This is a genomic window from Bradyrhizobium sp. SZCCHNRI3052, from assembly GCF_032484895.1.
Lineage (GTDB): Bacteria > Pseudomonadota > Alphaproteobacteria > Rhizobiales > Xanthobacteraceae > Bradyrhizobium.
On sequence record NZ_JAUETW010000004.1, the window covers coordinates 340,344 to 396,352 of the forward strand.

General features: G+C 66.6%; 52 protein-coding genes and 1 tRNA gene. 25 read left to right on the forward strand and 28 right to left on the reverse strand.

Annotated elements, in window-relative coordinates; translation table 11 throughout:
- Positions 1 to 384: 384 nt before the first annotated feature.
- A complete protein-coding gene (locus tag QW887_RS15190) occupies positions 385 to 1,143 on the reverse strand; it encodes an SDR family oxidoreductase (RefSeq protein ID WP_315716774.1) in 759 nt (252 codons plus the stop codon).
- A 186-nt stretch (positions 1,144 to 1,329) separates the two neighbouring features.
- On the opposite strand from QW887_RS15190, the gene QW887_RS15195 reads away from it, so the two are divergent.
- Positions 1,330 to 2,856 carry a malonyl-CoA synthase gene (locus QW887_RS15195; protein ID WP_315716773.1) on the forward strand — a complete coding sequence of 509 codons (1,527 nt, stop codon included), beginning with the start codon at positions 1,330 to 1,332 and terminating at the stop codon, positions 2,854 to 2,856.
- Between the two features lie 7 nt (positions 2,857 to 2,863).
- Here the strand turns inward: QW887_RS15195 and QW887_RS15200 are convergent, their stop codons facing one another.
- Positions 2,864 to 3,121, reverse strand: a complete 258-nt coding sequence (locus QW887_RS15200) for a hypothetical protein (protein ID WP_315758639.1) — start codon at positions 3,119 to 3,121, stop codon at positions 2,864 to 2,866.
- Between the two features lie 555 nt (positions 3,122 to 3,676).
- Here QW887_RS15200 and sdhC point away from each other — a divergent pair.
- The 10 genes from sdhC to QW887_RS15250 all read left to right on the forward strand — a co-directional run bounded on the left by sdhC (position 3,677) and on the right by QW887_RS15250 (position 15,609).
- Positions 3,677 to 4,075 (forward strand): succinate dehydrogenase, cytochrome b556 subunit, encoded by a 399-nt coding sequence (gene sdhC, locus QW887_RS15205; protein WP_315716771.1) that lies wholly within the window; start codon positions 3,677 to 3,679, stop codon positions 4,073 to 4,075.
- 20 nt (positions 4,076 to 4,095) lie between these two features.
- Positions 4,096 to 4,470, forward strand: a complete 375-nt coding sequence (gene sdhD, locus QW887_RS15210) for a succinate dehydrogenase, hydrophobic membrane anchor protein (RefSeq protein WP_315716954.1) — start codon at positions 4,096 to 4,098, stop codon at positions 4,468 to 4,470.
- A gap of 3 nt (positions 4,471 to 4,473) precedes the next feature.
- The gene (gene sdhA, locus QW887_RS15215) at positions 4,474 to 6,312 is read left to right on the forward strand and encodes a succinate dehydrogenase flavoprotein subunit (protein ID WP_315716770.1); all 1,839 of its coding nucleotides are present in this window, start codon (positions 4,474 to 4,476) and stop codon (positions 6,310 to 6,312) included.
- 48 nt (positions 6,313 to 6,360) lie between these two features.
- On the forward strand, positions 6,361 to 7,143 hold the full coding sequence (locus tag QW887_RS15220) for a succinate dehydrogenase iron-sulfur subunit (RefSeq protein ID WP_315716769.1): 783 nt from the start codon (positions 6,361 to 6,363) through the stop codon (positions 7,141 to 7,143).
- A gap of 121 nt (positions 7,144 to 7,264) precedes the next feature.
- The gene (locus QW887_RS15225; RefSeq protein WP_315825705.1) at positions 7,265 to 9,415 is read left to right on the forward strand and encodes an ATP-binding protein; all 2,151 of its coding nucleotides are present in this window, start codon (positions 7,265 to 7,267) and stop codon (positions 9,413 to 9,415) included.
- 64 nt (positions 9,416 to 9,479) lie between these two features.
- Positions 9,480 to 11,435: an ABC transporter ATP-binding protein/permease gene (locus QW887_RS15230; RefSeq protein ID WP_315750534.1), complete on the forward strand. Its 1,956-nt coding sequence runs from the start codon at positions 9,480 to 9,482 to the stop codon at positions 11,433 to 11,435.
- A 118-nt stretch (positions 11,436 to 11,553) separates the two neighbouring features.
- Positions 11,554 to 12,381, forward strand: a complete 828-nt coding sequence (locus tag QW887_RS15235) for an FkbM family methyltransferase (RefSeq protein WP_315750535.1) — start codon at positions 11,554 to 11,556, stop codon at positions 12,379 to 12,381.
- Positions 12,382 to 12,463: 82 nt separating this feature from the next.
- Positions 12,464 to 12,949, forward strand: coding sequence for a pyridoxamine 5'-phosphate oxidase family protein (locus tag QW887_RS15240; RefSeq protein WP_316173449.1), 486 nt, complete (start codon positions 12,464 to 12,466; stop codon positions 12,947 to 12,949).
- A complete protein-coding gene (locus tag QW887_RS15245; RefSeq protein ID WP_316173447.1) occupies positions 12,949 to 13,167 on the forward strand; it encodes a hypothetical protein in 219 nt (72 codons plus the stop codon). The genes QW887_RS15240 and QW887_RS15245 overlap by 1 nt, the downstream gene beginning before the upstream one ends.
- 243 nt (positions 13,168 to 13,410) lie before the next feature.
- Complete coding sequence (locus QW887_RS15250; RefSeq protein ID WP_316194670.1) at positions 13,411 to 15,609, forward strand: OmpA family protein; 2,199 nt, start codon at positions 13,411 to 13,413, stop codon at positions 15,607 to 15,609.
- Positions 15,610 to 15,799: 190 nt separating this feature from the next.
- Here QW887_RS15250 and argG read toward each other — a convergent pair whose 3' ends face one another.
- The 5 genes from argG to QW887_RS15275 form a co-directional block, all read right to left on the reverse strand.
- Positions 15,800 to 17,137: an argininosuccinate synthase gene (gene argG / locus QW887_RS15255; RefSeq protein WP_315716760.1), complete on the reverse strand. Its 1,338-nt coding sequence runs from the start codon at positions 17,135 to 17,137 to the stop codon at positions 15,800 to 15,802.
- Between the two features lie 112 nt (positions 17,138 to 17,249).
- On the reverse strand, positions 17,250 to 18,029 hold the full coding sequence (locus QW887_RS15260; RefSeq protein ID WP_315716759.1) for a phosphatase PAP2 family protein: 780 nt from the start codon (positions 18,027 to 18,029) through the stop codon (positions 17,250 to 17,252).
- Between the two features lie 46 nt (positions 18,030 to 18,075).
- Positions 18,076 to 18,561 carry a hypothetical protein gene (locus tag QW887_RS15265; protein WP_315716758.1) on the reverse strand — a complete coding sequence of 162 codons (486 nt, stop codon included), beginning with the start codon at positions 18,559 to 18,561 and terminating at the stop codon, positions 18,076 to 18,078.
- A 156-nt stretch (positions 18,562 to 18,717) separates the two neighbouring features.
- Entirely contained in the window at positions 18,718 to 19,929 is a 1,212-nt protein-coding gene (gene rlmN / locus QW887_RS15270; RefSeq protein ID WP_315716757.1) for a 23S rRNA (adenine(2503)-C(2))-methyltransferase RlmN, read from the reverse strand.
- Between the two features lie 115 nt (positions 19,930 to 20,044).
- A complete protein-coding gene (locus QW887_RS15275; RefSeq protein WP_315716756.1) occupies positions 20,045 to 20,656 on the reverse strand; it encodes an invasion associated locus B family protein in 612 nt (203 codons plus the stop codon).
- A gap of 262 nt (positions 20,657 to 20,918) precedes the next feature.
- Between QW887_RS15275 and QW887_RS15280 the strand changes: the two genes are divergently transcribed.
- The 3 genes from QW887_RS15280 (at position 20,919) to QW887_RS15290 (ending at position 24,747) form a co-directional block, all read left to right on the forward strand.
- Positions 20,919 to 21,893, forward strand: a complete 975-nt coding sequence (locus QW887_RS15280) for an NADPH:quinone oxidoreductase family protein (RefSeq protein ID WP_315716755.1) — start codon at positions 20,919 to 20,921, stop codon at positions 21,891 to 21,893.
- 518 nt (positions 21,894 to 22,411) lie between these two features.
- On the forward strand, positions 22,412 to 23,422 hold the full coding sequence (locus QW887_RS15285; protein WP_315716754.1) for a hypothetical protein: 1,011 nt from the start codon (positions 22,412 to 22,414) through the stop codon (positions 23,420 to 23,422).
- 149 nt (positions 23,423 to 23,571) lie between these two features.
- Positions 23,572 to 24,747, forward strand: coding sequence for a TAXI family TRAP transporter solute-binding subunit (locus QW887_RS15290; RefSeq protein ID WP_315716753.1), 1,176 nt, complete (start codon positions 23,572 to 23,574; stop codon positions 24,745 to 24,747).
- 119 nt (positions 24,748 to 24,866) lie between these two features.
- On the opposite strand, the gene QW887_RS15295 is transcribed toward QW887_RS15290, so the two are convergent.
- Positions 24,867 to 25,280, reverse strand: coding sequence for a YkvA family protein (locus tag QW887_RS15295; RefSeq protein WP_316194671.1), 414 nt, complete (start codon positions 25,278 to 25,280; stop codon positions 24,867 to 24,869).
- A gap of 105 nt (positions 25,281 to 25,385) precedes the next feature.
- Positions 25,386 to 25,688 carry a 4a-hydroxytetrahydrobiopterin dehydratase gene (locus tag QW887_RS15300; protein ID WP_315716751.1) on the reverse strand — a complete coding sequence of 101 codons (303 nt, stop codon included), beginning with the start codon at positions 25,686 to 25,688 and terminating at the stop codon, positions 25,386 to 25,388.
- Positions 25,689 to 26,062: 374 nt separating this feature from the next.
- On the opposite strand from QW887_RS15300, the gene QW887_RS15305 reads away from it, so the two are divergent.
- Entirely contained in the window at positions 26,063 to 27,406 is a 1,344-nt protein-coding gene (locus QW887_RS15305) for a TAXI family TRAP transporter solute-binding subunit (protein WP_316183624.1), read from the forward strand.
- A gap of 139 nt (positions 27,407 to 27,545) precedes the next feature.
- A complete protein-coding gene (locus QW887_RS15310; RefSeq protein ID WP_316194672.1) occupies positions 27,546 to 29,117 on the forward strand; it encodes an alkaline phosphatase D family protein in 1,572 nt (523 codons plus the stop codon).
- 36 nt (positions 29,118 to 29,153) lie between these two features.
- Here QW887_RS15310 and QW887_RS15315 read toward each other — a convergent pair whose 3' ends face one another.
- Positions 29,154 to 29,528, reverse strand: a complete 375-nt coding sequence (locus QW887_RS15315; RefSeq protein WP_315716747.1) for a response regulator — start codon at positions 29,526 to 29,528, stop codon at positions 29,154 to 29,156.
- 167 nt (positions 29,529 to 29,695) lie between these two features.
- Here QW887_RS15315 and QW887_RS15320 point away from each other — a divergent pair, with 167 nt between their 5' ends.
- The 3 genes from QW887_RS15320 (at position 29,696) to QW887_RS15330 (ending at position 34,058) form a co-directional block, all read left to right on the forward strand.
- A complete protein-coding gene (locus tag QW887_RS15320; protein ID WP_316194673.1) occupies positions 29,696 to 30,457 on the forward strand; it encodes a Crp/Fnr family transcriptional regulator in 762 nt (253 codons plus the stop codon).
- Positions 30,458 to 30,860: 403 nt separating this feature from the next.
- Complete coding sequence (gene typA / locus QW887_RS15325) at positions 30,861 to 32,687, forward strand: translational GTPase TypA (RefSeq protein ID WP_315716745.1); 1,827 nt, start codon at positions 30,861 to 30,863, stop codon at positions 32,685 to 32,687.
- A 126-nt stretch (positions 32,688 to 32,813) separates the two neighbouring features.
- Positions 32,814 to 34,058 carry an NAD(P)/FAD-dependent oxidoreductase gene (locus QW887_RS15330; protein WP_316194674.1) on the forward strand — a complete coding sequence of 415 codons (1,245 nt, stop codon included), beginning with the start codon at positions 32,814 to 32,816 and terminating at the stop codon, positions 34,056 to 34,058.
- 97 nt (positions 34,059 to 34,155) lie between these two features.
- On the opposite strand, the gene QW887_RS15335 is transcribed toward QW887_RS15330, so the two are convergent.
- The 6 genes from QW887_RS15335 to QW887_RS15360 all read right to left on the reverse strand — a co-directional run bounded on the left by QW887_RS15335 (position 34,156) and on the right by QW887_RS15360 (position 39,373).
- Entirely contained in the window at positions 34,156 to 35,040 is an 885-nt protein-coding gene (locus QW887_RS15335; protein WP_316166427.1) for a LysR family transcriptional regulator, read from the reverse strand.
- Positions 35,041 to 35,047: 7 nt separating this feature from the next.
- Positions 35,048 to 36,118, reverse strand: coding sequence for a YeiH family protein (locus QW887_RS15340; protein ID WP_410052606.1), 1,071 nt, complete (start codon positions 36,116 to 36,118; stop codon positions 35,048 to 35,050).
- A 132-nt stretch (positions 36,119 to 36,250) separates the two neighbouring features.
- Positions 36,251 to 36,661, reverse strand: coding sequence for a thiol-disulfide oxidoreductase DCC family protein (locus QW887_RS15345; RefSeq protein WP_315750551.1), 411 nt, complete (start codon positions 36,659 to 36,661; stop codon positions 36,251 to 36,253).
- Entirely contained in the window at positions 36,661 to 37,986 is a 1,326-nt protein-coding gene (locus QW887_RS15350) for an SDR family oxidoreductase (RefSeq protein WP_316194675.1), read from the reverse strand. Before QW887_RS15350 ends, QW887_RS15345 begins: the two co-directional genes overlap by 1 nt.
- Positions 37,987 to 37,996: 10 nt before the next feature.
- The gene (locus tag QW887_RS15355; protein ID WP_315716740.1) at positions 37,997 to 38,464 is read right to left on the reverse strand and encodes a DUF2269 domain-containing protein; all 468 of its coding nucleotides are present in this window, start codon (positions 38,462 to 38,464) and stop codon (positions 37,997 to 37,999) included.
- A 9-nt stretch (positions 38,465 to 38,473) separates the two neighbouring features.
- Entirely contained in the window at positions 38,474 to 39,373 is a 900-nt protein-coding gene (locus QW887_RS15360; RefSeq protein WP_315716739.1) for an alpha/beta hydrolase family protein, read from the reverse strand.
- A gap of 240 nt (positions 39,374 to 39,613) precedes the next feature.
- Here QW887_RS15360 and QW887_RS15365 point away from each other — a divergent pair, with 240 nt between their 5' ends.
- The 3 genes from QW887_RS15365 to QW887_RS15375 all read left to right on the forward strand — a co-directional run bounded on the left by QW887_RS15365 (position 39,614) and on the right by QW887_RS15375 (position 42,472).
- The gene (locus QW887_RS15365; protein WP_006611902.1) at positions 39,614 to 40,123 is read left to right on the forward strand and encodes a GNAT family N-acetyltransferase; all 510 of its coding nucleotides are present in this window, start codon (positions 39,614 to 39,616) and stop codon (positions 40,121 to 40,123) included.
- Between the two features lie 198 nt (positions 40,124 to 40,321).
- Positions 40,322 to 40,858 (forward strand): inorganic diphosphatase, encoded by a 537-nt coding sequence (gene ppa, locus QW887_RS15370; RefSeq protein ID WP_315716738.1) that lies wholly within the window; start codon positions 40,322 to 40,324, stop codon positions 40,856 to 40,858.
- Positions 40,859 to 40,984: 126 nt separating this feature from the next.
- On the forward strand, positions 40,985 to 42,472 hold the full coding sequence (locus tag QW887_RS15375) for a M20 family peptidase (protein ID WP_316194676.1): 1,488 nt from the start codon (positions 40,985 to 40,987) through the stop codon (positions 42,470 to 42,472).
- Here the strand turns inward: QW887_RS15375 and folD are convergent.
- From folD to QW887_RS15390, 3 genes are all read right to left on the reverse strand, one after another.
- Positions 42,469 to 43,353: a bifunctional methylenetetrahydrofolate dehydrogenase/methenyltetrahydrofolate cyclohydrolase FolD gene (gene folD / locus QW887_RS15380; RefSeq protein WP_315716736.1), complete on the reverse strand. Its 885-nt coding sequence runs from the start codon at positions 43,351 to 43,353 to the stop codon at positions 42,469 to 42,471. The genes QW887_RS15375 and folD overlap by 4 nt on opposite strands.
- Before the next feature lie 264 nt (positions 43,354 to 43,617).
- Positions 43,618 to 43,956 (reverse strand): DUF167 domain-containing protein, encoded by a 339-nt coding sequence (locus QW887_RS15385; protein ID WP_315716735.1) that lies wholly within the window; start codon positions 43,954 to 43,956, stop codon positions 43,618 to 43,620.
- Positions 43,957 to 43,973: 17 nt separating this feature from the next.
- Positions 43,974 to 44,264, reverse strand: a complete 291-nt coding sequence (locus QW887_RS15390) for a YggT family protein (RefSeq protein ID WP_315716734.1) — start codon at positions 44,262 to 44,264, stop codon at positions 43,974 to 43,976.
- A gap of 199 nt (positions 44,265 to 44,463) precedes the next feature.
- Here QW887_RS15390 and QW887_RS15395 point away from each other — a divergent pair.
- Positions 44,464 to 44,539 (forward strand) — tRNA-Ala (locus QW887_RS15395).
- A 149-nt stretch (positions 44,540 to 44,688) separates the two neighbouring features.
- Here the strand turns inward: QW887_RS15395 and QW887_RS15400 are convergent.
- The 6 genes from QW887_RS15400 to QW887_RS15425 all read right to left on the reverse strand — a co-directional run bounded on the left by QW887_RS15400 (position 44,689) and on the right by QW887_RS15425 (position 51,609).
- Positions 44,689 to 45,495 carry a glutamine amidotransferase gene (locus QW887_RS15400; RefSeq protein WP_315716733.1) on the reverse strand — a complete coding sequence of 269 codons (807 nt, stop codon included), beginning with the start codon at positions 45,493 to 45,495 and terminating at the stop codon, positions 44,689 to 44,691.
- A gap of 80 nt (positions 45,496 to 45,575) precedes the next feature.
- Positions 45,576 to 46,355, reverse strand: coding sequence for an SDR family oxidoreductase (locus tag QW887_RS15405; RefSeq protein ID WP_315716732.1), 780 nt, complete (start codon positions 46,353 to 46,355; stop codon positions 45,576 to 45,578).
- Between the two features lie 217 nt (positions 46,356 to 46,572).
- A complete protein-coding gene (locus tag QW887_RS15410; RefSeq protein WP_315716731.1) occupies positions 46,573 to 47,040 on the reverse strand; it encodes a TerB family tellurite resistance protein in 468 nt (155 codons plus the stop codon).
- A gap of 126 nt (positions 47,041 to 47,166) precedes the next feature.
- Positions 47,167 to 48,576: an adenylate/guanylate cyclase domain-containing protein gene (locus tag QW887_RS15415; protein WP_316166436.1), complete on the reverse strand. Its 1,410-nt coding sequence runs from the start codon at positions 48,574 to 48,576 to the stop codon at positions 47,167 to 47,169.
- 69 nt (positions 48,577 to 48,645) lie between these two features.
- Positions 48,646 to 50,037, reverse strand: a complete 1,392-nt coding sequence (locus QW887_RS15420) for a cytochrome P450 (protein WP_316173433.1) — start codon at positions 50,035 to 50,037, stop codon at positions 48,646 to 48,648.
- Positions 50,038 to 50,238: 201 nt separating this feature from the next.
- Positions 50,239 to 51,609, reverse strand: coding sequence for a hydrolase (locus tag QW887_RS15425; protein WP_316173432.1), 1,371 nt, complete (start codon positions 51,607 to 51,609; stop codon positions 50,239 to 50,241).
- Positions 51,610 to 51,786: 177 nt separating this feature from the next.
- Here QW887_RS15425 and QW887_RS15430 point away from each other — a divergent pair, with 177 nt between their 5' ends.
- Complete coding sequence (locus tag QW887_RS15430; RefSeq protein ID WP_316173431.1) at positions 51,787 to 53,469, forward strand: MFS transporter; 1,683 nt, start codon at positions 51,787 to 51,789, stop codon at positions 53,467 to 53,469.
- A gap of 28 nt (positions 53,470 to 53,497) precedes the next feature.
- Here the strand turns inward: QW887_RS15430 and QW887_RS15435 are convergent, their stop codons facing one another.
- Together QW887_RS15435 and QW887_RS15440 are read right to left on the reverse strand one after the other, a co-directional pair.
- Positions 53,498 to 53,713 (reverse strand): hypothetical protein, encoded by a 216-nt coding sequence (locus QW887_RS15435; protein ID WP_316173429.1) that lies wholly within the window; start codon positions 53,711 to 53,713, stop codon positions 53,498 to 53,500.
- Between the two features lie 115 nt (positions 53,714 to 53,828).
- Positions 53,829 to 54,116 (reverse strand): hypothetical protein, encoded by a 288-nt coding sequence (locus QW887_RS15440; RefSeq protein WP_316169979.1) that lies wholly within the window; start codon positions 54,114 to 54,116, stop codon positions 53,829 to 53,831.
- A gap of 329 nt (positions 54,117 to 54,445) precedes the next feature.
- Between QW887_RS15440 and QW887_RS15445 the strand changes: the two genes are divergently transcribed.
- A complete protein-coding gene (locus tag QW887_RS15445) occupies positions 54,446 to 55,489 on the forward strand; it encodes a polysaccharide deacetylase family protein (RefSeq protein ID WP_315716724.1) in 1,044 nt (347 codons plus the stop codon).
- Between the two features lie 79 nt (positions 55,490 to 55,568).
- Here QW887_RS15445 and QW887_RS15450 read toward each other — a convergent pair whose 3' ends face one another.
- Positions 55,569 to 55,970 carry a hypothetical protein gene (locus tag QW887_RS15450; protein ID WP_315716723.1) on the reverse strand — a complete coding sequence of 134 codons (402 nt, stop codon included), beginning with the start codon at positions 55,968 to 55,970 and terminating at the stop codon, positions 55,569 to 55,571.
- Positions 55,971 to 56,009 lie beyond the last annotated feature (39 nt).

Sequence of the window (56,009 nt, forward strand, 5' to 3'; positions counted from 1 at the left end):
ACCTGTGGTACCTGCCGCCAGCATTTTCTTTCGCTGGCGGGCCACGGGCGCGGCCAGCGCCCGGCCTTCCCTGCGCCCTCTGTTTGAGGGGCGACCAAATTCAGCACAACTCGGGCGCGGATGCGTCGCGGGGATGAAAACACACGTATTCAACTCTGTCTCGAAGGCAACGCTGCCAACGCCAACCTCCGCCGTCGTCCCTGCGAACGCAGGGACCCATAGCCACGGGGTTCAGTTGTTTTGCACGGGACTCGCCGCCTGCCTCCTACAACAATCACGCGGTATGGGTCCCTGCGTTCGCAGGGACGACACCGGTAGCTGGGCATCACCTCGATCTTCATGACCCGCGCCGACACGATTGCCGCAACCGATATCCAGCCCCGCTCAATCCCGGTTCCCCGGCGTCTGGATAAATCCCCGATTCCACGTCGGACTGATCAGGATCTCGTTGACGCACACCCGCGGCGGCATGTTCGCCACAAAGGCGATGGTGCGGCCGAGGTCTTCCGGCTGCAGCATCCGCGCCCGCTCCTCGGCGCTCGGCACCACCGGGCGCTGCTGCAGGATCGGCGTGGCGACCTCGCCGGGCATCAGGCAGCAGGCGCGCAGGCCGTTGACGCATTCCTCCATGTTGAACGAGTGCGTCAGCGCCAGCACCGCGTGCTTGGTCGAGGTGTAGGCCGGTCCCGGCATCTTCGAGACATGACGGCCGGCCCAGGACGAGACGTTGATGATGGTGCCGTCCTGCTGCGCCCGCATCGCCGGCAGCACCGCCTTCATGCAGTAGAGCACACCGTTGAGGTTGATCTCGACCAGCTGGTTCCAGCCCTCGATCGTCAGGTCGTCCCAGCGCCGCTTCGGCACGTTGACGCCGGCCGAGTTGACCAGCAGATCGATGCGGCCATGCCGCGCCAGGATGGCATCGGCCGCGGCCTGCACGTCGGCGGCTTTGGCAACGTCGAGCTCAACGGCCTCGGCCGTGCCGCCCGCCGCGGCAATCTTGGCCACTACGGCCTGGAGCGCGGCCGTGCGCCGGCCCGAGACGATCACCGTCCAGCCGTCGGCCGCGAGCGCCAGTGCGCCGGCCTCGCCGATTCCGGTGCCGCCGCCGGTGATCCACGCGATCCGTTTTCCCTTGACCATATCCCAGCGTCTCCCGTTGCCTTCGAAAGGGCGTTTTTGCTAGAGCAGCCTCGATCAGAGATGGCGACCGTGGTGATGGCGATGTCACCGGTCTTGTTCGCTGTCCCGGCCCTTTTCGTCTTCGTCGAGCATGATGTTCCGCCGGCTGGCACTGCCGGCCTGCCCATGCTCCCAGGGGAATGTTGCATGAACCAAGCCGCCAACGCCAATCTGTTCTCCCGCCTGTTCGATGGCCTCGACGATCCCAGCCGCCTGGCGATCGAGACCCATGACGGTCAGCGCATCACCTACGGCGACCTGATCGCGCGGGCAGGGCAGATGGCGAATGTGCTGGCGGCTCGCGGCGTCAAGCCGGGCGACCGGGTTGCGGCGCAGACCGAGAAGTCGGTGTCCGGCCTCGTGCTCTATCTCGCCACGGTGCGTGCAGGCGGCGTCTATCTGCCGCTCAACACCGCCTATACGCTCAACGAGCTCGACTATTTCATCGGCGACGCCGAGCCGACCGTCGTCGTCTGCGATCCGGCCAAGGCCGAGGGCATCGGCGCGCTGGCGGCCAAGGTCGGCGCCAAGGTGGAAACGCTCGATGCGTCGGGCAGGGGCTCGCTGACCGAGGCGGCCGACAAGGCCGACAAGGCGTTCACCACCGTGCCACGTGGCGCCGATGATCTCGCCGCCATTCTCTATACGTCGGGCACCACCGGCCGCTCCAAGGGCGCGATGCTGTCTCACGACAATCTCGCCTCGAACTCGCTGACCCTGATCGACTACTGGCGCTTCACCAAGGACGACGTGCTGATCCACGCGCTGCCGATCTATCACACCCATGGTCTGTTCGTGGCCAGCAACGTCACGCTGTTTGCGCGGGCGTCGATGATCTTCCTGCCCAAGCTCGATCCGGATCTGATCATCGACCTGATGGCGCGCGCCACCGTGCTGATGGGTGTGCCGACGTTCTACACTCGGCTGTTGCAGAACCCGCGGCTGTCGAAGGAGACGACCAGCCACATGCGGCTGTTCATTTCCGGCTCGGCGCCGCTGCTCGCCGATACCCATCGCGAATGGTTCGCGCGGACCGGCCATGCCGTCCTCGAGCGCTACGGCATGACCGAGACCAACATGAACACGTCGAATCCTTACGAGGGCGAGCGCGTGCCCGGCGCGGTCGGCTTCCCGCTGCCCGGAGTCTCGGTGCGCGTCACCGATCCCGAGACGGCCAAGGAGCTCGCGCGCGACGAGATCGGCATGATCGAGGTGAAGGGCCCGAACGTGTTCAAGGGCTATTGGCGGATGCCTGAGAAGACCAAGTCGGAATTCCGCGACGATGGCTTCTTCATCACCGGCGATCTCGGCAAGATCGACAAGCAGGGCTACGTCCACATCGTCGGCCGCGGCAAGGACCTCGTGATCTCCGGCGGCTTCAACGTCTATCCGAAGGAGATCGAGAGCGAGATCGACGCGATGCCGGGCGTGGTCGAGTCCGCCGTCATCGGTGTGCCGCATCCCGATTTCGGCGAAGGTGTCACGGCGGTCGTGGTGCGCCATCCGGGGGCCGATGTCAGCGAGGCCGGCGTGCTCAAGGGTCTCGACGGCCGACTGGCGAAATTCAAGATGCCCAAGCGCGTGTTCGTGGTCGACGAGCTGCCGCGCAATGCGATGAGCAAGGTGCAGAAGAACGTGCTGCGTGATCAGTACAAGGACATCTATACGAAGTGACGGCGGCCTAGCGCCGTCGTCCGATCGCGAGGCCGGCGAGCGCGGCCAGCGGCGGCGCGGCGCAGATCAGCACGAATTCGAGCACGGCGAGCGAGGCAATCTCATGCTGGATGGCCAGCGCGAGACAGGCGGCGAACAGGCCGGCGGCGGTGAAGCCGAGCACGCAGGTCAGGGGCTCCTCGACGGGCTCGTGCGACGACACCTTGCGCGCCGGCAGTGCCGCCGGGCGTTCGGTGGTTGTCGGTCGGACCGTCGGCAGCGGCATCGAGGCTCCCTGCACCGCGTCTGTTGCACCTCGCCTCAGACTAGGCCGCTTCGCCGGGCGGCGACATGCGGCAAAATCGACCGGCGGAGGGGCCCCGTGTGGGCGAGGAACGCGGGAGATCGAGGGAGATTTGCTGCAGCGCAGGCGGTCGCAACGCAGGTTGTTGCTCCGCGAATCGCTCCGGGCAGGTTTGCAGAATCATCAGATGGCGCTGGCGCTTGCCGCGAAACCGGCTTGCTCAGGACCGTAGCTAAGCGGTGAATCAACGCTCGACAGTCGGCGCCATTTGACAGTCTCGCCGCGTTGGTTGTGGCCTTGGTGAGGAGTTAGGAATGAATAATAGTTCGCCGCATCCGGGCGCGATCGGTTTCTGGTATACCACGACGGCCATTGATCCTTTTGCGATCGGTCGCCTAGGACTGAATCCTTGTTCGGATTTGGGCGATTTGTCCGTTGCAACACCTGTTCCTTCTCCGTAAATAAAGCCCGCCTGCCGATCCACACGGCCGCAAGCCCCCCGCGTTCACGGCCCACAAGAAATCATCAAAGCAACCAATGACAGCCAGGATCGAACGACCGCTTTCGCCGCATCTGCAAACCTACCGCTGGACGCTGACGATGATTCTCTCGATCGTCCATCGCGCCACCGGGGTTGCATTATATTTCGGGACGCTGCTGCTGGCCTGGTGGTTGATCGCCGCCGCGTCCGGTCCCAGCGCCTACTCCTACGTCCAGGGCTTCATGGGCAGCTTCCTCGGCCGCCTGATCGTGTTCGGCTACACCTGGGCGTTGCTGCACCACCTGCTGTCCGGCATCCGCCACTTCGTCTGGGACCTCGGCTACGGCTTCAAGGCCAATGAGCGCGAGGCGCTCACCTGGGGCGCCCTGATCGGCGGCATCACCTTGACCGTCCTGGTGTGGATCGTGGCTTACGCAGTGGGAGGCGGCCGATGAGCAACGCACACGCGAAATCGATGCGCACCCCGCTCGGCCGGGTCCGCAACCTCGGCGCAGCGCATTCCGGCACCGGCGACTTCTGGCGCCAGCGGCTCACCGCCGTCGCCATGACCCTGCTGATCGTGCCGGTCGTCGTGGTCGTGATCATGCTGCTCGGCCGCAACCAGGCCGGCGCGGCGCAGATCCTCGGCTCTATTCCGATTGCGGTGATCATGCTGCTGTTCGTGATCGCGAGCTGCTGGCACATGAAGATCGGCATGCAGGTCGTGATCGAGGACTACGTGCACAGCGAGCCGCTCAAGCTCGTCGCGATCATGGCCAACAACTTCTTCGCGGTGACCGTGGCGCTCGCCTCGATCTACGCCCTCATCAAACTGTCCACTGGAGTCTAGCCTATGGCCGGCGGAGCAAATGGCAGCGCGAATGGCGCGCCCGCGACGAACGGAAAAGCCTATCCGATCGAGGACCACACCTATGACGTCGTCGTGGTCGGCGCCGGTGGCGCGGGCCTGCGCGCCGTCGTCGGCTGCAGCGAGGCGGGCCTGCGCACCGCCTGCATCACCAAGGTGTTCCCGACCCGCTCGCATACGGTGGCGGCGCAGGGCGGCATCTCGGCCTCGCTCGGCAACATGCACCAGGACGACTGGCGCTGGCACATGTACGACACCGTCAAGGGGTCGGATTGGCTCGGCGATCAGGACGCGATCGAATACATGGTGCGCAACGCGCCCGACGCCGTCTACGAGCTCGAGCATTGGGGCGTGCCGTTCTCGCGCACTGAGGACGGCAAGATCTACCAGCGGCCGTTCGGCGGCATGACCCTGGACTACGGCAAGGGCCAGGCGCAGCGCACCTGCGCCGCCGCCGACCGCACCGGCCACGCGATGCTGCACACGATGTATGGCCAATCGCTGCGGCACGCCGCTGAGTTCTTCATCGAGTTCTTCGCCATCGACCTGATCATGGACGACCAGGGCGTCTGCCGTGGCGTCATCGCGCTGAAGCTCGACGACGGCACCTTGCACCGCTTCCGTGCCCAGACCACGATTCTGGCCACCGGCGGTTACGGCCGCGCCTACGCCTCCTGCACCTCGGCGCATACCTGCACCGGCGACGGCGGCGGCATGGCGCTGCGCGCCGGCCTGCCGCTGCAGGACATGGAGTTCGTGCAGTTCCACCCGACCGGCATCTATGGCTCCGGCTGTCTGGTGACCGAAGGCGCGCGCGGCGAGGGCGGCTATCTCGTCAACGCCGAGGGCGAGCGCTTCATGGAGCGCTATGCGCCGTCCGCCAAGGACCTCGCCTCGCGCGACGTCGTCTCCCGTGCGATGACCATCGAGATCCGCGAAGGCCGCGGCGTCGGCCGGAAGAAGGATCACATCTTCCTGCATCTCGACCATCTTGATCCGAAGGTGCTGGCCGAGCGTCTGCCCGGCATCTCCGAATCGGCCAAGATCTTCGCCAATGTCGACGTGACGCGCGAGCCGATCCCGATCGTGCCGACCGTGCACTACAACATGGGCGGCATCCCGACCAACTATCACGCCGAGGTGCTGACCAAGAGGGACGGCGACGACAACGCCATCGTGCCCGGCCTGATGGCGGTGGGCGAGGCGGCCTGCGTCTCCGTGCACGGCGCCAACCGGCTCGGCTCGAACTCGCTGATCGACCTCGTGGTGTTCGGCCGCGCCGCCGCGCTGCGGCTGGCCGAGAAGCTGACGCCGAACGGCAAGCAGCCGGACCTGCCGAAGGACTCCGCCGACAAGGCGCTGAGCCGGCTCGATCACTATCGCTACGCCTCCGGCGGCACGCCGACCGCGAAGCTGCGCGAGAGCATGCAGAACGTGATGCAGACCAACTGTGCCGTGTTCCGCACCGGCGAGGTGCTGCAGGAAGGCCATAACCTGATCCACAAGGTGTATGGCGGCATCGGCGACATCGCGGTGTCCGACCGATCGCTGGTGTGGAATTCCGACCTGATCGAGACGCTCGAGTTCGACAATCTGATCGCGCAGGCAGTCGTGACGATGGACTCGGCCGTCAATCGCACCGAGAGCCGCGGCGCCCATGCGCGCGAGGATTTTCCGGATCGCGACGACAAGGACTGGATGAAGCACACGCTGGCGTGGATCGACAGCAAGGACGGCAAAACCACGATCGATTACCGCCCGGTGCACAACTACACCATGACCAACGACGTGCAGTACATCCCGCCGAAGGCGCGGGTGTACTGATCGCGTGTGACCTGAGCCCGTCCGTCAAACCCAAGAAGGCCTTCCGAAATGGCTGAGTTCGCACTTCCGAAGAATTCTCAGATCACCGGCGGCAAGACCTGGCCCAAGCCGGCCGGCGCCACCGAGGTCCGCGAGTTCAAGGTCTATCGCTGGAATCCGGACGACGGCAAGAATCCGAGCGTCGATACCTTCTACGTCGACGTCAACGATTGCGGCCCGATGGTGCTGGACGGGCTGATCTGGATCAAGAACCACATCGATCCGTCGCTCACCTTCCGCCGCTCCTGCCGCGAGGGCGTGTGCGGCTCCTGCGCGATGAATATCGACGGCCAGAACACGCTGGCCTGCACCAAGTCGATGCACGACGTGAAGGACGGCGCGGTCAAGATCAATCCGCTGCCGCATCAGCCTGTCGTGAAGGACCTGGTGCCGGACCTCACCAATTTCTACGCGCAATACGCCTCGATCGAGCCGTGGCTGAAGACGACCTCGCCGACGCCGCAGAAGGAATGGCGGCAGAGCCACGAGGATCGCGAGAAGCTCGACGGCCTTTACGAGTGCATCCTGTGCGCCTGCTGCTCGACCTCGTGCCCGAGCTACTGGTGGAACAGCGAGCGCTATCTCGGACCCGCCGCTCTGCTGCAGGCGACGCGCTGGGTCAAGGACAGCCGGGACGAAGCCACCGGCGAGCGGCTCGACAATCTCGAGGACCCGTTCCGGCTGTACCGCTGCCACACCATCATGAACTGCGCCAAGGCCTGCCCGAAGGGGCTCAACCCCGCCGAGGCGATCGCGGAACTCAAGTTCAAGCTGGTCGAGCGGCAGATCTAGCCTGACGGGCGGCTTTCGATCTCACCTTCCGCGCCCGATACCGGTGCAAGTTTCGGGCGCGGCTAGTTTGTAGCTGCCGTCGATTGCGTTAAGCTCGTGGCCCTTTGAAGCCGGAGCGACCGTGCAGACCGCACAACGCAAATCGATGACGATGCTGCGCTGGATGATGGTCGCGTCCCTCGCGCTTCCCGTCGCGCTGTTCGTGATCACGGCCTACGTATCCCACGGCACGACGTATGAGGAGGCCGATCGCGAGATCCGCCGCTCGCTCGAAATCGTCCACGAGCACGCGCTGAAGGTGTTCGAGACGATCGAGCGCAGCCTCTCGGAGATCGACGAGGTCGTCCGCGATCTGTCGGATGCCGACATCAAGGCGCGCGAGCAGGTGCTGCATGCCCGGTTGCGACAATTGTCGGACGCGCTGCCGCAGATGAAGTCCGCCTGGGTGTTCGACGCCAATGGCCGGCCGCTGGTCAACAGCATGATCTATCCGGCGCCGGACATGACGTTCCTCGACCGCGACTACTTCAGCGCCCACGTCAAGGACAGCATCGGCACCTTCATCGGCGCGCAGTTGACGCCGCGGCCGCCCTATCAAGGCGCGCCGTTCTTCAGCATCAGCCGCCGCCGCCAGAGCGACGACGGCAGCTTCACCGGTATCATCCAGGCCTCGGTGCTTCCGGATTATTTCGAGCACTTCTATGCCCGGATCGGCCGGGCGCCGGGCAGCTACTTCGCGCTGCGCCGCTTCGATGGTCTCGTTCTGGCGCGCTTCCCGGCCGGCGGGCGAAGCGCGGCTGCGGGGCCCAGCGACATCGCCGCCCGGGCCGCAGATACGGAGCAGCTCGTCACCGAGATCTCGCCGGTCGATGGCGTCGAGCGTCTCGTCGGGTATCAGCGGCTCGGCGGCTATCCCGTCTACGTCTCGGCAGGGCTTGCGACGTCGACCATCCGCAACCGCTGGCTCGGCACGATCGGCCGGCATCTCATCTTCGGCATCCCGGCAACCGCGCTGCTCATCGTCTTCCTGGCCCTTGCCCAGCGGCGGACCGAGCGCCTGCATGTCGAGGCCGCCCGCCGCCTCGAGGCCGAGGATGCGCTCAAGCACGGTCAGCGCATGGAGGCGCTCGGACAATTGACCGGCGGCGTCGCGCACGACTTCAACAATCTGCTGACCGTGATCCGGGCCTCAGCCGACCTGTTGCGCCGGCCGAATCTGGCTGATGAACGGCGGCAGCGCTATATCGACGCGATCTCGGATACGGTAGCGCGCGCATCGAAGCTCACGTCGCAGCTCCTCGCGTTCGCCCGTCGCCAGACGCTGAAGCCGGAGGTCTTCGACATCTGCCGCAGCGTCGTCACCCTGCGCGACATGACCAAGACCCTGGTCGGGTCACGCGTCGAGGTCGCGGTCTCCGTTCCCGACGAGCCGTGCTACGTCAATTCCGACGCTGGCCAGTTCGAGACGGCACTGATCAACCTGGCCGTCAATGCCCGCGATGCGATGGCCGGCCAGGGACGTCTCAGCATCACCGTCGCCCCTGCAGCGGCGCTGCCGACGCCGGCGGCGCCGCACGACCGTCCGCCGCTGGGCTATGTCGCCATCACCGTCCAGGACACCGGCGTCGGCATCCCGTCGGAGCATTTCGGACGCATCTTCGAGCCGTTCTTCACGACCAAGACCATCGGCCAGGGCACCGGCCTCGGTCTCTCGCAGGTCTTCGGCTTCGCCAAGCAGTCCGGCGGCGAAATCGGGGTCATGAGCCAGCCGGGCCGCGGCGCGACGTTCACGCTCTATCTGCCGCGCGTCGCTCCAGCCCAGGTGCAGCGCGGCGAGGACGGCAGCCATGCGGAGCCGATCGACGGTCGAGGCATGTCGGTGCTGGTGGTCGAGGACAACATCGACGTCGGCAGGTCGGCGACCGAAGCGCTGGCCGAGCTCGGCTATCGGACCACGCTGGTCGACAACGCCAGAGACGCGCTGGAGGAGCTGATCAGCGGCACCAGCCGGTTCGACGTCGTCTTCACCGATGTCGTGATGCCCGGCATGACTGGGCTGGAACTTGCCGAGGAAATCAGGCGGCTCGAGCTCAACGTGCCGGTCGTGCTCGCGAGTGGCTACAGCCATGTGCTGGCGCAGCAGGGCACGCATGGCTTCGAGCTGCTGCGCAAACCCTATTCGATCGAGGAATTGTCGCGCGTGCTGAACAAGGTCGTTCCGGTGCCGCTGTATCGCGCCCCACCAATGGCGCCGAACACGCAGGTGCCCTGAAACCGGCGCGCATCGCGCGGGAACCAAGCCGGGAACCTTCTGTTCGCACTGCTGTTATCGCGCGATGGGACAGGTTCAGGACACCGCGCGGCCGCCGGCACAGGCGCCCGAGAAGGCGCCGATCATCGAGATCGCGGCCGAGAATGGCGCCCAGGTTGAGCCGCCGCCGCCCGAACTGGTGGAGCCTGATCCGGAGCTGTCGCCCGAAGAGGCAGAGCAGCTGCGCAAGCGCTATCTGCTGACGCGGTTCTGGATCAGCGCCCGCGGTTATTGGGGCCAGAGCGGCGACCGTCTGGCGTGGGCATTCACGATCGGGCTGCTGTTCCTGATCGTTGCGACTGTCGGATTTCAGTACGGCATCAACGTCTGGAATCGGTCGATCTTCGATGCGATCGAGAAACGCGATTCGGCGACGGTCTTTCATCTCACCGCGATCTTCTTCCCGCTCGCGATCGGCAGCGTCATACTCGGGGTCGCCCAGGTCTATGCGCGCATGTCGATCCAGCGGCGCTGGCGCGCCTGGCTGACCAACAGCGTCGTCACCCGCTGGCTGGCCAGCGGGCGCTACTATCAGCTCAATCTCGTCAGCGGCGACCACAAGAATCCGGAATACCGGATCGCCGAGGACCTGCGCATCGCGACCGATTCGCCGGTCGACTTCATCGCCGGCGTGACCTCGGCGCTGCTGTCGGCTGCGACCTTCATCGTCGTGCTCTGGACCATCGGCGGCGCGCTGACGCTGCATCTCGGCGCCACTGAGATCACCATTCCCGGTTTTCTGGTCATTGCCGCGATCGCCTACGCCGCCATCGCCTCGGGCTCGATCATGACGATCGGCCGCCGCTTCGTGCAGGTCTCCGAGGACAAGAACCAGGCCGAGGCCGATTTCCGCTACACCCTGACCCGCGTCCGCGAAAACGGCGAGAGCATCGCCCTGCTCGGCGGCGAGACCGAAGAGCGCGCCGGCATCGACCGGACGTTCGGTAACGTGCTGCAGCAATGGGCGCGGCTCGCCGGCCAGCACATGCGCACCACCCTGGTGTCGCAGGGCTCCAGCCTCATCGCCCCTGTCGTGCCGCTGCTGCTGTGCGCGCCGAAATTTCTCGACGGCAGCATGACGCTCGGGCAGGTGATGCAGGCGGCGAGCGCGTTCACGATCGTGCAGACCGCGTTCGGCTGGCTGGTCGACAACTATCCGCGGCTCGCGGATTGGAATGCCTGTGCCCGCCGTATCGCCTCGCTGATGATGTCGCTCGATGCGCTGGAACGTGCCGAGAGAGGCGACGGCATCGGCCGCATCAAGCGCGGCGAGACCACCGGCGACGCGATGCTAAGTCTGAATGATCTGCAGGTGACGCTCGACGACGGCACCGCCGTGGTCGGCGAGACCGAGGTCGTGGTCGATCCCGGCGAGCGCCTGCTCGTCGCGGGCGAATCCGGCACCGGCAAGAGCACGCTCGTGCGCGCCATCGCCGGGCTGTGGCCGTGGGGCGGCGGCAGCATCAACTTTCACCCCGACCGCAAGCTGTTCATGCTGCCGCAGCGACCCTACGTGCCATCGGGCACCCTGCGCCGGGCCGTCGCCTATCCCGGGGCTGCCGAGGATTGGAGCGTGGCGCAGGTCGGCGAAGCCCTGCACAAGGTCGGTCTCGACCATCTCAAGGACAAGATCGAGGAGGACGCGCCCTGGGATCAGACGCTCTCCGGCGGCGAGAAGCAGCGTCTCGCCTTCGCGCGCCTGCTGCTCCACAGCCCCGACATCGTCGTGCTCGATGAAGCCACCTCCGCGCTCGACGAGAAGAGCCAGGACAAGATGATGGAGATGGTGACGAGCGAGCTGCCGAAGGCGACCATCGTCAGCGTGGCGCATCGGGCGGAGCTCGAGGCCTTCCACAGCCGCAAGATCGTGCTCGAACGGCGCAAGGGCGGCGCCAAGCTCGTCAGCGACATCGATCTCATTCCGCGCAAGGGGAAGCGCCGCCTCATCGGCCGCTTCCTGCGTCAGCGCAAGGCGGCCTGAACGGCTCGGGCGTTGCCTCAGCGCGGTCCTGGAGACGACACAATGCGGCCACGCCGCCTGCATTGGAGATCGCGGCGAAACCAGCTATCACACGTCGCCCTCAGCCCAGGACGCGACCTTGACGCCCGACAACGATCCTTCTCCGCCCCCCTTTGGTGCCTTCGCTCCGAATGCCGCCCAGGCGCTGGTGATCCGCATGGCGCACGGCTCCGGGCTGAAGCGCGGCGCGTTCCGGCCGATGTTGACGCGTGTCGTCAACATGCTCGGAGCAGGCCCCGTCGACGTCGGCTATCAGGGCGCCAATTTCCGTTTCTACCATCAGGTCAGTGCGACCGAGCGCGGTGCACTGTTCAATCCCGACTACAATCGCGAGGAGCTGGATTTCCTGCGCAGCCACGTTCCGCCGGGCGGCGTGGTGGTGGATGTCGGCGCCAATGTCGGAACGTTCGCCTTGCCGCTTGCCCGTCACGTCGGGCCTGATGGCCTCGTGATCGCAGTGGAGCCGCATCCGGTCACGCATGCGCGGCTGAGCTTCAACCGTGCTGCGTCCGCGCTGCCCCAGGTCAGGCTGCTCGCGGTGGCAGCGGGTGAGAGCGATGGCGAGGTGATGATCGAGACCGATGGGGACAATCTCGGCGCCAGTCACATCGTGACCGGCGAGGCCGGAGCGGAAGCGTTCAAGGTGCCGTCGTTGCGGCTGCAGACCATTCTCGCACAGGCCGGAGCGACCAGGGTTGATGCGCTGAAGATCGACGTGGAAGGTTTTGAGGACCGCGTGCTGACCGGCTTCTTCCGTGACGCGCCTGCCGCGTTATGGCCGCGTGCCGTCGTCATCGAACACCTGTCGCGCGACGAATGGCAGAACGATTGTCTCGCCGACATGCTCGGTCGCGGTTACCGTGAGAGCGGCCGCACGCGCAGCAATACGCTGCTGCTGCGCGGCTGAACGGCGTTCGCTTTCCCCGGGCGCGTCCGGAACATCGGCGCCCCACGCGGCGTTGTCGCCCCTGACATTGAGGGAGCCGACCATGAGCAATGACGACGCGCGCGACCAGGACCGCGTTTGGGACCTGATGAAGAAGATCGGCTTTGCGATGCTGGTCACCCGCGACGGTGACAGGCTGCGGGCACGGCCGATGAGCGCGTATCTCGCGCGCGGCGAGAACACGATCTATTTTCTCACCGACGCGCGGCATCACAAGGACGAGGAGATCGCGCGATCGCCGCAGGTCAATCTGTCGTTCGCGGACGCCGGCAACCAGAAGTACGTGTCGCTCACGGGTACGGCGGCCATTTCCAACGATCGCGGCAAGATCCGGGAGCTGTTCTCAACGCCGGCCAAGGCCTGGTGGGACAGCGCCGAGGATCCGAACATCCGCCTCTTGAAGATCACGCCCGACGACGCCGAATTCTGGGATTCCCCCGGCACGGTCGTGAGCTACGTCAAGATGGCGGCGGCCGCGGTGACAGGCACGCGTCCCGACCTCGGCGACAATCGAAAGGTCGCGATGTGATGCCGATCGAACCGCCAGAGATTCCGCCGGCGACGCCGGGCCGCCCGGTCGAACCGCCGCCGGAGGATCCCGTCGGCAATCCGCAGCCCGACATTCCGCCGCCGGTCTACGAACCCGATGCGCCGGCGCCGCCGCAAGAGCTGCCAGGGCAGACGCCGGACGAAATCCCCGGCCGGGGGCCGCTCGGTCCCACCACACCGAATCCGGCCACGGATTGACCGCGATTGGACGGTCATGATGATCGCCCGCCAGGGCTTGGTCGCGGGCCTGTCCCGCAGCCCTGCGGCTGCGCCAAGCCCTTGAAAATCAAGGCTGAATGAAACCTGAATGGCGGCCCTGCGGGGGTGGCTTCGCGTCGAAATAAATCCGCCTGCGGATTTGAACTGCGCCACAATCCGGCCTAACGCATACTTGTTGATCTCTCCGTGCTTGAAAAAGATCGTTCCGGGAAAACAAGACACATGAGCAAACTTCGCGTCCTGCTGCTGGCGACGACTGCGCTGTCGGCGATGCAACTAATGAGCTCCGGCTCCCATGCGCAGGGGGCGCCGATGATCGTCGCCCAAGGCCCGGGCGGCGGCGAAGTCGGTCCAGACGGCCGGCCGAAACAGCAGCCGCAGGGGCAGCCGCAGCGACCTGGCCCAGGCGCGCCGCCACCGCATCAGGCTGCGCCTCCGCCGCCTCCCGCGCCGCCGCCGGCCGCTGCTCCACGCCCAGCGCCTCCACCGCCCGCGCCGCCACCGGCAGCGGCCCCGCGTCCCGCACCCCCTCCACCACCGCCTGCTCCGCCGCGGGCCGAGCCGCCGCGTCCGGCGCCCCCACCGCCCCCTCCGCCACGGGCCGAGCCACCACGTCCGGCTGCTCCGCCGCCGCGGGCTGAGCCGCCACATTCGGCACCGCCGCCTCCACGGGCTGAGCCGCCTGCACCTCCGCCGGCGCGTCCAGCGCCACCTGTTGCGGCTCCGCCGGTGCATACGCCGCCGCCTCCAGCGCCTCCGCCGGGGCCGCCGCGTGAGCCAGCACGTCCTGCGACTCCGCCTGCGCCCCCGCCGACGGCTGCTCCCGCGCGTCCAACGCCGCCCACGCCGCCCGTAGCCACGCCCGCCCCGCCACCTCCGCCGAGTCCGGCACCGAACCTGCGGCCGGGAACGCCGCCGTCAGCCGTGACACCCCCGCCTTCGTCGCCAGCGGCCGGGAACGCGTCGCCGCCTGCGCACTCGCCGGCTCCGTCCGCGGCGCCGTCTCCGCAGCCGACGCCGGCTCCGACTCCTCCGGTTGGCCCCGGGCAGCGGCCGCCGACACAGCCAGGTGCCGGCGCTCCGCCGCCTGGTGCTCCCCAGGGAGCACCCCCGCCACGCGGCGCGCCGACGCCGCCGGCCGGCACCGTCGCGCCTGCTCCGGGAACTCCGCCGGCGCCACCCGCGCCTGCGGCCACCCAGACGCCGTCGCAGCAAGGCACGCCGCCCGCAGCCGGGAGCCCGCCCGGCGGACGTCCGGGGACGCCCCCAGGAGCCCCGGGTGGTCCGCCTCCGGCGGCAGGTCCTGGTGCTGCCGGACCGGGTCCGGGACCCGCCGGCGCGCCGCAGGCCGGTCCTGGCGCTGTGCCGCCAGCCGGCCCCCCGGCCATGTCCAATCGGCCGCCGCCGCAGGTCACTGCGCCCATCCCGGCGCCGCCGCCGCCGACGGCACAGCAGCTCACGCCGATCGCGCCCGGCGCGCCGTTGGCGGGGCCGCAGCGGCTGGACGATTTCCGCGGCCAGCGCCGCGAGGTCCAGGAGGGCGGTCGCACGCTGATCTACGAGCCGGGCCGCGTCATCGTGCGCGATCCGAGCGGTCAGGAGTTCGTGCGTCATGACGAGCTTGAGCGCTTCCGCTACGGCGCGCGGGACATCCGCGTCCAGCAGGAGCGGGGAGAGACGCGCACGGTGGTGATCCGTCCCGACGGTAGCCAGATCGTCACGATCACCGCGCCGGACGGCCGGCTGCTGCGCCGCATCCGCCGCGACATCGGTGGCCGCGAGATCATCATCATCGACAACACCTACCGCGATCCCCAGGCGGTCGGCGGCTTCTACGTCGACCTGCCGCCGCCGGAGATCCGCATCCCCTACAACCGCTACATCGTCGACGCGGATGAGGCCGAGCCGGATGTCATCTACGACACGCTGATCGCGCCGCCGGTGGAGCGCGTCCAGCGCCGCTACTCGCTCGACGAGGTCCGCTACTCCCCATCGGTGCGACAGCTGATGCCGTCGATCGATCTCAACACGATTACCTTCGAGACCGGATCGTGGGAGATCAGTCCCGACCAGGTGGCGAAGCTGCAGGTCATCGCCGACGGCCTCAACCAGGCGATCCAGCGCAACCCGCGCGAGGTCTTCCTGATCGAGGGCCACACCGACGCGGTCGGCAACGACACCGACAATCTGTCGCTCTCGGATCGCCGCGCCGAGTCGGCCGCCACCTTGCTCACGCAGCAGTTCGGCGTGCCGGCCGAGAACCTGACCTCGCAGGGTTACGGCGCGCAGTACCTGAAGGAGCAGACGCAGGGGCCGAGCCGCATCAACCGCCGCGTCACGGTCCGCCGCATCACGCCGCTGCTCAATGGCGGCCAGGCCGCCCTGCCGCCGCCACCTCCGGGCGTCGCGCCGCCGCGGTGAGACGCGACTGAGCGAAAATGAAAATGGCCGGGAGCGATCCCGGCCATTTTTTGTTGGTGGCAATCTGTCGCGGCCAACTCGATCTCGTGCCCGCGAACGTGGGGACCCATACTCACAGGATCGAGTTTTGCGCGAGCTGCAGGGACGACACCGGCGAAAGCGGGTGCGCGTCTCGCCCAGAGACCTCGCTTCAGCCCTTGTCGTGGCCGAGCTGGAAGATCTGAGCGCCGTCCGCGCCCGACAGCAGCCCCGTGTCCGAATAGAGCTTCAGCTTGGAGCGGGTGTCGGTGATGTCGAGATTGCGCATCGTCAGCTGGCCGATGCGGTCGGCAGGCGTGAACGCGGCGTCCTCGACCTTCTCCATGCTCAGCCGCTCCGGCTGGTAGGTCAGGTTGGGGCTCTCGGTGTTGAGGATCGAGTAGTCGTTGCCGCGGCGCAGCTCCAGGGTCACCTCACCGGTGACGGCGCGCGCCACCCAGCGCTGCGCGGTCTCGCGCAGCATCAGCGCCTGCGAATCGAACCACCGGCCCTGATAGAGCAGGCGACCGAGGCGCATGCCGCTGATGCGGTACTGCTCGATCGTATCCTCGTTGTGGATGCCAGTGACGAGCCGCTCATAGGCGATGTGCAGCAGCGCCATGCCCGGCGCCTCGTAGATGCCGCGGCTCTTGGCTTCGATGATGCGGTTCTCGATCTGGTCGCTCATGCCGAGACCATGACGGCCGCCGATCGCGTTGGCCTCCAGGAACAGCGCCACGGGATCGCTGAAGCTCTGGCCGTTCAGCGCGACCGGCTGACCCTCCTCGAAGCGGACCACGACCGTCTCCGGCTTCACGGAGCAATCCTCGCGCCAGAACGGCACGCCCATGATCGGATTGACGATGCGGATGCCGCTGCTCAGGCTCTCGAGATCCTTGGCCTCGTGGGTGGCGCCGAGCAGATTGCTGTCGGTCGAATACGCCTTCTCGGCGCTCATCTTGTAGTCGAAGCCGTTGGCCGTGAGGAAGGCCGACATCTCGGCGCGGCCGCCGAGCTCGTCGATGAACTGCTGGTCGAGCCAGGGCTTGTAGATCTTGAGGCTCGGATTGGTCAGCAGGCCGTAGCGGTAGAAGCGCTCGATGTCGTTGCCCTTGTAGGTCGAGCCGTCGCCCCAGATGTTGACGCCATCCTCCTTCATCGCGGCGACCAGCATGGTGCCGGTGACGGCGCGGCCGAGCGGGGTGGTGTTGAAATAGGTGATGCCGCCGGTCGAGATGTGGAAGGCGCCCGACTGAATCGCGGCGATGCCCTCATGCACCAGCTGAGTGCGGCAATCCACGAGGCGCGCCTTCTCGGCCCCGAAGCTCACCGCCTTGCGCGGGATCTCGTCGTAGTCGGACTCGTCGGGTTGCCCGAGATTTGCCGTGTAGGCAAAGCAACGCGCGCCCTTCTGCTTCATCCAAAGCAGCGCGGCGCTGGTGTCGAGACCGCCGGAAAAGGCGATGCCGACCTTCTCGCCCTTGGGCAGGCTTTTCAGGATCGTGGTCATGGGAGAGTCCAACCGTGTTTGTGGCTGCGCCGTTCAGAAATTCGGGCGCGAATAACAGATTTTGCGTTGCTGGGCACGCCTTTAATGGCGACTGAGGGTGACCGGCCCGCGCTCAGGCCGCGGGGCTGGTATCCGCGGTACGGCGGCCGAACAGCCGGCGCATCAGGCGGAAGCCCGGCCAGGCGAAGCGGGTCAGGGCGGCGTCGATGCCGGCGTCGGTGAGGCGGGTGGACGGCCAGCGGTAGATGTAGCCGTGCAGCAGCCAGATCACGATGAAGGTGACGAGGCCGGCCGCGGCGATGTCGGTGAAGAAATGTCCGCCAAACGCCATCCGCAACACCGAGGTGGCGATGCCGAACAGGACGGCGGCGCCGTAGGCGACGGGCCGGATCGCGGGCGGCGTCAGCGCGGCCGGCGCCAGGGTCCAGAATGCGGTGGCTCCCTCTCCGGAGAAGAACGAGCAGTTGCGGCCGCAGCCGCCGCGCGGATCCCACCACGGCACGAACTGCATGTCGCCGCCGAACTCGGCCACGACAACCGGGCGCGGCCGGCCCCAATAGGATTTGAAGGTGAAGTTGGTGAGCACGCCGGCCGAGAGCGATAAGGTCAGCAGCAGGAACGCCACGGTGCGGCCCTTCACCAGCAGCGGCCGGTCGGGACGGACGAGCTTCACGACGAGCGCAACGATGGACGGCAGCGCGATGCCCCAGGCGACCCACATCGCGGCATCGCGCGCGAACGCAGCATAGCCGTCGAGCTTCACGGGGAAGCTGTGCGTGCGCGGATCGTAGAACAGCGCGGCCAGCTTGAGGTCGAGCTCGGGAAAGACGCCGAACAGCACGCCGATGACGAGCGCGAGCGACAATGCGATGAAGAGGCCGGTCCGGTTCATGGCGCGCGGTTTAGCGAAAGCGGATGGCGATGGAAAGGCCGGCGGCTCAACGTGGCGATCCCGACGGCAATGGCGGCGGTGGCGGCAGGCGCGGCGACGGCTCGCGCCAGCGGCCGGCGTTGCGGCCGGCAATCAGCCAATAGACCAGTCCGCCGACGATGCCGGCCCCGGTCAGGATCTCGAGATGGCGACGCACGATGCCCTCGAACCGGAAGGTCTCGGGATCGAACGGGACCAGGCCGAGATAGCAGGCTGCGCCGACCACGCCGCCGCCGATCGCGTAGGCGAGCACGCTGCGGATCGAGAAAGCCTCGGTGATCAGTGCGATCAGCAGCGCCGGGATCAGCGCGAAGCCCGACACGAAGATGAAGCCGAAGCCGATGATGACCTCGAACGCGCCCTGATCGATCGGGCCATTGCCGAGATCGGAGAACTCCGGAAACAGGACCGCGGTCACCACGATCAGCCCCGCGAGGAAGCACGCGGCAAGAAACGCGAGCGCGATCACGACGAGACGACCGATCAGCGCCATGGCTTTAGACCCGTATTACCCAAGCGAGGCCCCGCTTTCTTCGCTCGTCATGGCCCGGCATGAGCCGGCCATCCATCTCTCGGTCGATGAATCGATGGCGTCCGGGTCAAGCCCGGGCATGACGATCTCGTTCGGAGATGCAGGCGCGATCAATCATCAATCCGTCATCGCCATCGCGCGCAGTGCCTGACGCTCCCGCGCGGACAGCTTCTCCGTCTCCGACTTCAACTGGCCGCAGGCGGCGAGGATGTCGCGGCCGCGCGGCGTGCGCACCGGCGACGAATAGCCCGCGTTGAAGACGTATTCCGAGAACTTCTCGATCTGCTCCCAGTCCGAGCACTCATACGCCGAGCCGGGCCAGGGATTGAACGGGATCAGGTTGATCTTGGCCGGAATGCCCTTCAGCAGCTTGACCAGCAGCCGGGCGTCGTCGAGCGAATCATTGACGCCCTTGAGCATCACATATTCGAAGGTGATGCGGCGCGCGTTGGATGCGCCGGGATAGTCGCGGCAGGCCTGCAGCAGCTCGGCGATCGGATGTTTGCGGTTGAGCGGCACCAGCTCGTTGCGCAGCTCGTCGCGAACCGCATGCAGCGAGATCGCCAGCATCACGCCGATCTCCTCGCCGGCGCGCTTGATGTTCGGCACCACGCCGGAGGTCGACAGCGTGATGCGGCGGCGGGAGATGCCGATGCCCTCATTGTCGGAGACGATCAGCAGCGCGTCGCGCACCGCGTCGAAATTGTACAGCGGCTCGCCCATTCCCATCATGACGATGTTGGTGATGAGCCGGTTGCCGAGCGGGGTCTCGCGGTCGGCCCAGTCGTTCAGCCGGTCGCGCGCCACCATGACCTGGCCGACGATCTCGCCGGCCGTCAGGTTGCGCACCAGCCGCTGCGTGCCGGTGTGGCAGAACGAACAGTTGAGCGTGCAGCCGACCTGGGAGGAGACGCAGAGCGTGCCGCGATCGGTCTCGGGGATGTAGACGCACTCGACCTCGTGGGCCTTCTGCAGATTGTCGCCGCTCGGCAGCCGCAGCAGCCATTTGCGGGTGCCGTCGTTGGAGATCTGCTCGGCCACGACCTCGGGACGGTCGACCGTGAAATGTTCGGCCAGCGCGGTGCGTGTGTCCTTCGATACCGATGTCATCTCGTCGAACGACCTGGCGCCCCGGAAATAGATCCAGTGCCACAACTGCTGCACCCGCATCTTCTGCTGGCGCTCTGGCACTCCGACCTGGCCGAGCCTTGCTGCCAGCTCCGCGCGTGACAGGCCGATCAGCGAGGGCTTCGCCGGCGGGACGTAGGTTTCGAGCGGAGTCTTTTCGAGGGGCGCAGAGGAGTCGCGCAGCCCGGCAGTCGTTGCCATGTCGATGGGCCCAAAGTGCTGCCCGGCCGCGGCGGCCGAAGGCGTTCAGCGGGTTTATATAACGATCCGGCCGGCAAATGCGACTCGCCTGACGAGCGGTACCGGCGGCCGCCGTCTACCGGCGGCAATCCTGCGCGATGCGGTCGAGCGCCTGGGCGAGGCCCTTCAGTGAGAACACGTCGGTGGTCTCCGTGCCCTTGGCCGAGACGCCCTTGACCACGGCCTCGGGCGCCTTGCGCATGGCATCGACCATCCGCTCTTCCTCGGCGGCGTTCTTGATCCAAAGTCCGTCGCCCTGGGTATACATGGCATAGGAGGCTCCGCCGACCTCCACCGTGGCGTCGGATCCCGGCTTCAGCGCATAGCCGATCATGATCGAGACCTCGTTGAAGACCTTCTCGGAGGGCCGGGTCGACACGAAGGCATAGGCGGGATCGCGCGGACGGTTGGGCGGATTGGTCTTGGAGGATGTCGGCTTGGCCAGCGCGAAGCAGACCTTCTTGCCGCCGGGCATCGCGGTATAGGCGCCCCAGCCGCCGAACTGTCCGATCAGCGTCGGTTCCGCGCCGCCGATGTTGGGAACGGCCGGCTTCGATTCCGATTTCGGTGCGGCCTTCGGATGCGGAGCTGCGGCCTTTGGCGCGGCGCTCTGTGCCGCTACGAGGCTCGGAGCTCCGAACAGCAGCACGCCGCCGACCAGCGTTGTCAACAATCGCCCGAACAACATGATACGTTGAGTTCCCCCGCGACTTCGTTCCACCAATATTGTGACTGGAAAATGGCCCGGAATCGCTGACCGTGGTCGCGATGGATAGCGGCTAAATGCACCGCTTGCAAAGGCCGCAGAGCTGGATTGTCCGGTGCTCCGCGTCCCTGGCCCGGCGCCGCGCAGCTGCCGCGGCCTGATGATGATTGTGGCGCGGCGGCAAATCCGGCATGACGTTCCCAAAGCCGGACCTCGATCCGGCGGCAACGACCAAGGAGCGCCCATGAAAGCCATTCTCTGCTCGCAATTCTGTCAGCCCGACGATCTCGTCCTCACCGAGGTGCCAGATCCGGTGGCCGGTCCCGGCGAGGCCGTGATTGCGATCAAGGCGGCGGCGCTGAACTTCTTCGACATCCTGATGATCCAAGGCAAGTACCAGATCAAGCCGCCGTTCCCGTTCTCGCCGGGTGCGGAGGTCGCGGGTGTCATCGAGAGCATCGGCGATGGCGTCACCGAACTGAAGGTCGGCGACCGTGTCGTCGCCTCCTGCGGCCACAACGGCGCGCGCGAAAAGATCGCGCTGCCGGCCGCGTCGATCGTCAAGATTCCGGACAATCTCGATTTCGATCGCGCCGCCGGCATCATCATCATCTACGGCACTGCGCTGCATGCGCTGGAGGATCGTGCCAGTCCGAAACCGGGCGAGACGCTGGCCGTGCTTGGCGCCGCCGGCGGCACCGGCCTGGCGGCTTGCGAGCTCGGCAAGCTGATGGGGTTGAAGGTCATCGCCTGCGCCTCTTCGGACGAGAAGCTCGAATTTGCCAGGCAGCACGGCGCGACACTGACGTTGAACTACGCCAAGGAGGATCTCAAGGAGGGACTGCGGCGGCTCACCGACGGCAAGGGTGCCGACATCATCTTCGATCCGGTCGGAGGCGCCTACGCCGAGGCAGCGCTGCGCTCCATCGCATGGGAGGGCCGATTCCTGGTGATCGGCTTCGCCGCCGGCGACATCCCGAAGATGCCGCTGAACCTCGCGCTGCTGAAGGGCTGTGATATCCGCGGCGTGTTCTGGGGCGCCTGGACCCGACTCAACCCCGCCAAGAACCGCGCCAACCTCGAAAAGCTCGTGCAGTGGACCGCGGAGGGCAAGCTGTCGTCGCATGTCGACCGCACCTTCCCGCTGGCTCAGACCGCCGATGCCTTGAAGGTGCTGGCCGGCCGCCAGGCGATGGGCAAGGTGATCCTGCACCCCTGAGGACGTCGCGCATGAAGGCCCCGGGGGGCTGTACTCCCCGGGATAGCCTCGCCCTGATCCGCACAACCAAACCGAGCAGAGCCCTGGCTGTTCTGCCGACGGAATGCTCGAGCCGGCCCGGCGTCGCTGTGACATCCGCGCGCTGCACGGCGGTCGCAAATTTGTTCGGCGGGCTGCCGCGCCGGCGTCACGGATTCGCAACCGGAAGCAGAAAATCCGAAAACGAGCGTTTCTTGGTTAACACAACCACGCCACATTGTGGCATGGTTAATTTGAGGCTTGGCCGTTGTTATCACGACGTTTCTGGATTTGGCGCCGTGCGATGTCGCACGTGCGTTGCCACAATCAGATCAAAATGTTTCCAGAATCATGCCGGCTCTCGTCCACTTTTAGTCGGATTCAATTAGTCAATTAGTTGTCGGCAGTGGGGTGCCTCTGGCAATCGTGACGTGTCTCGAGCTTCTGACGGGCTTGGGACCAAAAGTATGTTGCGTGAAGTTGAGATGGGGATGAAGGCCATGGCTGAGCGGACGACGCGCGGGCGTTTCAACAACAGAACTCCTTCGGAGCCTGACTTCAGGCCTTTCCCCGACGAACTCCCTCAGGAGCGCCCACCGAGCTATCGTTTCGGCCGGTCGACCCAGGATAACTATCCAAACGACGAATCGATGCCGATGTTCCTCTCTGAGTATGAGAGCGGCAACCAGATCGACAGCACGCATTTCGAGGACCAGTGGCCGGAGCGGACCCGCCGCGTCTCGGTCTCGTCCCGGATTCTTCTCGCCGTGGTGGCTGCGGCCGGCGTCGCGGTGCTCTTCGCGCTTGTCACCTCGGATGCGACGCGCGACCTGATCGCCAGTGCCAAGGCTTCCATCATCGGCGCCACGCCGGACCCGACGGCCCCGCCGCAGGCCACCAACACGCAGCTCACCGCGCGCGACATGCAGCTGAACGAGCCGGCGCGACTGCCGCCCGCCGAGCCGCCGGCTGCGGCGGCGCCGGTGCAGACGGCAGCCGTGGCCCCGACGCGTGACGACATCGCCAACGCCTACCAGACAGCGCTGCAGAATCGCAGTGTGACGCAGCCCGCGCCGGTTGCAGCACCACCGAGCTTCGCCACGGCACCGTCCGCGCCGGCCCCGAGCGCGATGGAGCCATCCTCGATCAATTCGCCGGGCGCCGGATCGGCAATCGTCGCACCCGGCCTCGGCGCCGTGACCGCCGCTCCGCCGCCCGCGCAGGTCCGCCGGCTCGATCCCGACGAACTCGCGGGCATCATGAAACGCGCCAAGAGCCTGCTGGCCGCGGGCGACATCCCGCCGGCCCGACTGCTGCTGGAGCGCGCGGCCGAGGCGCAAGAACCGGCCGCGGCGCTGATGCTTGCCCAGACCTACGATCCCCACGTGCTGGGGACGAAGGACATCCGCAACATCAATGCCGATCCGGCTGCGGCTCGCAACTGGTACCGCCGCGCCGCCCAGCTCGGCTCGGCTGAAGCGCAGCGCAGGCTCGATCAACTGCAGAACTGAACGCTCGTGACGGCAGCGATGCCGCCTCGTTTCATTTTTTTGTTTCACGCGTGATTTTCGAGTCTGTTCATGGGCGATGCCAGGCGAGACCTGGTGCTGCCCGCGTTCCGGCTCGCAAACATGTGCCAGCCTTAGATCAAGGGGGACAGATGCGACGTCTTGTTGGAGCGGCCCTGGCCGCAATGATGATTGCGTGCGGTTTCGCTGCCCACGCCGAGGAAGGCGAGTTCGACCCCGCCAAGGTGAGCGACAGCCTCAAGGCGATCTTCCAGTTCGGCTCGGTGCAGACCAAGCAGGCGCTGAACGCCAACACGGTGACGCTCATCACCGGCACCATTGGCGGCACCTATGTGCAGTTCGGCGCCGATCTGGCCTCGCTGCTCGACGACGGCAACAATCTGCGCGTCCTGCCGATCGTCGGCCGCGGCTCGGTGCAGAGCGTGGCCGACATCCTGTTCCTGCAGGGCGTCGATCTCGGCGTCGTCCGCGCCGATACGCTCGACTACCTCGAGCGCAAGGGTTTCGCCAAGGACATCAAGCGGCAGTTCACCTACGTCACCAAGCTCTACAATGAAGAGATGCAGGTGATCGCGCCGCGCGCGGTGCGCAACCTGCGTGACCTCGAGGGCCGCCGGGTCAGCGTCGACCTGCCGAATGGCGGCACCTTCGTCACGGCGCTGACGGTGTTCGAGCGGCTTGGCCTGCGCGCCAACTTCGCCTACATCGAGCAGCGCATCGCGATGGAGAAGTTGAAGCGCGGCGAGCTCGATGCCGTCATCGTGGTCGGCGGCAAGCCCTACAAGTCGGTCTCGACCTTCGTGAACGACGGCCGCTTCCATCTCGTCAACGTCGACTACGATCGACCGCTGCAGACCGACTATCTGCCGGCGACCCTGACGGCGAAGGACTACCCGAACCTGATCGCCGAGGGCGAGAAGGTCGACACGATCGCGGTGCCGGCCGTGCTCGCCGCCTATAATTGGGCGCCGAACACCGACCGCTATCGCAAGCTCGCGACCTTCGTCGACGCCTTCTTCACCAAATTCCCGGCATTCCAGAATCCGCCGTTCCATCCGAAGTGGAAGGAGGTCTCGCTGTCGGCGCCGCTGGCCGGCTGGCAGCGGCTGCCGTCCGCGAGCAAATGGCTGGAGAGCCACGCCATGGAAGGCGCACAGCGCGACCGCTTCGATGACTTCCTGAAGCAGAGCAGCGCCGGCAGGGCGATGCCGAGCGAGGCCGACCGCGAGGCGCTGTTCAAGCAGTACCAGGCCTGGGAGGCCGAGAAGACCGGCAGCGCCCGCGCCCAGGCGCGCGGCCAGCGCTGAGCTCGTAGCGTTCGACGAAGTCCCATCAAGAGAAAAGCCCCGCGGATGCGGGGCTTTTTGCTGTTGTGCCCTTCCGAGGCGCTGACTGCGGGCGCCCGGCTTGCCGGCCGGAGCCGCCGTCAGCCGATATTCTCGCCGTCCTTCGCGACGTCAGCGTTCTTGTCTGCCGCCAGCCGCGCGAGTACGGCGCGGGCTGCCGCATGATGGTCGGGCGTGATGTGCGAAGCGACCATGCGGACGGCGGTGGCGAGCACCGCCGCGTCGTCGGTGAAGCCGAGGATGGGCAACACGTCAGGCATGAAGTCGAACGGCACGACGAAGTAGGCGATGGCGCCGAGCAGGGCGACCTGTACGTGCCGGGGTGTCTCCTTGTCGAAGGCGCAATAATACGCCGCAAGCAGCTCCTCGGCGAATGGCAGCCGCGCGACAACCTTCTTGAACTTGATCCAGAAACGACGGCGAAGGGTCTCGCGATCCCGGGCCAGCCGCTCCGCGGGCTCGAAGCCAACGCTGTAGTCGGTCGCATCCGACATGATGTCCGATCTCCGGTTCCAGACGGCGCTGGGGGCGCGGTCCTCGCCCTCGGATGTGGTGATGGCGACGCCGGCCGCAAGGCGCGTGCCGTCGTCGCCAAGATCTCAGCCGCGCATCGTCGCGGCGATCGCATTCATCGCCTTGGCGAGCGCGATGTCGCGCATGGTCACGCCGCCTGCGTCATGGGTCGTGAGGACCACCTCGACGGTGCGGTAGACGTTGCGCCACTCGGGATGATGGTCAGCCTTTTCAGCGACCAGGGCGACGCGGGTCATGAAGCCGAAGGCTTCGTTGAAGTCTGTGAATGTGAACGTGCGGGCGATGGCCTCACGGCCCTGTGCCTCGGACCAGCCGGGAAGCTCCCGCAAGGCGGTGGCGCGTGCCTCCGCCGACAATGGTTGCGGCATCTCGATCTCCTCTCGTGGTGCAATCGACCGGACACGTGACAGCATCCGGGCGACTGCGGGGCTACCTCCGGCTGGATCGCGCCGGTGTCCGGTTGCCAAGACTAACCGAAAACGCATCCCGATCAGAGCCTTGTCACAGGCGCGATGCCGGAGGCGCTTGGAACTGCCCCGATCCTCCGGCGACTGGTGCGATGGTAACCATGACGCAGATGTCACTCCGGGCGGACAAGAAATTTGCTACAGTTCAGCTCTATTGAAGGACGACGTGGCCAGACGAAGCTGCCTGTGGCATCGCCCGGGCCTGGACCACCGGAGGACGGGATCTGGTAGATACTCAGACCACGCCAGCGCAGCGCTCACGGATGCGCCCTGCCGTGTTCATCGTCATCGCCGGGATCCTCGCGGTCGTCGGCGCTTTGACGGGTGCCTACTATTTCGCGATGCGTCCCGTGGTGCTCAAGATCGCGGTCGGTCCGCCCAACAGCGACGACCTGAAGGTCGTCCAGGCCCTGACCCAGGCCTTTTCCCAGTCGCACGCCTCCGTCAGGCTGCGGCCGGTTCCGACCGAGGGCGCCGCACAGAGCGCGCAGGCGCTGGCCGCCGGCAAGGTTGATCTCGCGATCGTCCGGGGTGACCTCGAGGTCCCAAAGAACGCGCAGGCCGTGGCGACGCTGCGCAAGAACGTCGCCGTGCTCTGGGTGCCTCCGGGCGGCAAGGGCAAGGGTCGCAAGGGCGCCAAGATCACCAAGATCTCCCAGCTCGCGGGCCACAAGGTCGGCATCATCGGTCGGACCCCGGCGAACGCCAATTTGCTGAAGGTGATCCTGCATCAGTACGGCGTCGACGCCGGCAAGGTCGAGATCGTCCAAGTCCCGATCACCGAGGCCGCCGAAGCCGTGCGCAACCAGCGGGCGGACGTCTATCTTGCGGCCGGACCCATCAATAGCAAGATCACGGCGGATGCGATCGCCGCTGCCACCAAGGACGGCGGCACGCCGACCTTCCTGGCGATCGATTCGGCCGAAGCGATCGCGCAGAACCACCCCGAATATGAATCGACCGAAATTCCCGCCGGCGCGTTTGGCGGCTCGCCCGATCGTCCCGAGGACGAGGTGAAGACCATCAGCTTCAACCACCACATCGTGGCGCGCAAAGGCCTGTCGGATTCGACCGTGTCCGCGTTCACCCATCAGCTGTTTTCGGTGCGCCAGCAATTGCTGTCGGAGTTCCCGCTGGCTGCCAAGATCGAGACCCCCGACACCGACAAGGACGCCGCGATTCCGGCGCATCCCGGCGCGGCGGCGTTCATCAACGGCGAGGAGAAGACATTCCTCGACCGCTACAGCGACTACATCTGGTGGGGCCTGATGGCGCTTTCGGCGATGGGTTCGGCCGGTGCCTGGTTCGCCGGCTATCTCAAGCGCGACGAACGCACCATCAACACCTCGCTGCGCGATCGTCTGCTGGAGATGATCACGATCGCGCGCAAGAGCGATTCGACCGAGGAGCTCGACCAGCTGCAGAGCGAGGCCGACGAGATCCTGCGCAACACGCTGACCTGCTTCGAGGACGGTGCAATCGAGCACGGGGCGTTGACCGCGTTCAACATCGCGCTCGAGCAGTTCCACAACGCGGTGGCCGATCGCAAGCTCATCCTGATGAGCATGCCCGCCAATCTGCAGCGAACCGGCGCGCAGCTGCGTGCCGCCGGCACCTGAGGTCGGACCACGCTTGCCCTGCGGCCGTGTCACGCGCTGTCCACGGCGCGATTGTAATTCCAGCGTCATCAATCTTTTCTAGGTCTGCCGGGCCGTGGCTCGCGCCGGCTCCCGCGCGCGATCCGACCAGGAGATCCGCATGACGCTTCGCATTCCTCGACCGCACACCGCCCTGTCCCGCCGCCGCTTCCTGTCGACGGCCGCCGCAGCCGGCGTCACGACGCTGGCGATGCCCTATCTGAGCCGCGCCGCCGACCGGCCGCAGATCACGCATGGCGTGCAGTCCGGCGACGTCGGCATGGATGGTGGCGTGGTCTGGGCGCGCGCGGACCGGCCGTCGCAGATGCTGGTCGAGGTGGCGACCACCGAGTCGTTCAAGGACGCACGGGCGCTGCCACCGATCGCCGCGCTTCCGGAAAGCGACTTCACGGCCAAGATGCTGATCGACGGCCTTCCGAGCGGCCAGGACATTTTCTACCGTGTCAAGTTCCGGGACCTGTCGCATACCGCCGTCGAAAGCGAGGCCGTGGCCGGCCGCTTCCGCACCGCGCCAGGCAACAAGCGCGACGTCTCGTTCGTCTGGGGCGGCGACGTGGCTGGGCAGGGCTGGGGCATCAATCCCGATGATGGCGGCATGTTCACCTTCTCGACGATGAAGAAGCACCGCCCGGACTTCTTCCTGCACTCCGGCGACACCATCTACGCCGACGGTCCGATCAAGTCCGAGGTGAAGCTGCCGGACAACAAGGTGTGGAAGAACCTCACCGTGGAAGAGAAGGCCAAGGTCGCCGAGACGCTCGACGAATTCCGTGCCGCCCACAAATACAATTTCCTCGACGAGAACGTTCGCGCCTTCAATGCCGAGGTGCCGATCTTCGTGCAGTGGGACGATCACGAGGTCACCAACAACTGGTCGGCCTCCAAGGAGCTGCCCGCCGCCTACAAGGAGCGCAACATCCAGTTGCTCGCGGCCCGCGCGGCGCGCGCCTTCCACGAGATGTATCCGATGCGCGAGAGCATCATCGAGCCGGGCCGAGTCTATCGCACCATCAACTATGGCCCGCATCTCGACGTGTTCGTGCTCGACGAGCGCAGCTACCGCGGCGCCAACGGTCCCAATCTCGAGGACAAGTATGGTCCGGCGTCCTACTTCATCGGGCCGGAGCAGATGCGCTGGTTGAAGCAGGCGCTGCTCAATTCCCGCGCGACCTGGAAGGTGATCGCCTCCGACATGCCGCTCAGCATCATCGTCTATGACGACGCGGCCAACAAGAAGGGCTCGGAAGCCATCGCCCAGGGTGACGGCCCGGCGCGCGGCCGCGAGCTCGAGATTGCCGAGGTCCTGCGCTTCATCAAGACCGCGCCGATCCAGAACACGGTGTGGCTGACGGCGGACGTGCACTACGCGGCCGCGCATTATTACGATCCGAACAAGGCGCAGTTTCAGGATTTCGAGCCGTTCTGGGAGTTCGTCTCCGGTCCGCTGCATGCCGGCACGTTCGGTCCGAACGAGCTCGACAACACCTTCGGCCCCGAGGTGCGCTTCATCAAGGCGCCCGGCCTCGACAAGCAGAATCTGCCGCCGTCGGCCGGCATGCAGTTCTTCGGCCACGTCAAGATCGAAGGCGCCACGGGCCAGATGACCGTGACCCTGCGGGATCGCGCCGACGTCGCGCTGTGGTCGACCACGCTCGATCCGAAGCTGGGCTGAGCCTTCCGCGTCGGCGACCGCGTGCGGCGACCGCAACTAATCGCGTCGCCGCAGCACCGCCTCCAGCGCCTCGGTCGGGCAAGGCTTCGGCAGCCGCGGCCGGTCGGCGAACGCGGGTGGCACGCGGTCGGCGCCATAGCCGGTCGAGAAGGCGAAGGGAATGCCGAGCGCCGTCAGCCGCTCGGCAATCGCAAAGCTCTTTTCGCGGACCAGGCCGACATCGAGCAGCGCGAATTGCGGGACGCGCTCGGCGATCATGGCGAGCGCGGTTGCGACGTCGGCTGCGATCCTGATGTCGGGAACGCCGAGGTCGGTGATGGTGTCTTCCAGTCCGAGCGCAATGATGGGGTCGTCTTCGACGACCAGCACATGCTGATAGAACTCGGGCACGCCTGATTGCGAGCTGGTCATGGGATCTGCGGGTTCCAGGATGAGGGATGGACCCCGCGGCCGGCGCCTCCTCTCGAGCGCGCTGGCGGGTTCCTGGAACCAAGGCAGCATATCAGAGTTCCTCTGTCGGTGCACTTGTGAACACAAGGTGCACGTATCACGCACATGCGTTGCGCACGGGGATGACGATGCTGAGCCAAGGTGTGGCCACGCTGAGCCGGGAGCGGCCCTACAACAACCTGCTGCGGCGGCTCAGTCCGGCCGACTACGCGCTGATCTCGCCGTATCTGGTGGAGGACGAGGCAACGCCGAACGAGCTGCTCTACAGTCCGGGTGACGACGTCCAGATCGTGCATTTTCCCTGCGGGCCGGCGCTGACGTCCTATCTCGTTCCCAATGAGGATGGCCGCGACGTCGAGACCATCCTGGTCGGCCGCGAGGGCGCCGTCGGCGGGATCGTCAGCGAGGGCTTCCTGCCGGCCTACACGCGGATCGTCGTCAAGTTCGGTGGCCCGTTCGCACGGCTGCCGCTGTTCCGCCTGGCGGCCGCCAAGCTGCAATCCAAGACGCTGCGCAACGTGTTCGCGCGCTACGCCGATTGCATGCTGGCACAGATGTTCCAGTCGACCGCCTGCAACGCGATCCATTCGATCGAGCAGCGGACGGCGAAGTGGATCGTGGCCGCGATGGACCGTACCGATGGCGAGCCGATCGTGCCGCTGACGCATGAGCAGTTGGCAACGCTGCTGGGCGTCGGCCGCAGCTACGTCAGCCGGGTTGTCCAGACCTTCAGGGCCGAGGGCATTCTCGAAACCCGCCGCGGCGCCTTCATGGTGCGGGACTTCGACGCGCTGAAGCGCCGCTCCTGCCTGTGCAACGAGGCCGTGAAGACCCATTTCGAGGAGGTCCTGCGCGGCGTCTATCCGACCGAGCAGGCCGCGGCGGGCTGAGCCTGCAGGCGCCAGTGACTTTCCGCGCACAGACACCAGCCAATCGCGTTGGCTGTCAGCGCTGGTCCTCGTGGGATTGCCGGTCGGAGTGGTTGGTCTCGTCTTCTCCCGCGCTGCCCGGAAGCGTGCGGTCGCGGAGGCGTTAGCCAGCCGCTCGGAAACCGCTCCTCGTTCCTGAAAGCAGTCATTGTTTTTTGGCATTTTTTGCCTATATTGCGCCGCAACGCGTGAGGTCTGCCCGGTCGATTGGCCGGGCTTCCTATTTGGGGCTGCCGGCCCCTGCCGCCGAACGAGTTTCGCGAGCGCGCGTCGCAAAGCTAACAGCTTGATTCGACTATAACAAAGCGCGCGCCCCGCCGGGGACAGAGCACGAGCTCTTGAGAAAGCTTAGAAGACACCGACCATGAATCTTCGCAACATCGCCATCATCGCCCACGTCGACCACGGCAAGACCACCCTGGTTGATCGTCTCCTGCAGCAGTCGGGTACCTTCCGCGAGAACCAGAAGGTCGCCGAGCGCGCCATGGACTCCAACGATCTGGAGCGCGAGCGCGGCATCACCATCCTGGCCAAGGCCGCCTCGGTGCAGTGGAAGGACACCCGCATCAACATCGTCGACACTCCCGGCCACGCCGATTTCGGCGGCGAGGTCGAGCGCATCCTGAACATGGTGGACGGCGCCCTGGTGCTGGTCGACGCCGCCGAGGGTCCGCTGCCGCAGACCAAGTTCGTGGTCTCCAAGGCGCTCAAGGTCGGCCTCAAGCCGATCGTCGTCATCAACAAGGTCGACCGTCCCGACGCCCGTCCGACCGAGGTCATCAACGAGGTGTTCGACCTGTTCGCCGCGCTCGACGCGTCCGAGGAGCAGCTCGACTTCCCGATCCTGTACGGCTCGGCCAAGCAGGGCTGGATGGCCGAGAGCCCGGAAGGTCCGAAGGACGCCGGGATGCAGCCGCTGTTCGACCTGGTGCTGCGCCATGTGCCGGCGCCGTCGGTCGAAGAGGGACCGTTCCGCATGATCGGCACCATCCTGGAGGCCAACAACTTCCTGGGTCGCATCATCACCGGCCGCATCACCTCGGGCAGCATCAAGCCCAACCAGGCCGTGAAGGTGCTGAACGCCGAAGGCAAGGTCGTCGAGCAGGGCCGTATTTCCAAGATTCTCGCGTTCCGCGGCATCGAGCGCGTGCCGCTCGACGAGGCCGAGGCCGGTGACATCGTCGCCATCGCGGGCCTGACCAAGGGCACCGTCGCCGACACGTTCTGCGATCCCTCGGTCGAGACTCCGCTCCCGGCGCAGCCGATCGACCCGCCAACCGTGTCGATGTCCTTCATCGTCAACAACTCGCCGCTGGCGGGCACCGAAGGCGACAAGGTCACGAGCCGCATGATCCGCGACCGCCTGCTGCGCGAGGCCGAGGGCAATGTCGCGCTGCGCGTCGTCGAATCCGCCGACAAGGACGCCATGGAAGTGTCGGGCCGCGGCGAATTGCAGCTCGCGATCCTGATCGAGACCATGCGCCGCGAAGGCTTCGAGCTGTCGGTGTCGCGTCCGCGCGTGGTGCTGCAGAAGGACGAGGCCACCGGCGCGTGGCTGGAGCCGATCGAGGAGGTTGTGATCGACGTCGACGAGGAGCATTCCGGCGTCGTCGTGCAGAAGATGAGCGAGCGCAAGTCCGAGATGATCGAGATGCGCCCCTCTGGCGGCAACCGCCTGCGGCTGGTGTTCTACGCGCCGACCCGCGGCCTGATCGGCTATCAGGGCGAGCTGCTCACGGACACCCGCGGCACCGCGATCATGAACCGCTTGTTCCACGGCTATGCCCCGTTCAAGGGCGAGATCGCCGGCCGCCGCAACGGCGTCTTGATCTCCAATGACCAGGGCGAGGCGGTGGCCTACGCGATGTTCAAGCTGGAGGACCGCGGCCCGATGATGATCGAGCCGGGCTGGAAGGTCTATCGCGGCATGATCGTCGGCGAGCACACCCGCGACAACGATCTCGAGATCAACGTGCTGAAGGGCAAGCAGCTCACCAACATCCGCACCACGTCGAAGGACGAGGCCGTCCGTCTGACGCCGCCGATCAAGATGACGCTGGAAAAGGCGCTCGCCTATATCGAGGACGACGAGCTGGTCGAGGTCACGCCGAAGTCGATCCGGCTGCGCAAGAAGCATCTCGATCCGAACGAGCGCAAGCGCGCCGAGAAGCAGAAGGAAGCGGTGGCGTAATTTCCGCCCTCCATTCTCAAATGCGTCATGGCCGGGCTTGTCCCGGCCATCCACGTTTTGGGGCTTGCGAGGACGACGTGGATGCCCGGCACAAGGCCGGGCATGACGACGGAGTTGGATAAGCCAATGTCTTTCCCATCCTCCATCGACATCGCCGTCATCGGCGCGGGTGCCGCGGGCCTCGGCGCGGCACATGCGCTGCAGGACAAGGGCGTCTCGTTCATCGTCCTGGAGGCCCGCGACCGCATCGGCGGCCGCGCTCACACCATCATGGCTTCGCCTGATGTCACCTTCGATCTCGGCTGCGGCTGGCTGCATTCGGCTGATCGCAACTCGTTCGTCGGCATTGCCGAGCAGCTTGCTTTCACTATCGACACCAGCCGGCCGCCCTGGCGCGATCAGGCCTATGAGGCGGCATTCCCGCGCGAAGAGCGCGAAGAATTCATCCGCGCGCTGGAGGCGTTCTTCATGCGTACCGCGGAGGCTGCCAGGAGCGGCCGCGATGCGCCGGCGAGCATCTGCCTCGAGCCCGGCAATCGCTGGAACGGCATGATCGACGCGATCTGCACCTATCTCAACGGCTGCGAGCTGGCGCAGATGTCGCTGCTCGACTTCGAGGCCTATGAGGACACCGAGCTGAACTGGCGGATTCGCCGCGGCTATGGCGCGCTGGTCGCCGCCTATGGCGGGGGCCTGCCGATCGCCATGAGCTGCAACGTGACCCTGATCGATCACGGCGACACGCGCATCCGCCTGACGACCTCACAGGGCACGCTGACGGCCGACAAGGTCATCGTCACCGTGCCGACCAGTCTCATGGCCGACGAAACGCTCCGCTTTTCGCCGGCCCTGCCGAGCAAGGTCGAAGCCGCCGCTGGCCTGCCGCTCGGTCTCGACAACAAGGTGACGCTGGCGCTCGACGGCTGGGAGCACCTGCCGAGGGATTCGGGCATGCGCGGCCGAAGCCACACCGCGCGGGTCGGCAGCTTCCAGCTGCGCCCGTTCGGCCAGCCCTGCATCGAAGGCTTTTATGGCGGCAGCTTCGCCCGCGACATCGAGGCGGCGGGCGAGGGGGCCTTGGCGGCGCAGGCGATCGACGACATCGCGGCCCTGCTCGGCAACGACATCCGCAACAGCCTCCGTCCGCTCGCCGAGTCCCGCTGGGGCGCCGACCCGTTCGCGCGCGGCGCCTATTCGCATGCACTGCCCGGACATGCCGACAAGCGCGCCGTGCTGGCCGCGCCGGTTGATGATCGGCTGTTCTTCGCCGGCGAGGCGACGCCCCCGGATTTCTTTTCGACCGCCCATGGCGCGCGTGACAGCGGCGAGCGCGCGGCGCGGGAAGCTCTGGCGTCATTAACCAGGCGCTAGTCCATCGATCGTCATTGCGAGCCCAGCGAAGCAGTCCAGACTGTCACCGCGGTGGGATTTCCGGGTCGCTTTCGCTGCGCTCGCGATGACGTGCCGATCAATACGTCTCCTCCACCATCCGCAGAAACTCCCGTGCGGCCTGCGTCTGGTGATGCTCTTTGTGGCGCAGGCTGTAGAAGTGCCGCTTGGGCAGCTCGATGTTGGCGACGGCGAGCAGCCCGGCCTTGACGGCGCGCATGACCACGAGGCGCGACAGCACCGTGACGCCGGCGCCGGCTTCGACGGCGCCGCGCACGGCCTCGTTGGACGGCAGGTCGAACACCACATCGAGCTCGGCCGGAGTGATTCCGAAGCGGCCAAGCGCTGTTTCGAGCGCGGCGCGCGTGCCGGAGCCCTGCTCGCGCAACACCCAGCGCGCCGTCTTCAGGTCGCTGGTTGTCACTGACCTTCCGCGGCACAGCGGATGATCGATCGGACCGACCAGCACCATGTTGTCCTCCGCGACCGGCTGAGCCGTGAGCACGGGATCGTCGACATCGCCCTCGATGAAGCCGAGATCGGCAGAGCCCTCGCGGACCTGGGTCGCGACCTGCTCGGTATTGCCGATCGACAGCTGCAGCCTGATCGCCGGATGCGCGGCACTGAAGCGGTGAATGAAGGCCGGCAGCCAATAGCCCGCGATGGTCTGGCTGGCCGCCAGCGCCAGCTGCCCCCGCTTCAGGCCGGCGAGATCGTTCAGCACGGTCTCGGCGGCGGCCGCGCGCGCCAGCACCGCCTTCGCTTCGACGAGAAACGCCTTCCCGGTCGCCGTGAGCACGATGCGGCGTCCGACTCGATCGAACAGCCTGGTCTCGTAGCGCGCTTCGAGCGCGGCCACAGCCGCCGATGTCGCCGACTGGGTCAAATTGAGGTCGCGCGCCGCCTGGGTGACGTGCTCGCGGGTCGCGACCGCAACGAAGATCCTGAGCTGTTCGAGCGTCACAAGCGTCCTATGTGGTGAGCTTCACCAGGGCCAGGCTGAAGCCTGCGATGAACAGGAAGGCGAGCAGGCCCAGCGCCAGCGGCCGCAGGCCCTTGGCCTTGAGCTTGGCGAAATCCGTTTCCAGTCCCATCGCGGCCAGCGCCATCGACAGCAGGAACGTGGTCGCCGTCACGATCACGGTCTTCATCTCGGCGGGAATGCTGATCACGCTGTTGAGGCCGACCAGCGCGATGAAGCCGAACACGAACCAGGGCAGTGGCGGCTGCGCATTGCCCCGGGTCTCGCCGCCATGGCGCGCACGCCGCGTTGCCAGCAGGCCGAGCGTGAGCACGACCGGCGCCAGCAGCATCACGCGGGCGAGCTTGGCGATGGTGCCGAACTCGCCGGCCTGCTGGCCCTGCTGAAACGCGGCCGCGACCACCTGGGCGATCTCGTGAATGGAGGCGCCGCTCCACAGGCCGAAGGCGTGCGCGTCGAGATGCAGCAGCGCCGGAAGCAGCGGATAGATGAACATTGCGATCGAGCCGAACACCGTGACGCAGGCCACCGCATAGGCGACGTCCTCGTCATGGGCGCGCGTGACCGCGTTGGTCGCGATCACGGCGGACGCACCGCAGATCGAGGTGCCCGCCGCGATCAGCTCCGCCAGCTTGCGATTGACGCCGAGCAGCTGTCCCATCCACACCGTGAACAGGAAGGTGCCGGTGAGGCTCAGCGCGATCACGGCGAGACCACGCGCGCCGACCTCGACGATCTGCGTCGCCGTCAGTTGCAGGCCCAGCAGGATGATCGCCAGCCGCAGTACGCGACGCATGGAGAAGGCGACGCCGGGCTTGGCCCGCGCCGGTGTGCCGACCACGTTGTGCAGCGCCATCCCTGCCACGATCGCCAGGATCATCGGGCTGAACAGGCCGAGGCCCGGCAGCAGGCGCAGCCCGAAGGCGCCGGACGCGAGCGCCGCGGACAGCGCGAGCCCGGGCAGCAGCGTCGGTGCCGCCGGCGTCGCGGGCGCGTGCGCAGGTCGATGATGAATGGCAACGGGCGCATCGGCGATCAGATCGTGCGAGGGGGCAGCCATGGAAATCTCTCCCAAACCAAGTGCGAGGAAGAGAATTTCATGCTGTGAACAATCGATCCAACAGATTATATCGCACGTATCATTCGATTCAATCGATTAATCGCCCACTGCCGCATCTCGCCGCCGACCGGATCACGACTCCAGCACCCGCTTGCGCAGCTCGGCATCCGGCACGAAGCAGGATTCGTATTTGCCGAAGATGTGGTAGCGGTTGCGTGCGACCACGCCATAGACCGCATCGCGCAGCGGCTTCGGAATGGCGCGCAGCGCGCGCGTCCAGCCCCAGCCCGGCAGGTTCGACAATACGGTCAGCGCAGCATCGGATTTCAGATGCGCCTTGCCGCCATGCACGACCGCGTTGGTGTCGGGGTCCTGGGGATCGATGTCGAAGGCCTGTGCCAGCCGGGTGCCGTAGGGCGACTGGATCGGCGTGAAGCGGAAGCGCCTGGCGGTGTCGCGCGCGATCACGAACTGCACCCAGCGGGAGCAGAACACGCAGACGCCGTCGTAGAGGATCACGTCATCGTCGGGCCAGTTGGTCATCAGCGATTGTCCATCATGAGCAGCGCGACCAGCATCAGCACGATCGCAGGTCCCGTCTTCACCAGGGCGCCGAGCGGCTCGAGCCAGAGATCGGGCGTGAGGATCGCGCAGCCGAGCATGTAGCCGAGCGAGACGAGGATGCCGGCGGCGAGCCCGAATGTTGCGGTTCTGCGGAACGCGATCAATAGGCCGACCGAAATGTCCATCATGCTGGTGATCGCCGCGAACGGAATCGCAAAGCCTTCCGGCCAGCCGCGCGTGGTCAGGACCGCCGTGGTCGCCGGGAACGAGACGAACAGTGCAATCGACCCCGATGTGACCCAGAACAGCACGAGGCTCGCGATGATCAGTGCCTTGATCAGGAACAGCCGCGCGAACCATTTGTCCTGAATGGTGGCGCCACGCGTGCCGACGGCGTCCAGCGGCGTGGGGGTGATGCCGGTTGCCGCGATCCACGGTGCGGGATCGCCGTGCACCCCGCGGCGAAGCTCGGCGATCGCGGTGGTGCGCATCGGCGGCATCCAGCCGAGCCGGCTGCAGAGGTCACCGGCGAAAGCGCCGAGATTGATCAGTGGTGCGGGCAAGGCAACGCGCGGCCAATCCGTCGTGCCGAAACTGCGCCGAAACGCATCGACGACGTCGCCAAGCGTCACCGCCTCGGGCTGCATCAGGTCCCAGCTCACCGCGCGTGTCGCCTCGTCATCGATCGGCCGCATCGCGAGCCAGGCGATGGTCGCGGCGATGTCCGCCACCGCCACCGGCTGGAACGGCGTCGCCGCATCCCTCGCCGGCAGGTCGACCGGAAGCGCCGCGAGCGCGCGGACCATCGCGCTGCCGCCATAGGCCGATGGCGCGATCACGAAGCCCGGGCGCAGGATGGCGTAGGGAATGTCTGAGGATGCAATCAACTGCTCCGCCTCGCGCTTGGTGGTCGCGAAAGCGGTGTGATCCTCATCGGCCGCGCCGGGGATCGAGATGTGAATGAAGCGCACGCGACGGCCGCAGGCCGTGATCGCTGCGAGCACGCGCGCGACGAACTCACGATGCACGGCCGTAGTATCGCTGCCCGGACCATCCTGCAGCACGCCGAGGCAATTGACGACGACATCGATCTCGTGGGCGCGGATCAGGCTCGCCAAAGCCGGCGCATCGAGCGCCATGATCGGCAGCTCGATGTCGAACGGCGACGTGCGTTGCGATGGCGAGAACGCGCGCGCGACGCCGACCGTCGCACAGCCGCGCTGGCGCAGATCGTCGGTGATGAAGCGCCCGATCAGGCCGGAGGCGCCAAGCACGAGGATGCGGGGGGTGGTCGACGTGATCATGCGCGTCTCGTCAGAGCGGCTTTGCGATCATCAGCCAGAGAATGGCCATGACCGCGCCGAAACCGGGGATGCCGCACAGGAACCAGCGGCGGAAGACGATGAAGTAGCGCGGCGGCAGCGCCTGGGCGCTGATATCAGCAGCACGGGCGAGGTCGCGCAGTTCGATCTGCATGAAGATCACGGGGACCCAGAACAGGCCGGCGACGGCGTATAGTGCGAGCGAGGTGAGCAGCCAGCGTTCGCTCACGGCCGTGGACGACAGCCACATCAAGGTGCCGCCGGTGACCGGCTGCAGCAGCACCGCCGACAGTGTGAAGAGCATGTCCGCGATCACCACGACGCCAGCCGTGCGCGCGATGAACGCGGCCTCGCCGCTCAGATGCGCCATCAGCATGAAGAATGCGATCCCCGTGCCGGTGCCGAGAATGACGATGGCGCCGAGCACGTGGAGATATTTGATCAGGAAATACAGCGTCATCGTGTCCTGCTAGTTCGGCGGCATCGGATGCGTCGATCGACGTGTCGTTGTCAGCGCCCGCGACAGCAAATCCGCCGCCAGTGCCACGCCGTCGTCGTGCTCGATCATCCAATGCCCCTCCTCGCCGGACGCTGGCAACAGCTTGAAGTGTGCCCGGCCTCCGGCCGAGTCGAAGTCCTCCGCAAGCCGACGCGAAAGCGATGGTGGAAAGTAGCTGTCATTGGCCGCGACCAGCCACGTGACCGGCACGCGCGCGCCGCGTCCAAATGCGCGGGCCGTATCAAGCAGGCGCGCCTCTGCACAGACGCGCCCTGGCACCTCGTCGGCATGGCCGCCACGGCCGGGCGCGAACACGATGATGCTCGAAACGAACTGCCGGGGCTGATCGGCGAGCGCCAGCGCGCCCCAGCCGCCGGCCGAGTGACCGACCACAAGTGCGCCGCCTTTGGCGACGAATGGTTGATCGCGCATGAAGGCAAGCGCGCGCGAGATCTGCGCGGCGGTGGCACGTCCCGCCTTCTCGTAGTCCGGATTTTCGCACGCGCCCTGATCCTCGACATAGGGGCCGCCGGTACGGCCATGCCCGAGCCGCTCCGGCACCAGCACCGCATAGCCGCGCGCGACCAGCTCGCTGGCCATCGCCGTGTAGCTCGGCTGCGGCAGCTGCGCGCGCCGCAACGCATTCTGTGTCGAGGCATGCGCGATCAGCGCCAGCGGAAACGGTCCGTCACCGGCAGGCCGATACAGCAGCGCATGCGCGGGGAGTCCAGGCTCGGTCGAGGGCACCAGCCATTGCTGCAGCCGGGCCGGCTCGCCTTCCGGCGAGGCCGGGCCGAATGTCTGTGCCCAGGCGTTCGATCCCGCGAGGACGAGCGCGATCAACCATGAGAGGCAGCGAAGCAGCAGCATTCAGCCGGGCGGGAAGTTGTTGAGCTCCGGCCACACTAGCCGAGCCCACCGCGAGTGAGTTGCAGTTTTTAGTTCGTGGTATGAACCTGCGGTGACGGGACACCGTCGACCCTCAACAATGTTGCGAATTTGTCCCTTTTCGGCACAGCTTTCCGCCACGGTGATGCCGAAAGTCCACAGGTTAACCGATCTTTAACGTGGCACCTTGAAGGCGGACCGCCGACTTGCTTTGATCCGCTCATGAGCACAACCCTGATCGAAGTCCGTCCGGCCAAGGCTGCAGATGCGGCTGCGGTGGCGTCAGCCCATGATGAAGCCTGGCGTTCCGCCTACCAGGGAATCATCCCTGGCGCAGAGCTGGAGAAGCTGATCAACCGGCGCGGCCCCCAATGGTGGGACAGCGCGATCCGCAAAGGCAGCCGCGTCAGCGTGCTGGTGTTCAACGACAAGGTCGCAGGCTATGCGAATTACGGCCGCAATCGCGCCCGCAGCCTGCACTTCGACGGTGAAGTCTACGAGCTTTATCTGCGACCGGAATTTCAGGGGCTGGGGTTCGGTCGCCGGCTCTTCCAGTCCGCCAAGCGCGACCTCGCGCAGAGCGGCCTGAAGAGCATGGTGGTGTGGGCGTTGTCCGACAACGATCCCGCCACCGAGTTCTACCGCGCCTTGGGCGGCCGGATGGTCGCGCGGTCGTCGGAGCGCTTCGGGCCGAAGTCGCTCGACAAGGTTGCCTTTGCCTGGACCAACTGAGCCTGGGCCGGCCGTGCTCCGGGCGCGTTAAACGTTAACGCGCCAGCGAATTGAACTGGAATTGAACTGAAAGTGTTGGCTTGAGGTAGCTGTTGCGCAGCCGCGTTTTTTTTGCGACTGCGAATGCCAGCGCTCGCCTGTCGAGCGTCCGACCCTCAACGTTCAAGTTCTCAAACGTTCAAGTTCTACGGAGCATCCATGCGCATCGACGCCATCCCGATCGGGAAAGATCCGCCGCGCGAGGTCAACGTCGTCATCGAAGTGCCGGTCGGCGGCGAGCCGATCAAGTACGAGCTAGACAAGGAAGCCGGCACGCTGTTCGTCGACCGCTTCCTCTATACGGCGATGCGCTACCCCGGCAATTACGGCTTCATCCCGCACACGCTGTCCAATGACGGCGACCCCTGCGACGTGCTGGTCGCCAACACGCGCGCGATCGTGCCCGGCGCGGTCATGAGCGTGCGCCCAGTCGGCGTGCTGCTGATGGAGGACGAGGCTGGCGGCGATGAGAAGATCATCGCGGTGCCGTCCTCGAAGCTGACCCAGCGCTACGACAAGGTCCGCACCTATTCGGACCTGCCGGACATCACGCTGCAGCAGATCCGGCACTTCTACGAGCACTACAAGGATCTCGAGCCCGGCAAATGGGTGAAGGTGCTGCGTTGGGGCAATGCCGACGACGCCCACCAGTTGATTGCCGAGGGCATCGCCCGCGCCAAGGCGGCGAAGAAGTAGGGCGCGCGGAAGCTCCAAACGCAGCGCTTCGCGGCTCCAGGCGATGGACTTTCGAGTCCGCTCCGAGCAGTTTCACGGCGTCGCAGATAGGATCTGCGGCGCCGTCTCGTCTTGGAGCGTTCTGCAATGCGCCGCCTGCTCAGGTCCCTTCGATACCTTGGTCTTCTCATCCTGGCGGCAGGCGCGGCGCTCGTCGCGGTCGTGCTGGTCAACATGTTTCGCCATGGCTCCCGGCAGCTCGATGTCGCGGCGCTGCCGAAGATCAGCATCGATGCCGAGGCTGCGGCGCAGCGGCTCGCGGCGGCGGTTCGTTTTCGCACGATTTCGAGCTCCGACGATCCCGAGCTGAATGCCGATGCCTTCGCGGCGCTCAAGGCCCATATCGAGGCAAGCTTCCCGGCCTTTCATGCGGCCGCGACACAGGAGGTCGTGGCCGGGCACAGCCTGCTGTACCGGTGGAAGGGCTCGGATGCGGCGGCCAGGCCGATTGCGCTGCTGGCCCATCAGGATGTGGTGCCGGTCGCGCCGGGCACCGAGCCCGACTGGGCCGTGCCGCCGTTTGCCGGCGTCGTCAAAGACGGCTTCGTCTGGGGCCGCGGCGCCTGGGACGACAAGGGCAATCTGTATGCGATGCTGGAGGCGGCCGAGGCGCTGATCAAGGCCGGCTTCAAGCCGAAGCGCACGATCTATTTCGCCTTCGGTCACGACGAGGAGGTCGGCGGCACCCGGGGGGCCAAGGCCATCTCGGCCGTCCTCGCCGCCCGCAACGTCCGGCTGGACTTCGTCATCGATGAGGGCCTGCTGATCTCGGAGGGCGGCGTCAAGGGCCTCGACAAGCCGGCGGCACTGGTCGGTGTTGCCGAGAAGGGCTATGCGAGCCTGGTGCTGACGGCCAAGGCCACCCCGGGGCATTCCTCGATGCCGCCGCGGGACACCGCGATCGGCATGATGAGTGCGGCGCTGGCGAAGCTCGAGGCCAACCGGCTGCCGATGCGCATCGACGGCACGGTCGGCGAGATGTTCGATACGCTGGCGCCGGAAATGACCGGCATCAACCGCGCCGTGCTGTCCAATCTCTGGCTGACCAAACCGCTGCTGTTCGGCGAGTTCGCCAAGAGCGGTCCGGCCGAAGCGATGGTCCGTACGACGACCGCGCTGACCATCTTCAACGCGGGCGACAAGGACAACGTGCTGCCGGGCAACGCCTCCGCCACCGTGAATTTCCGGCTGCTGCCGGGGGACACCGAGGCGGGCATCATCGACCACGTCAGGCAGACCGTGGCCAACGACCGCATCTCGATCACGTCCTTGCGCGGCAACCACGAGCCCCCGCCGGTCACCTCGACCGCCGGACCGTCCTATCAGCTCGTGAACCGGACCATTCGCGAGATCTTCAGCGACGCGGTGGTGGCGCCCGGCCTGATGGTCGCCGGCACCGATTCGAGCCACTATGCGGGCATTACCGACAGCATCTTCCGCTTCTCGCCGCTGCGCGCGACGACGGAGGATCTCAAGCGCTTCCACGGCACCAATGAGCGGCTGTCGGTCGAGGGCTATGCCGACATGATCCGCTTCTATCGGCGGCTGCTGGAAGCCGCCGCGAGCCCGGCCTAGACGGCCGGTTTCGGCAGCCCGGCGATCGCGCAGGCGGCGCGCAGCGTGTTCACCAGAAGGCAGGCCACCGTCATCTGGCCGACGCCGCCGGGCACCGGCGTGATCGCGCCGGCGACCTCCGCCACCTCGGCATAGGCGACGTCGCCGACCAGCTTCGTCTTGCCGTCAGCCGTTGGGATACGGTTGATGCCGACGTCGATCACGGTCGCGCCCGGCTTGATCCAGTCGCGCTTCACCATCTCCGCGCGGCCCACGGCGGCGTAGACCAGATCGGCGCGCGCGGTCAGCGCCGGCAGGTCGCGCGAGCGCGAATGCGCGATCGTCACCGTGGCGTTCTCGTTGAGCAGGAGCTGGACCAGCGGACGGCCGACCAGGTTCGAGCGGCCGATCACGATCGCGTTCATGCCCTCCAGCGAGCCATGCACGGTCTTGCTGAGGATGATGCAGCCGAGCGGCGTGCACGGCGCCAGCGCCTGCTGGCCGCCGGCGAGGCGGCCGGCATTGTGCGGATGCAGCCCGTCGACGTCCTTGGCCGGATCGATCGCATTGATCACGACTTCGGTCTCCAGCCCCTTCGGCAGCGGCAGCTGCACCAGAATGCCGTGTACGGCGGGATCGCGGTTGAGCTTGCCGATCAAGGCCAGCAGCTTGTCCTGCGACACGTCAGCCGGCAGCTTGTGCTCGAACGAGGCCATGCCGGCCGCCTGGGTCTGGGTATGCTTGCTGCGGACATAGACCTCGGACGCCGGATCGTTGCCGACCAGCACCACGGCGAGGCCTGGTGTCAGGCCATGGTCGCGCTTGACCCGCTCGACCTCACGGGCGACCTGCGCGCGCAGGTCGGCTGCAATGATCTTTCCGTCGATGATGCGCGCGGTCATTTTGCTCTATCCTCGGTTCAAAGGCTGTTTCATCGAGCAAGACGCTGGCCGCGTGCTCCCACCCTCCCCTGGAGGGGGAGGGTCTATCGCACGCGAAGCGGGCGAGCGGGGTGGGGTGAAGCCACGGATGCCGGTACCGGTGGAGAGATCACCCCACCCCGCCTCACGCTCGCTTCGCTCACCGTGAGGCGACCCTCCCCCTCCAGGGGAGGGTGAAGATCGCCGCTTGCGAAGCCGAAAGGCCTCGGCTCGCGCTTCTTGCGTCTATTCTCGTTGTTTCCGGGTCGGCTTATGGGCTGCAAGGAGGTCGCGCAAGGCCTGATCGAGCGCGGACGGATCGCCGTCGATGGCGACCTGTTTTAGCCGTGAGGTGGTGCCAGAGGTGATTCGCACCGAGGCCTTGGTGACGCCGATCGCCTTGGCGAGCAGCTCTGTCACCGCGCGATTCGCCTCGCCGCCATCCGCGATGGCCCGGACGCGGACCTTGAGCACGCTGCGGCCGTCGGACAGCGTTTCGACGCCGTCGATCGCGTCGCGGCCGCCGCGCGGCGTCACACGCAGCGCGACGGTGAGACCGTCAGCGGCGGCGCGCCAGGGGTCCATGGCGAACGGCGAGGCGGTCAGAACACGAATGGATAGATGTAGTAGGTGATCACCCGCTGAATCAGCATGATGATGAGGATCAGGATGATCGGCGAGATGTCGAGGCCGCCGAGATTGGGCAGCATGCGCCGGATCGGCGCCAGCACCGGCTCGGTGATTCGGTACAGGAACTCGGCCACGGCGGAGACGAACTGATTGCGCGTGTTGACGACGTTGAAGGCGATCAGCCACGACAGAATCGCCGAGGCGATCAGCAGCCAGACATAGAGGTCGAGAACGATCAGAACGATGTCGAGAACGGCACGCATGCGGGTCCACTCGGGGGGCGAGGTCGCGAATTCGACCTGTGACGACCGGTAGATATCGGTTCCCCCCGGCGCAAACAAGGGAAGGTGCCCGTCAAGGCTAACGGGCGATGTGACCGTTCTTGACTTGACCTCGGCACCCACTGTAAATGGCGCCCGATCTGCCGGCTGCCTTTTCCCAACATCGAGGCGGTCGTGTTACGGGGCCATAGCTCAGCTGGGAGAGCGCGTCGTTCGCAATGACGAGGTCGGCGGTTCGATCCCGCCTGGCTCCACCAACCTTCGCTCGCGTCGCGAGCTTCGGCTCGGCAAGCCGCTTCGGCAAATGAATAGCGAAGCGTGCGAAGGTTGCCGCGCCAGAGCCCGAAGGGCGACGGCGGGCTGAATGACAAAGATTCCCAACAATCGACTGACCAGGACGCCCGTCCTACTCCGCCGCCTCGGCCATCGCCGCCACCGGCTCGCGCATAAGCCAGCCATCCAGAAACTGCGCCAGCCACGCTCGCTCGGCCGCATCGTGCACGGCGCGGCCCTCGAAATGATGGTGGCGCAGACGGGCGCCGGGTGTGTCCAGCCGGGCATGACCGCGCGTGGTCCAGCGGCACATCATCGCGTAGGTCACGTCGGGGTGGAACTGTAGCCCGGTGGCGTTCTGGTATTGATAGGCCTGCACCGGAAAGTCGCCGCCCTCGGCGAGCAGCTCCGCGCCATCGGGCAGATCGAAGCCCTCGCGGTGCCAGTGATAGACGTGATCGGGCCAATGCGGGCACAGCTTGCGCCCGGCCCGGGTCGGGCGGATCGGATAATAGCCGATCTCGGCGCGCCCCTCTGGATGCGGCGCAACCGCGGCGCCGAGCTGGATCGCCAGCATCTGCGCGCCCAGGCAGATCCCGAGAAACGGACGCTGCTCCCGCAGCGGCACCTCGACCCAGTCGATCTCGCGGCGGACGAAGTCGTCCGGATCGTTCGCGCTCATCGGACCGCCGAAAATAACGGCACCCGCATGCTCATCGAGAGTCTCCGGCAGCGGATCGCCGAACCGCGGCCGGCGGATGTCGAGCGGATAGCCGCGGGCGCGCAGCGCATTGCCGACCCGGCCGGGGCTCGACGTTTCCTGGTGCAGGATGATGAGGACGGGCCGCTGCGGCGCAGCCGCCATGGCCGGCTTGGGATGGAGCTGCCGAACGTCGGCCTGGGGCCCGTTCGGATGGAGCGAAGGGTCTTGCCTGAGCATCACCTGGCGATCATAGCTAAGCAAAGGTTAACGGCGCGTGAGCGAGCGCACATTGCAAAGCAAGCGCCGGGCCAGCGCGATCAGGTCCGCTTCAGCTGCAGCCGGCCGACCGCGGCGAGGATGAAGCCGCGCGGGAACCAGCGCAGCATGAACGGCACGATCTTGATGCCGAGCCCGGGCAGCACCACGCGCTTGTCGGCCATCAGGCCGCGATAGCCGGCTTCCGCCACCGCCTTGGGCGAGACGTTGAGGATCACCGAATCCACGCCCGGCTTGAAGCCGGCGCGGTCCTGGAATTCCGACGGCACCGGACCGGGACACAGCACCGTGACCCGGACGCCATGCGGCGCCAGCTCCTTGCGCAACGCCTCGGTGAACGAGATCACATACGCCTTGGAGGCGTAATAGACGGCCATGCCGGGACCCGGCAGGAACCCGGCCACAGAGCCCAGATTGAGGATGCCGCCCTTGTTGCGGATCAGCTGCTCGGAAAAGCGCAGCGACAGCTCGGTCAGGGCGCGAACGTTCACGGAAATCATGTCGAGCTGCTCGGTGCGGTCGAGCTGTACCGCCTTGCCGAACAGGCCGAAGCCGGCGTTGTTGACGAGATATTCCAGCTCCAGGCCGGCAGCCGACAGCGCAGCCTCGATGGTCGCGCCGGCGTCGGCGGAGGTGAGGTCACAGGGGATCACCAGCGGCGCCGGGCCGCCCTTGGCGGCGATCTCCTGGGCCAGCGCCGCGAGCCGGTCTTCGCGCCGGGCCGTCAATGCGAGCCGGTGCCCGTTCGCGGCAAATACGCGCGCCAACTCGCTGCCGATCCCGGCCGAGGCACCCGTTACGAGCGTGACACGTTCACCCACGATCCTGCTCTTCGATCACAATCCGCACATCATCCAATCGCGGCGGACGAGAGCATAGCGGGACGGGAACATGCAAGACACCGTGCTCCATGGCCTTGCGCGGGATTGCGGCAATAGCCTCAGATTCACATGGGTTTACATGAACGGGGGGGTTCGGAAACAAAATTAAAGTTTGTTCATCTCCGCATGAAGTCGGTTCCGCCCGGAGCCAGGCGGTTCAAGCAGGGGCGCCGGACTTCCGCGACGCCACCCGGTGCTTCAGGTCGACGCGGTCATGCGTGGAGATGCCGAGCAGCTCGGAGGCGCGCCAGACCACATTGTCCTCGAACTCCGTCACCTTGCCGTCGGCAAAGACCAGCTCCCACATCATCTCGACGATGCGCAGGCGGCCGGCTTCGTCGACCTCGCGCATGATCACGCTGGTGAAGCGATAGAGATCGACGGCGTCGCCCTCCGCCAGCATGGCCTGGGCGATCAGCCGGTCGGCGCTGCCGGGGTCGAGCCCGAAGCGCAGCTCGATCAGGCCGTGCAGCTTGCGCCGTTCGATCTCGCTCGGCTCGCCGTCCAGCGAGATGACGTGGATCAGCAGCGCCGTCGCCGCGAGCTGATAGCCATTGTCGTCGAACGCCGGGGTCTCGTGCGGCGAAACGACGTCGGCGATGAATTGGCGCAATCCTTCGAGCATGGCGTCCTTTCGTTGTCAGATCCGTAGTGGACCGCAAACCGGCCGGCGACTGCTCATTATATGCGAATGCCACGCTGCGCCGGCAATCCGCTGCGACCTTCGGGCTGCATGACATTTCGGTAAGGCTCAGGGGATTTCGTACACCATCATGCGGTCGGCGATGCCGCGCAGCGCCGCGTGCTTCTGAATTGGCGCGATCTTCGCGCCCCGCAGGATGTCGGCGACGCCGGGGCTCTCGATCACGGGCGCGGTGAGATGGATCTCCTGCGCGGTCGACAGGCTCTGCACGCGGGCGGCGATGTTGACGGTCTGGCCGAAATAGTCCTGGCGGTCGTTCAGCATCACCGCGAGACACGGCCCCTCGTGGATGCCGATCTTGACCACGAGGTCCTCGGTGCCGCGCTCGGCATTGAGCCGCTGCATCGCCGCGCGCATGCGCAGGCCGGCGGCGAGCGCATGCTCGGGCTTGACGAAGGTCGCCATCACGGCGTCGCCGATCGTCTTCACCACCGCGCCCTTCTCGGCGTTGATGATCTCCAGCAGCGCGCGGAAATGGGCGCGCACCAGGTCGAAGGCCGCGAGATCGCCGACACGCTCATACAGCGCGGTCGAGCTCTTGAGGTCGGTGAACAGGAAGGTCAGCGAGGTGATCTTCAGCCGCTGGTCGATGTTGAGATTGTCCGCCTTGAACACGTCGCGGAAGGTCTGGTTGGATAATATGCGCTTGGCGGTCAGGAAAGGCCGGCGCTTGCCAAGGAGATGGTGGAGCGCATCGCCGGCAACGAAGACGGTCGGCAGCGTCCGTACGCCGGCCTGATTGTCGAGCGCCAGTCGCAGCGGGCCTGGACGCAACGTGATCGATCCGGTCGGAGGATGCGCCCTGTTGAATAGTAGTCCGAGCTGCTGGCGTTCCCTGGTGGGCTCGCCCTGAACGTCGATGAAATGCGCAGAATGCGTCACCGGTTCGAAGATGATGATGAAATCGGATGGGAGCTGCAGCGAGAGCACGGCTTTTTCACCGGCTGGCAGCTCGAGCGCATCAAGCGTCACTTCTTCGCTGAGCGAGGCAAAAGTCTCCCGGTCGAGGTCGATCCCGGAACTCCAGAAGACCTGCTTGTAATACTCCCAGAGCGGCAGCGTGTTCGGATCGTGAGCGGCGATGCTCCTGACCTTGGAGCTCACGGTGAAAGCAACTTCGACCTGCTCGTCGATGGAAGGCTCGTAGCCGCAAGCGCATAGTCCGCAATGGTAATCGTCATGGCGGAGAGATTTCAGCGTGGCGTGCGCATCCAGCACGCCGCTGCAGCCAGGACAGAGCACGTTCCAAGTCAGATCGAACAAGCCGATCCGTGCAGCATGCAGGAACCCGGAAATAACCCGTTCTTCATCGAGACCGGCGCGCGCCGAGAACTCCAGGGCATTGATACGGTTGAGTTCGTGATCTTCACCCGCCTCAATCAACCGTGTGATCGCGTCCGCAACGGCCGGATCGGCGGTCTGCTTCAGAACCGAAAGCTGGGCCTGGATGTCGCTCATGGCGTGCTAAGATGGTGCCTAGCAAACCCACAAGCAAGAGACGAAGCGATGGCCCGGCCGCCGCCGGGATCAGACGCCCGCCCTGGGCGTGAGCTTGAACAGCGGCGAGCGATCCGGCTGGGTCGTGACCACGCCGACCGGCATCACGGGTGCGGCGTCGAGCATTTCGATGTCGAAGGCCGCCACCAGCCGTGCCAGCGCCAGCACCGCCTCGGTCAGGGCGAAATGAGCCCCGATGCAGACCCGCGCGCCCGCTCCGAACGGCAGATAGGCGAAGCGCTCCGGCGGCGGCGCACCCGGCATGAATCGTTCGGGCTTGAAGGCGTTGGGCGCATCCCACAGCTTCTCGTGCCGGTGCAGCAGCCACGGCGAGATCAGCACGACGTCGCCGCGCCTCACCTGGAACGCGGCGATCCGGTCGGGGCCGCTGGCTGCGCGCGCGATCAGGAACGCGGGCGGATAGAGCCGCAATGTCTCGTCCAGCACGGCGCGCGTGAACGGCAGTTGATCCGGATCGCTGAGATCGGTTGCGGCGCGGGCCTCCTGCGCGAGCTTGTACTGATTGGCCGGGTCGAGCGCGATCAGATACAGCGCCCAGAACAGCGCCGTTGCCGTGGTCTCGTGGCCGGCGAGGATCATGGTCGCGACCTCGTCGGCGAGTTGTGCATCGGTGAACGCCGCGCCGGTCTCGGGATCGCGTGCCGCGCCCATCAGGTCGAACAGGTCGCGCGGCGGTGCGTCCTCCAGCTTGCCGGCGGCGCGGCGCTCGGCCATCAGCATGGCGACGAAACCGGTCCAGCGCTTGCGGAACCGCCGGCGCGCGAAGTCGCGCGGCGTCGGCCAGGACAGCGGCAGCACGATGTCCAGCAGATGCGGGCTGGCCAGCCGCGCGCCATACTCGTAGACGAAATCGCGCAGGGTGGCACCATGGCGGCCCATCTCGAACGAGAACATCGTGCGGCCGGCGATGTCGAGCGTCATGCGCTGCATGATCTCGCGCAGGTCGAGCGCCTGCCCGCATTGCTGCTTCAGCCTGGCGACGGTCTCGTCGCTCACCGCGACCATGTGCGGGATGAGGCCGGAAACGGCGCGTGGCGTGAACGCCGGCGCGAGCGTCCGGCGCTGGTGCTTCCACGCCTTGCCTTCCGCGATCAGCAGCCCCTCGCCGAGCACCGGACGCAGCACGCGGATGGCGCCGACGGTGCGGGCGTAGTTCTCCCAATTGTCGACCAGCACGTGCTTGATCGTGTCGGGCGTATTGAGAATGTAGCTGGAGCTGCCGAAGAAGCGGCCGCGAATGATGTCGTCCTCATAGGCGCGCTGGCTCCAGGTCGCGATCGCGTTGTCGCCCATCATCAGCACGCGGCGCAGCGCGCCCATGCTGTCAGGCGCCCGCGGCGGTGTCGGCGGTATCAGCGGCAATCGTGCCTGCGGCAGATAATGGACGTCGGCGGTACTCATTCACGGCCTCTCGACGCTGTCACGAGCCTGGAACCACCGATCGGCTGCATCGCGAGCAACCGAGCCTCGGTTGCGGGGCCGCAACGGGCCGTCGCGCAACGACGGCCTTCTGCCAGAGGTAACTCTGTCGTCCCGCTCACAAGCGAGAGGGGCGCGCTTCCGCCCTCTCCGAGGCTATGATGTATCATCATACTCCAGCAACTAATTAGTCAGCTCGATCACCGCAATCCTGCTCTCCGATGCTGGCCAAAGACGGGCGGTGATGCGTTCCTCGTTGAACAGTCCGATGACGCTGCGTCCGACGTCGCCCGCAGGCAGCCGCAATGTCGTTGCCGCATCGGTCGGTATTCCCTTCTGTACGTCGGTTGGTTCCTTGCCGTCGAGCAGCACGATGTCGCGGGGCAGGCCGAAATAGCCGCGCGGCCTGATCATGATGAGAATCGCTCCGGCGCCGGCATCGGCCTGGCCGAGCGGCCGCGCCGCGCGCAGATGCACGACGTCGGACGAGCGCGGGAACGGCGAGCGGTAGAAGTGCGTGACCGGCGCGCCCGGCGAGGTCAGGACGATCTCGAGATAGGACGTCGGATCGACCTCCGCGGGACCCCAGCGCCCGTCGGCGCCGGTCTGGCCGCGATAGACAGGCTCGCCATTGCGTGCGCCGGTCTCGCTCGAGACGCGATAGACCTCCACGCTTGCGCCCGCGACCGGGCGATTGGTCGGCGCGCCGCCCGGCGTTCCCGTCACCAGACCGCTGAGCCGCACCTGCTGCTCGGGCTGGATCGCGATCTGCGTCGGCTCACGGCCGGCGATGAATTTGTAGATCTCGCGGAACGCGCGCGGGTGGAACGCGACCTCGCGATGGTCGAGCGCGCCGATCACGAGATTGGTTGCGCCCTTCAGCGCCGGCCCTTCGGACGTGATCCCGGTCGGCACGCCGGGCTTGCCGACCAGGCGGCCGTCGGCCTGGGCGTATTTGTCGAGCCCGTCGCTGCGCAGCGTCAGGAAGGCGGTGCCCTCGGTCACCTCGGTGTCGCCGGCATTCAGTCCGCGCAGGAACGGGCCGCGGCCGTTGAACTCGCTGCCGGGGCTGTCATCCCAGTCGAACACGCCATGATTGGGCGTTCCGCACAGCACGGCGTGGCTGACATCGGCGCCGCCGCCGTTCTTCACGACGTTGCGGATCGCATTGCCGCCACGCGAACTGCCGACCAGCGCGACGCGCGCAGCGCCCGTGCGCTCCTTCAGTGCCTTGATGGCCTCGGCGAGTTCGCGGCGCTGATCGTCGGTCGACGAGCGGTTCGGCTGCGCCACGGCGTCGTCGTTGCGCGCCAGCGGGTCGGTGAAGTTGAGCGCAGCGAGACGCGTGCGCGGCACGCCGTTGGATTCCATCCGCCACAGCGTGGTCATCCACAATGCCGCGTGGTCGCCATTGCCGTGCACGAACAGGACCGGAGGGATGTCGCCCACCGTCGTTGCCGCCGCGCTCTGGGCGCGTACCGGTAAGGGCAGACCGCTGGTGAGCAAGGGAAGGGTTCCCATTCCCTGCAAAATGTTGCGGCGCGTCAGCTTCATCGGCGGTCTCCCTTTGGTCTCATTCATTTGTGTTCGTTGGCCGCGATCCCCGATGCCGGCCTTTGCAGGCAGCACTGGACAGCGGCGGACATTCGCAGGCATCACATAGGTCCAGCTGGAATCAAGCGATAGTTCGATGCGAGCTTCAAGGCGAACTGGCGACGTGGACGGACCCGCATGAATGCGCCGCAGAAACGTGAGCTGTTCGCCGCCGAAGGCATCGCCGCGCCGCTGCGGCACGCGGTGTTCCGCCGCATCTGGCTGGCGAGCCTGCTGTCGAACCTGGGCCTGCTGATCCAGGCGGTCGGCGCCGCCTGGGCGATGACGCAGATGACGTCGTCGGCCGACAAGGTTGCGCTGGTGCAGACCGCCTTGATGCTGCCGGTGATGTTCATCTCGATGCCGGCCGGCGCCATCGCCGACATGTATGACCGGCGCATCGTCGCGCTGGTCGCGCTCGCCGTGGCGCTCGGCGGCGCCACCACGTTGACGGTGCTGGCATGGTACGGCCTGGTGACGCCGGAGCGCCTGCTCGCGCTGTGCTTCGTCATCGGCAGCGGCATGGCGCTGATGGGGCCGGCCTGGCAATCCTCCGTCAGCGAGCAGGTGCCGCCGGAGACGCTGCCGGCCGCGGTCGCGCTGAACGGCATCAGCTACAACATCGCGCGCAGCTTCGGTCCGGCGATCGGCGGCGTCGTGGTCGCGGCCGCCGGCGCGGTCGCCGCGTTCGCGGCCAATGCGCTGCTGTATCTGCCGCTGCTCGCGGCATTGTTCCTGTGGCGGCGCGTGGTCGAGCCGAGCCGGCTGCCGCGCGAGCCGCTCAACCGCGCCATCGTCTCCGGCGTCCGCTACATCGTCCATTCGCCGTCGATCCGGATCGTGCTGATCCGCACGCTGGTCACTGGCATCATCGGCGGCTCGATCTCGGCGCTGATGCCGCTGGTCGCGCGCGACCTGCTGCATGGCGGCGCGCAGACCTACGGCATCATGCTCGGCGCCTTCGGCATGGGCGCGGTGGTCGGCGCGCTCAACATCGGCGAGATCAGGAAACGGCTGTCTGGTGAGGCCGCGATCCGCACCTGCGCGCTCACCTTGGGCGCGGCCACCGCGGCCGTCGCGCTCAGCACCGCGCCGGTCCTGACGGCGGCGGCGCTCGTCATCGCCGGTGCGGTGTGGATGCTGGCGGTGGCGCTGTTCAACATCGGCGTGCAGCTTTCGGCACCCCGCTGGGTCGCGGGCCGCGCACTGGCGGCATTTCAGGCCGCGATCTCCGGCGGCATCGCGATCGGCAGTTGGGGTTGGGGGCGTCTCACCGACGCCGCCGGCGTCGAGGTCGCGCTGCTCGCGTCGGGAGCGCTGATGATGGTGTCGCCGCTGCTCGGCCTGTGGCTGCGGATGCCGCCGATCGGGGCCCGCAACGAGGACGGCGAGACCTTGGCCGATCCGGAGGTGCAGCTCGAGCTGACGCCGCGCTCGGGGCCGCTGGTGGTCGAGATCGAGTACCGCGTCGCTGAAGACAATGCCCGCGCGTTTCACGACCTGATGCAGGACGTGCAGCTCAGCCGCCAGCGCAACGGCGCCTATGGCTGGTCGATCGCGCGCGACATCGCCGACCCCGAATTATGGACCGAGCGCTATCACTGCCCGACCTGGATCGACTATCTGCGTCAGCGCAACCGCTCGACCCGCGCCGAGCGCGAGCTGCACAAGCGCGCGATCGACTTCCACATCGGCACCGACCCGGTGCGCATCCGCCGCATGCTGGAACGCCCGTTCGGCTCGGTCCGGGCCAGGGACGACATCGACCGCACCGCCGAGCAGGCGCCTGCTGTCGCCTCGGCGGCTCGCAGCGGGCCGTAGCTCCGGACCATCTGCACTGAGCAGGCGCTTACTGCCCGTGCTCGGTCAGCACCTTCTCGCAAGCCTTCGACAGCTTGGCCCGATGCTCCTTGAGACAGGCCAGCACCGCCTGATCGCCGTTGTTCATCACCGCGCGGCAATACCGCGAGACGTCGCGCGCGCAGGCATCCTGGCCGGGCTGCTGCTGGGCTGAGGCCGTCGACGCCAACAGGACCAGAGGGATAATCAGAGAGAGTTTGTTCATGACTGGCGCCTCGCTCCCGGGACTGAACGTTTGGCGGCGCTTTTAGTGGTCGCAACCGGCCGTCGCAAGCGCCTCGGTCGCAGCCGGGGTGCGCAGGCGGGAGCCGGAAGCGCTCTCAATTGGCCTCGTTGGCATCCGCGACCTTGCCGCTGCGCTTGGACATCTCGCGGTCGAGCACGACGCGGCAGCCGGAGCTGAGCGACGAGCGGTTCTTGATCATGCAGGCGGTGATCGCCGGGATGTTCGGGATCTCGCTGCTGCACAGGCGGAACGCGTCGCCGGTGCACATCTGCTGCGCCTCGGCGCTGAAGGCGAAGCTTGCCGTCGAGGAGAAGGTCGAGACGGCTGCGACGCTGGCGGCCGCCAGAGCGGCCTTGCGCAGGAGATTGAAGGACTTCGTCATGGCTGGCTCCCATTGGCGCCGCATGTTGGCGGGGCCGCGTGTTTCAATGCGTCCATCATGGCGGGATGCCCTGTTGGCAACCGTGATGCGGGTCACGCCAGATCCGGCGGCTCAACCCTGGCCGGCAGTTTCGGCAGGCCGATGGCCGCGGCGCCATGTCGCTCCGGTGAACGGCCGCTTCGGTGCGGGCATCATCCTGGAAATCTTGTCCGATCCTGGTCGTGTTGGCACCGCGTTAAGGAATCGTTGGCACTAATGGAAGCTAATTGAAGGAGGCGGACAGCGTTGCGTCCGCCATCGAGTGTCTCGCGTTTTCGGGAAGAGTAACCATGCGTAATGCGTTAGGCTTGCTGCTGGCCACCGTCGTCGCGGCGTTGGCGATCACCGGTGTCTGGTACTACGTATCGAAGCCCAGCGCCGCCAAGGCCGCCGCGCAGAGCGCAGCGGCGAAGCCGTCCGAGCCGGCGCCGCCTCCGGCGCGCGTCGCCGCCAAGGCCAGCTCGAAGGACGATGTCGAGACGACCGGTACCGTCTCCACGCGTATGGCGGCAAGCGCGCCGGCGCCCGTGCAGCCCAAATCGACCTGCGCCAATCCGGACGCGCTCGGCATCTCCCGCACCGTCATGGTCGACACCACCGGCGGCCCCGGTTTCGGCCTCGACCATTTCAAGCAGTTCGACTTCCTCGCCGACCACGAGGTGGTGCTGACCTTCGACGACGGCCCGTGGCCGGTCAACACGCCGGCGGTGCTGAAGGCGCTGGCCGACGAATGCACCACCGGCATCTTCTTCACCATCGGCAAGCATGCGACCTATCATCCGGAGATCCTGCGCCAGGTGCTGGCCGCCGGTCACGTCGTCGGCGTTCATACCTGGTCGCACGCCAATCTGAACGGCAAGAAGATGACCGACGAGACGGCGAAGGAGGAGCTCGAGAAGGGTTTCAGCGCTGTCAAGTTCGCGCTCGGCACCAACCCGGCGCCGTTCTTCCGCTTCCCGCAACTGCAGCACCGGTCCTCTGCCGTGGCCTATCTCGGCAGCCGCAATGTCGCGATGTTCTCCTGCGACGTCGACAGCTTCGACTTCCGCTCCAAGGATGCCGACCAGGTCGTCAACACCGTGATGACCGGGCTCGACAAGAAGGGCAAGGGCATCATCCTGATGCACGACTTCCAGAAGAACACTGCGCTGGCGCTGCCGACCCTGCTGCGGCGGCTCAAGGCCGGCGGCTACAAGGTGGTCGCGATGAAGCCGAAGGGCACGCTCGACACGCTGCCGGAATATGACGCGATGATCGGCCAGGATCCGAAGCTGCCGACGACAATGACCAATGCGCGGCCGATCTCGAGCGTGATCCAGACCATCTCGCAGTGATGCCTCGCTGCAGGGTCTCCTCGCGCGAAAGGCCGGGCATTCGCCCGGCCTTCTTCGTTTGTCGCCGATTGGCGGATGCTCACCAATAGATGCCGTGGCGATGCAGCTCGCGGACGATGCGGGCTTCGGTCCAGCTCTTGCGGCGCGTCCGGTCGGAGCGCGCCGATTTCGACCGCCGCGATGATTGCTGCACAGAGCCCGGCTGCGGTGCCGGCGCCGCAGCGGCGGTGGGCTGCGGCGGCGGCGGTGCGGCGGCCGGGGCCGCTGGCGCAACCGGTTGCGCAGCGGGCTGGACCTCGGCCGCGACGGCCGGCACCGGCGCCGGGGTGACGGTGACCTCGCCGGCTTGCTGGACGTAGGTCGGACGCGGCGCCCGCGCGGCGGCGTCGTTCGACGACAGCGACAGGCTGCGTGTGCCCTCGGCCTGCGCGACTGTGGCGGATGCGAGCACCATGGCTCCGATCAGGATCATCTTGCGCATCGAGTAAGCTCCCCTTTGTTGGCTGCGGGAAGGTTTAGG

What these genes read in the sequence shown, in the direction of transcription:
- QW887_RS15420 (WP_316173433.1), bottom strand. Translation starts at nt 50,037, where the DNA reads ATGAGTACCGCCGACGTCCATTATCTGCCGCAGGCACGATTGCCGCTG.
- QW887_RS15385 (WP_315716735.1), bottom strand. Translation starts at nt 43,956, where the DNA reads ATGGACCCCTGGCGCGCCGCCGCTGACGGTCTCACCGTCGCGCTGCGT.
- QW887_RS15295 (WP_316194671.1), bottom strand. Translation starts at nt 25,280, where the DNA reads ATGTCGGATGCGACCGACTACAGCGTTGGCTTCGAGCCCGCGGAGCGG.
- QW887_RS15415 (WP_316166436.1), bottom strand. Translation starts at nt 48,576, where the DNA reads ATGAGCGACATCCAGGCCCAGCTTTCGGTTCTGAAGCAGACCGCCGAT.
- QW887_RS15315 (WP_315716747.1), bottom strand. Translation starts at nt 29,528, where the DNA reads ATGACCAGCTCGCAATCAGGCGTGCCCGAGTTCTATCAGCATGTGCTG.
- QW887_RS15435 (WP_316173429.1), bottom strand. Translation starts at nt 53,713, where the DNA reads ATGAACAAACTCTCTCTGATTATCCCTCTGGTCCTGTTGGCGTCGACG.
- QW887_RS15280 (WP_315716755.1), top strand. Translation starts at nt 20,919, where the DNA reads ATGAAAGCCATTCTCTGCTCGCAATTCTGTCAGCCCGACGATCTCGTC.
- QW887_RS15340 (WP_410052606.1), bottom strand. Translation starts at nt 36,118, where the DNA reads ATGGCTGCCCCCTCGCACGATCTGATCGCCGATGCGCCCGTTGCCATT.
- QW887_RS15360 (WP_315716739.1), bottom strand. Translation starts at nt 39,373, where the DNA reads ATGCTGCTGCTTCGCTGCCTCTCATGGTTGATCGCGCTCGTCCTCGCG.
- QW887_RS15285 (WP_315716754.1), top strand. Translation starts at nt 22,412, where the DNA reads ATGGCTGAGCGGACGACGCGCGGGCGTTTCAACAACAGAACTCCTTCG.
- argG (WP_315716760.1), bottom strand. Translation starts at nt 17,137, where the DNA reads ATGACCACGATCCTGAAAAGCCTGCCCAAGGGCGAGAAGGTCGGCATC.
- QW887_RS15240 (WP_316173449.1), top strand. Translation starts at nt 12,464, where the DNA reads ATGAGCAATGACGACGCGCGCGACCAGGACCGCGTTTGGGACCTGATG.
- QW887_RS15355 (WP_315716740.1), bottom strand. Translation starts at nt 38,464, where the DNA reads ATGACGCTGTATTTCCTGATCAAATATCTCCACGTGCTCGGCGCCATC.
- QW887_RS15195 (WP_315716773.1), top strand. Translation starts at nt 1,330, where the DNA reads ATGAACCAAGCCGCCAACGCCAATCTGTTCTCCCGCCTGTTCGATGGC.
- QW887_RS15245 (WP_316173447.1), top strand. Translation starts at nt 12,949, where the DNA reads ATGCCGATCGAACCGCCAGAGATTCCGCCGGCGACGCCGGGCCGCCCG.
- QW887_RS15450 (WP_315716723.1), bottom strand. Translation starts at nt 55,970, where the DNA reads ATGCGCAAGATGATCCTGATCGGAGCCATGGTGCTCGCATCCGCCACA.
- QW887_RS15425 (WP_316173432.1), bottom strand. Translation starts at nt 51,609, where the DNA reads ATGAAGCTGACGCGCCGCAACATTTTGCAGGGAATGGGAACCCTTCCC.
- QW887_RS15260 (WP_315716759.1), bottom strand. Translation starts at nt 18,029, where the DNA reads ATGAACCGGACCGGCCTCTTCATCGCATTGTCGCTCGCGCTCGTCATC.
- QW887_RS15375 (WP_316194676.1), top strand. Translation starts at nt 40,985, where the DNA reads ATGCGCCGCCTGCTCAGGTCCCTTCGATACCTTGGTCTTCTCATCCTG.
- QW887_RS15445 (WP_315716724.1), top strand. Translation starts at nt 54,446, where the DNA reads ATGCGTAATGCGTTAGGCTTGCTGCTGGCCACCGTCGTCGCGGCGTTG.
- QW887_RS15190 (WP_315716774.1), bottom strand. Translation starts at nt 1,143, where the DNA reads ATGGTCAAGGGAAAACGGATCGCGTGGATCACCGGCGGCGGCACCGGA.
- ppa (WP_315716738.1), top strand. Translation starts at nt 40,322, where the DNA reads ATGCGCATCGACGCCATCCCGATCGGGAAAGATCCGCCGCGCGAGGTC.
- QW887_RS15275 (WP_315716756.1), bottom strand. Translation starts at nt 20,656, where the DNA reads ATGTTGTTCGGGCGATTGTTGACAACGCTGGTCGGCGGCGTGCTGCTG.
- QW887_RS15310 (WP_316194672.1), top strand. Translation starts at nt 27,546, where the DNA reads ATGACGCTTCGCATTCCTCGACCGCACACCGCCCTGTCCCGCCGCCGC.
- QW887_RS15345 (WP_315750551.1), bottom strand. Translation starts at nt 36,661, where the DNA reads ATGACCAACTGGCCCGACGATGACGTGATCCTCTACGACGGCGTCTGC.
- rlmN (WP_315716757.1), bottom strand. Translation starts at nt 19,929, where the DNA reads ATGGCAACGACTGCCGGGCTGCGCGACTCCTCTGCGCCCCTCGAAAAG.
- QW887_RS15300 (WP_315716751.1), bottom strand. Translation starts at nt 25,688, where the DNA reads ATGCCGCAACCATTGTCGGCGGAGGCACGCGCCACCGCCTTGCGGGAG.
- QW887_RS15390 (WP_315716734.1), bottom strand. Translation starts at nt 44,264, where the DNA reads ATGCGTGCCGTTCTCGACATCGTTCTGATCGTTCTCGACCTCTATGTC.
- QW887_RS15330 (WP_316194674.1), top strand. Translation starts at nt 32,814, where the DNA reads ATGTCTTTCCCATCCTCCATCGACATCGCCGTCATCGGCGCGGGTGCC.
- sdhC (WP_315716771.1), top strand. Translation starts at nt 3,677, where the DNA reads ATGACAGCCAGGATCGAACGACCGCTTTCGCCGCATCTGCAAACCTAC.
- QW887_RS15320 (WP_316194673.1), top strand. Translation starts at nt 29,696, where the DNA reads ATGCTGAGCCAAGGTGTGGCCACGCTGAGCCGGGAGCGGCCCTACAAC.
- QW887_RS15265 (WP_315716758.1), bottom strand. Translation starts at nt 18,561, where the DNA reads ATGGCGCTGATCGGTCGTCTCGTCGTGATCGCGCTCGCGTTTCTTGCC.
- QW887_RS15220 (WP_315716769.1), top strand. Translation starts at nt 6,361, where the DNA reads ATGGCTGAGTTCGCACTTCCGAAGAATTCTCAGATCACCGGCGGCAAG.
- QW887_RS15230 (WP_315750534.1), top strand. Translation starts at nt 9,480, where the DNA reads ATGGGACAGGTTCAGGACACCGCGCGGCCGCCGGCACAGGCGCCCGAG.
- QW887_RS15430 (WP_316173431.1), top strand. Translation starts at nt 51,787, where the DNA reads ATGAATGCGCCGCAGAAACGTGAGCTGTTCGCCGCCGAAGGCATCGCC.
- sdhA (WP_315716770.1), top strand. Translation starts at nt 4,474, where the DNA reads ATGGCCGGCGGAGCAAATGGCAGCGCGAATGGCGCGCCCGCGACGAAC.
- QW887_RS15440 (WP_316169979.1), bottom strand. Translation starts at nt 54,116, where the DNA reads ATGACGAAGTCCTTCAATCTCCTGCGCAAGGCCGCTCTGGCGGCCGCC.
- QW887_RS15410 (WP_315716731.1), bottom strand. Translation starts at nt 47,040, where the DNA reads ATGCTCGAAGGATTGCGCCAATTCATCGCCGACGTCGTTTCGCCGCAC.
- QW887_RS15250 (WP_316194670.1), top strand. Translation starts at nt 13,411, where the DNA reads ATGAGCAAACTTCGCGTCCTGCTGCTGGCGACGACTGCGCTGTCGGCG.
- sdhD (WP_315716954.1), top strand. Translation starts at nt 4,096, where the DNA reads ATGCGCACCCCGCTCGGCCGGGTCCGCAACCTCGGCGCAGCGCATTCC.
- QW887_RS15400 (WP_315716733.1), bottom strand. Translation starts at nt 45,495, where the DNA reads ATGCTCAGGCAAGACCCTTCGCTCCATCCGAACGGGCCCCAGGCCGAC.
- typA (WP_315716745.1), top strand. Translation starts at nt 30,861, where the DNA reads ATGAATCTTCGCAACATCGCCATCATCGCCCACGTCGACCACGGCAAG.
- folD (WP_315716736.1), bottom strand. Translation starts at nt 43,353, where the DNA reads ATGACCGCGCGCATCATCGACGGAAAGATCATTGCAGCCGACCTGCGC.
- QW887_RS15200 (WP_315758639.1), bottom strand. Translation starts at nt 3,121, where the DNA reads ATGCCGCTGCCGACGGTCCGACCGACAACCACCGAACGCCCGGCGGCA.
- QW887_RS15365 (WP_006611902.1), top strand. Translation starts at nt 39,614, where the DNA reads ATGAGCACAACCCTGATCGAAGTCCGTCCGGCCAAGGCTGCAGATGCG.
- QW887_RS15350 (WP_316194675.1), bottom strand. Translation starts at nt 37,986, where the DNA reads ATGATCACGTCGACCACCCCCCGCATCCTCGTGCTTGGCGCCTCCGGC.
- QW887_RS15290 (WP_315716753.1), top strand. Translation starts at nt 23,572, where the DNA reads ATGCGACGTCTTGTTGGAGCGGCCCTGGCCGCAATGATGATTGCGTGC.